General features: G+C 66.5%; 55 protein-coding genes and 1 tRNA gene (1 of these 56 running past the window's edge). 24 read left to right on the forward strand and 32 right to left on the reverse strand.

Annotation, left to right across the window (positions count from 1 at the left end):
• Both RJ05_RS30170 and RJ05_RS31050 read left to right on the forward strand, forming a co-directional pair.
• A partial coding sequence (locus RJ05_RS30170) for an AAA family ATPase (RefSeq protein ID WP_217999013.1) occupies positions 1–2,019 on the forward strand: 2,019 nt, incomplete at its 5' end.
• 107 nt (positions 2,020–2,126) lie between these two features.
• A complete protein-coding gene (locus RJ05_RS31050) occupies positions 2,127–2,888 on the forward strand; it encodes an HNH endonuclease (protein ID WP_138445582.1) in 762 nt (253 codons plus the stop codon).
• 771 nt (positions 2,889–3,659) lie between these two features.
• Here RJ05_RS31050 and RJ05_RS21585 read toward each other — a convergent pair.
• Entirely contained in the window at positions 3,660–5,084 is a 1,425-nt protein-coding gene (locus RJ05_RS21585) for an ApeA N-terminal domain 1-containing protein (protein ID WP_036539997.1), read from the reverse strand.
• A 475-nt stretch (positions 5,085–5,559) separates the two neighbouring features.
• On the opposite strand from RJ05_RS21585, the gene mobF reads away from it, so the two are divergent.
• Positions 5,560–9,720 (forward strand): MobF family relaxase, encoded by a 4,161-nt coding sequence (gene mobF / locus RJ05_RS21590; RefSeq protein ID WP_051016796.1) that lies wholly within the window; start codon positions 5,560–5,562, stop codon positions 9,718–9,720.
• Between the two features lie 50 nt (positions 9,721–9,770).
• On the opposite strand, the gene RJ05_RS21595 is transcribed toward mobF, so the two are convergent.
• From RJ05_RS21595 to RJ05_RS31055, 5 genes are all read right to left on the reverse strand, one after another.
• Complete coding sequence (locus RJ05_RS21595) at positions 9,771–10,568, reverse strand: aldo/keto reductase (RefSeq protein ID WP_051016797.1); 798 nt, start codon at positions 10,566–10,568, stop codon at positions 9,771–9,773.
• Complete coding sequence (locus RJ05_RS21600) at positions 10,565–11,194, reverse strand: 3'-5' exonuclease (RefSeq protein WP_081597464.1); 630 nt, start codon at positions 11,192–11,194, stop codon at positions 10,565–10,567. Before RJ05_RS21600 ends, RJ05_RS21595 begins: the two co-directional genes overlap by 4 nt.
• On the reverse strand, positions 11,191–12,354 hold the full coding sequence (locus RJ05_RS21605; RefSeq protein WP_036539998.1) for a hypothetical protein: 1,164 nt from the start codon (positions 12,352–12,354) through the stop codon (positions 11,191–11,193). Before RJ05_RS21605 ends, RJ05_RS21600 begins: the two co-directional genes overlap by 4 nt.
• A 333-nt stretch (positions 12,355–12,687) precedes the next feature.
• Positions 12,688–13,074 (reverse strand): hypothetical protein, encoded by a 387-nt coding sequence (locus RJ05_RS21610; protein WP_051016799.1) that lies wholly within the window; start codon positions 13,072–13,074, stop codon positions 12,688–12,690.
• On the reverse strand, positions 13,071–13,319 hold the full coding sequence (locus tag RJ05_RS31055; RefSeq protein ID WP_138445583.1) for a helix-turn-helix domain-containing protein: 249 nt from the start codon (positions 13,317–13,319) through the stop codon (positions 13,071–13,073). The genes RJ05_RS21610 and RJ05_RS31055 overlap by 4 nt, the downstream gene beginning before the upstream one ends.
• A gap of 165 nt (positions 13,320–13,484) precedes the next feature.
• Here RJ05_RS31055 and RJ05_RS21615 point away from each other — a divergent pair, with 165 nt between their 5' ends.
• Positions 13,485–14,297: a class I SAM-dependent methyltransferase gene (locus RJ05_RS21615; RefSeq protein ID WP_036540000.1), complete on the forward strand. Its 813-nt coding sequence runs from the start codon at positions 13,485–13,487 to the stop codon at positions 14,295–14,297.
• Here RJ05_RS21615 and RJ05_RS21620 read toward each other — a convergent pair.
• Positions 14,292–15,479 carry a helix-turn-helix domain-containing protein gene (locus RJ05_RS21620; protein ID WP_162140637.1) on the reverse strand — a complete coding sequence of 396 codons (1,188 nt, stop codon included), beginning with the start codon at positions 15,477–15,479 and terminating at the stop codon, positions 14,292–14,294. The two genes, RJ05_RS21615 and RJ05_RS21620, sit on opposite strands and share 6 nt — an antisense overlap.
• Before the next feature lie 537 nt (positions 15,480–16,016).
• Here RJ05_RS21620 and RJ05_RS21625 point away from each other — a divergent pair.
• Positions 16,017–17,306 (forward strand): site-specific integrase, encoded by a 1,290-nt coding sequence (locus RJ05_RS21625; protein ID WP_036540097.1) that lies wholly within the window; start codon positions 16,017–16,019, stop codon positions 17,304–17,306.
• Between the two features lie 78 nt (positions 17,307–17,384).
• Here RJ05_RS21625 and RJ05_RS21630 read toward each other — a convergent pair.
• The 5 genes from RJ05_RS21630 to RJ05_RS21650 all read right to left on the reverse strand — a co-directional run bounded on the left by RJ05_RS21630 (position 17,385) and on the right by RJ05_RS21650 (position 21,845).
• Positions 17,385–17,457 (reverse strand) — tRNA-Ala (locus RJ05_RS21630).
• Positions 17,458–17,537: 80 nt separating this feature from the next.
• The gene (gene sepX, locus RJ05_RS21635) at positions 17,538–18,659 is read right to left on the reverse strand and encodes a divisome protein SepX/GlpR (RefSeq protein WP_036540099.1); all 1,122 of its coding nucleotides are present in this window, start codon (positions 18,657–18,659) and stop codon (positions 17,538–17,540) included.
• A gap of 258 nt (positions 18,660–18,917) precedes the next feature.
• Positions 18,918–19,568 (reverse strand): GNAT family N-acetyltransferase, encoded by a 651-nt coding sequence (locus RJ05_RS21640; protein WP_036540101.1) that lies wholly within the window; start codon positions 19,566–19,568, stop codon positions 18,918–18,920.
• Between the two features lie 12 nt (positions 19,569–19,580).
• Positions 19,581–20,840 carry a molybdotransferase-like divisome protein Glp gene (glp, locus tag RJ05_RS21645; protein ID WP_036540011.1) on the reverse strand — a complete coding sequence of 420 codons (1,260 nt, stop codon included), beginning with the start codon at positions 20,838–20,840 and terminating at the stop codon, positions 19,581–19,583.
• Between the two features lie 42 nt (positions 20,841–20,882).
• Entirely contained in the window at positions 20,883–21,845 is a 963-nt protein-coding gene (locus RJ05_RS21650) for a UTP--glucose-1-phosphate uridylyltransferase (RefSeq protein ID WP_051016800.1), read from the reverse strand.
• 69 nt (positions 21,846–21,914) lie between these two features.
• Here RJ05_RS21650 and RJ05_RS21655 point away from each other — a divergent pair, with 69 nt between their 5' ends.
• The 4 genes from RJ05_RS21655 (at position 21,915) to mscL (ending at position 24,235) form a co-directional block, all read left to right on the forward strand.
• Positions 21,915–22,511, forward strand: coding sequence for a 5-formyltetrahydrofolate cyclo-ligase (locus RJ05_RS21655; protein WP_081597466.1), 597 nt, complete (start codon positions 21,915–21,917; stop codon positions 22,509–22,511).
• Between the two features lie 91 nt (positions 22,512–22,602).
• A complete protein-coding gene (locus RJ05_RS21660; RefSeq protein WP_036540013.1) occupies positions 22,603–22,893 on the forward strand; it encodes an FmdB family zinc ribbon protein in 291 nt (96 codons plus the stop codon).
• A gap of 91 nt (positions 22,894–22,984) precedes the next feature.
• A complete protein-coding gene (locus RJ05_RS21665) occupies positions 22,985–23,698 on the forward strand; it encodes an SAF domain-containing protein (protein WP_249040484.1) in 714 nt (237 codons plus the stop codon).
• A gap of 126 nt (positions 23,699–23,824) precedes the next feature.
• Positions 23,825–24,235, forward strand: a complete 411-nt coding sequence (gene mscL, locus RJ05_RS21670; protein ID WP_036540015.1) for a large conductance mechanosensitive channel protein MscL — start codon at positions 23,825–23,827, stop codon at positions 24,233–24,235.
• 69 nt (positions 24,236–24,304) lie between these two features.
• Here mscL and RJ05_RS21675 read toward each other — a convergent pair whose 3' ends face one another.
• From RJ05_RS21675 to RJ05_RS21715, 9 genes are all read right to left on the reverse strand, one after another.
• The gene (locus tag RJ05_RS21675) at positions 24,305–24,976 is read right to left on the reverse strand and encodes an MspA family porin (RefSeq protein ID WP_036540017.1); all 672 of its coding nucleotides are present in this window, start codon (positions 24,974–24,976) and stop codon (positions 24,305–24,307) included.
• A 103-nt stretch (positions 24,977–25,079) separates the two neighbouring features.
• A complete protein-coding gene (locus RJ05_RS21680) occupies positions 25,080–25,742 on the reverse strand; it encodes an MspA family porin (protein WP_036540020.1) in 663 nt (220 codons plus the stop codon).
• Between the two features lie 340 nt (positions 25,743–26,082).
• A complete protein-coding gene (locus RJ05_RS21685) occupies positions 26,083–26,751 on the reverse strand; it encodes an MspA family porin (RefSeq protein WP_036540023.1) in 669 nt (222 codons plus the stop codon).
• Between the two features lie 64 nt (positions 26,752–26,815).
• Positions 26,816–27,490 carry an MspA family porin gene (locus RJ05_RS21690; RefSeq protein ID WP_036540029.1) on the reverse strand — a complete coding sequence of 225 codons (675 nt, stop codon included), beginning with the start codon at positions 27,488–27,490 and terminating at the stop codon, positions 26,816–26,818.
• 547 nt (positions 27,491–28,037) lie between these two features.
• Positions 28,038–28,226: a hypothetical protein gene (locus tag RJ05_RS21695; RefSeq protein ID WP_036540031.1), complete on the reverse strand. Its 189-nt coding sequence runs from the start codon at positions 28,224–28,226 to the stop codon at positions 28,038–28,040.
• Complete coding sequence (locus RJ05_RS21700; protein WP_181062483.1) at positions 28,223–28,717, reverse strand: MogA/MoaB family molybdenum cofactor biosynthesis protein; 495 nt, start codon at positions 28,715–28,717, stop codon at positions 28,223–28,225. Before RJ05_RS21700 ends, RJ05_RS21695 begins: the two co-directional genes overlap by 4 nt.
• Positions 28,718–28,776: 59 nt before the next feature.
• The gene (locus RJ05_RS21705) at positions 28,777–30,036 is read right to left on the reverse strand and encodes a S1C family serine protease (protein WP_036540035.1); all 1,260 of its coding nucleotides are present in this window, start codon (positions 30,034–30,036) and stop codon (positions 28,777–28,779) included.
• A gap of 112 nt (positions 30,037–30,148) precedes the next feature.
• Positions 30,149–31,696 carry a HAMP domain-containing sensor histidine kinase gene (locus tag RJ05_RS21710; protein WP_051016801.1) on the reverse strand — a complete coding sequence of 516 codons (1,548 nt, stop codon included), beginning with the start codon at positions 31,694–31,696 and terminating at the stop codon, positions 30,149–30,151.
• Between the two features lie 12 nt (positions 31,697–31,708).
• A complete protein-coding gene (locus RJ05_RS21715) occupies positions 31,709–32,395 on the reverse strand; it encodes a response regulator transcription factor (protein ID WP_036540040.1) in 687 nt (228 codons plus the stop codon).
• Between the two features lie 360 nt (positions 32,396–32,755).
• Between RJ05_RS21715 and RJ05_RS21720 the strand changes: the two genes are divergently transcribed.
• From RJ05_RS21720 to RJ05_RS21750, 7 genes are all read left to right on the forward strand, one after another.
• Positions 32,756–35,620 (forward strand): ATP-binding protein, encoded by a 2,865-nt coding sequence (locus RJ05_RS21720; RefSeq protein WP_036540125.1) that lies wholly within the window; start codon positions 32,756–32,758, stop codon positions 35,618–35,620.
• Positions 35,617–36,030, forward strand: a complete 414-nt coding sequence (locus RJ05_RS21725; RefSeq protein ID WP_014352949.1) for a roadblock/LC7 domain-containing protein — start codon at positions 35,617–35,619, stop codon at positions 36,028–36,030. The genes RJ05_RS21720 and RJ05_RS21725 overlap by 4 nt, the downstream gene beginning before the upstream one ends.
• 7 nt (positions 36,031–36,037) lie before the next feature.
• Positions 36,038–36,412: a DUF742 domain-containing protein gene (locus RJ05_RS21730; protein ID WP_036540042.1), complete on the forward strand. Its 375-nt coding sequence runs from the start codon at positions 36,038–36,040 to the stop codon at positions 36,410–36,412.
• Positions 36,402–37,028 (forward strand): GTP-binding protein, encoded by a 627-nt coding sequence (locus RJ05_RS21735; RefSeq protein ID WP_014352951.1) that lies wholly within the window; start codon positions 36,402–36,404, stop codon positions 37,026–37,028. Before RJ05_RS21730 ends, RJ05_RS21735 begins: the two co-directional genes overlap by 11 nt.
• Positions 37,021–37,839: an MHYT domain-containing protein gene (locus RJ05_RS21740; RefSeq protein ID WP_051016802.1), complete on the forward strand. Its 819-nt coding sequence runs from the start codon at positions 37,021–37,023 to the stop codon at positions 37,837–37,839. Before RJ05_RS21735 ends, RJ05_RS21740 begins: the two co-directional genes overlap by 8 nt.
• Before the next feature lie 19 nt (positions 37,840–37,858).
• Positions 37,859–38,122 carry a hypothetical protein gene (locus RJ05_RS21745; protein WP_130917840.1) on the forward strand — a complete coding sequence of 88 codons (264 nt, stop codon included), beginning with the start codon at positions 37,859–37,861 and terminating at the stop codon, positions 38,120–38,122.
• 437 nt (positions 38,123–38,559) lie between these two features.
• A complete protein-coding gene (locus RJ05_RS21750; RefSeq protein WP_036540046.1) occupies positions 38,560–38,784 on the forward strand; it encodes a hypothetical protein in 225 nt (74 codons plus the stop codon).
• Positions 38,785–38,861: 77 nt separating this feature from the next.
• Here RJ05_RS21750 and rpmF read toward each other — a convergent pair whose 3' ends face one another.
• The 3 genes from rpmF to mrf form a co-directional block, all read right to left on the reverse strand.
• Positions 38,862–39,035, reverse strand: a complete 174-nt coding sequence (gene rpmF / locus RJ05_RS21755) for a 50S ribosomal protein L32 (protein WP_036540048.1) — start codon at positions 39,033–39,035, stop codon at positions 38,862–38,864.
• 1 nt (position 39,036) lies between these two features.
• Positions 39,037–39,321, reverse strand: a complete 285-nt coding sequence (locus RJ05_RS21760) for a type B 50S ribosomal protein L31 (RefSeq protein WP_036540051.1) — start codon at positions 39,319–39,321, stop codon at positions 39,037–39,039.
• Between the two features lie 73 nt (positions 39,322–39,394).
• Entirely contained in the window at positions 39,395–40,684 is a 1,290-nt protein-coding gene (gene mrf / locus RJ05_RS21765; RefSeq protein ID WP_036540053.1) for a ribosome hibernation factor-recruiting GTPase MRF, read from the reverse strand.
• Between the two features lie 106 nt (positions 40,685–40,790).
• Between mrf and rpmB the strand changes: the two genes are divergently transcribed.
• From rpmB to RJ05_RS21790, 5 genes are all read left to right on the forward strand, one after another.
• Entirely contained in the window at positions 40,791–41,027 is a 237-nt protein-coding gene (rpmB, locus tag RJ05_RS21770; RefSeq protein WP_014352957.1) for a 50S ribosomal protein L28, read from the forward strand.
• A gap of 13 nt (positions 41,028–41,040) precedes the next feature.
• Positions 41,041–41,211 carry a 50S ribosomal protein L33 gene (rpmG, locus tag RJ05_RS21775; protein ID WP_036540055.1) on the forward strand — a complete coding sequence of 57 codons (171 nt, stop codon included), beginning with the start codon at positions 41,041–41,043 and terminating at the stop codon, positions 41,209–41,211.
• Positions 41,211–41,516 (forward strand): 30S ribosomal protein S14, encoded by a 306-nt coding sequence (rpsN, locus tag RJ05_RS21780; RefSeq protein WP_036540057.1) that lies wholly within the window; start codon positions 41,211–41,213, stop codon positions 41,514–41,516. The genes rpmG and rpsN overlap by 1 nt, the downstream gene beginning before the upstream one ends.
• 33 nt (positions 41,517–41,549) lie before the next feature.
• Positions 41,550–41,804: a 30S ribosomal protein S18 gene (gene rpsR, locus RJ05_RS21785; RefSeq protein ID WP_036540059.1), complete on the forward strand. Its 255-nt coding sequence runs from the start codon at positions 41,550–41,552 to the stop codon at positions 41,802–41,804.
• A gap of 154 nt (positions 41,805–41,958) precedes the next feature.
• Positions 41,959–42,414 carry a hypothetical protein gene (locus RJ05_RS21790; RefSeq protein ID WP_036540060.1) on the forward strand — a complete coding sequence of 152 codons (456 nt, stop codon included), beginning with the start codon at positions 41,959–41,961 and terminating at the stop codon, positions 42,412–42,414.
• Between the two features lie 173 nt (positions 42,415–42,587).
• Here RJ05_RS21790 and purH read toward each other — a convergent pair whose 3' ends face one another.
• The 7 genes from purH to RJ05_RS31060 all read right to left on the reverse strand — a co-directional run bounded on the left by purH (position 42,588) and on the right by RJ05_RS31060 (position 50,372).
• Complete coding sequence (purH, locus tag RJ05_RS21795; RefSeq protein WP_036540070.1) at positions 42,588–44,150, reverse strand: bifunctional phosphoribosylaminoimidazolecarboxamide formyltransferase/IMP cyclohydrolase; 1,563 nt, start codon at positions 44,148–44,150, stop codon at positions 42,588–42,590.
• Positions 44,147–44,842: a phosphoribosylglycinamide formyltransferase gene (purN, locus tag RJ05_RS21800; protein WP_373365077.1), complete on the reverse strand. Its 696-nt coding sequence runs from the start codon at positions 44,840–44,842 to the stop codon at positions 44,147–44,149. Before purN ends, purH begins: the two co-directional genes overlap by 4 nt.
• An 11-nt stretch (positions 44,843–44,853) precedes the next feature.
• Positions 44,854–46,332, reverse strand: a complete 1,479-nt coding sequence (locus RJ05_RS21805; protein WP_036540072.1) for a cell division protein PerM — start codon at positions 46,330–46,332, stop codon at positions 44,854–44,856.
• A gap of 90 nt (positions 46,333–46,422) precedes the next feature.
• A complete protein-coding gene (locus tag RJ05_RS21810) occupies positions 46,423–47,424 on the reverse strand; it encodes a DUF5336 domain-containing protein (RefSeq protein WP_036540073.1) in 1,002 nt (333 codons plus the stop codon).
• A gap of 269 nt (positions 47,425–47,693) precedes the next feature.
• Positions 47,694–48,608, reverse strand: coding sequence for a succinate--CoA ligase subunit alpha (gene sucD, locus RJ05_RS21815; RefSeq protein WP_036540074.1), 915 nt, complete (start codon positions 48,606–48,608; stop codon positions 47,694–47,696).
• Positions 48,609–48,632: 24 nt separating this feature from the next.
• Positions 48,633–49,799 carry an ADP-forming succinate--CoA ligase subunit beta gene (gene sucC / locus RJ05_RS21820; RefSeq protein ID WP_036540076.1) on the reverse strand — a complete coding sequence of 389 codons (1,167 nt, stop codon included), beginning with the start codon at positions 49,797–49,799 and terminating at the stop codon, positions 48,633–48,635.
• A 393-nt stretch (positions 49,800–50,192) separates the two neighbouring features.
• Entirely contained in the window at positions 50,193–50,372 is a 180-nt protein-coding gene (locus RJ05_RS31060; RefSeq protein WP_130917845.1) for a hypothetical protein, read from the reverse strand.
• Between RJ05_RS31060 and RJ05_RS21825 the strand changes: the two genes are divergently transcribed.
• Positions 50,364–51,521: a M23 family metallopeptidase gene (locus RJ05_RS21825; protein ID WP_036540078.1), complete on the forward strand. Its 1,158-nt coding sequence runs from the start codon at positions 50,364–50,366 to the stop codon at positions 51,519–51,521. The two genes, RJ05_RS31060 and RJ05_RS21825, sit on opposite strands and share 9 nt — an antisense overlap.
• Positions 51,522–51,660: 139 nt before the next feature.
• Entirely contained in the window at positions 51,661–52,905 is a 1,245-nt protein-coding gene (locus RJ05_RS21830) for a DUF1731 domain-containing protein (protein ID WP_036540079.1), read from the forward strand.
• 171 nt (positions 52,906–53,076) lie between these two features.
• On the opposite strand, the gene RJ05_RS21835 is transcribed toward RJ05_RS21830, so the two are convergent.
• Positions 53,077–55,791 (reverse strand): UvrD-helicase domain-containing protein, encoded by a 2,715-nt coding sequence (locus RJ05_RS21835; protein ID WP_036540080.1) that lies wholly within the window; start codon positions 55,789–55,791, stop codon positions 53,077–53,079.
• Positions 55,792–56,188: 397 nt separating this feature from the next.
• On the opposite strand from RJ05_RS21835, the gene RJ05_RS21840 reads away from it, so the two are divergent.
• A protein-coding gene (locus RJ05_RS21840; protein ID WP_081505625.1) for a chorismate mutase crosses the window boundary here: on the forward strand, positions 56,189–56,327 show its beginning. 155 nt of this gene lie beyond the right edge of the window; only the first 139 of its 294 coding nucleotides appear in the window; its start codon is at positions 56,189–56,191; its stop codon lies beyond the right edge, outside the window.

Consider the following 56,327-nt stretch of genomic DNA (forward strand, 5'->3'; position numbering starts at 1 on the left):
CTGTCCAGGGTCGACCACTCCGCCGTGAGCAATACGAGGTATCGCGAGTTCGAGCAGTACATTGCCAGTCTGGCGAATCTAAACCGAAGCGAAGTCTATACAACGTTTGCGTCAAAACCAGGAAACATAGGCGTCCGGCTAGAGCAGTCGAAGCGGGCTCGACAGGCACATGTGCTTGTCGTGCTCACAAAGTCGAAAGACTACAACCAACTGCGAACGGACATAGATGCGATCACAAGGTATCAGCGCGATCATCGTCCGGACGCTGAGGTCGTTCTATTCTCGCATATTGGTGGCCGGTGGCTTCCTAGGGCACTAACCTACACTGCAGGTGACACCACAGCCCTGAGGATAAAGCCCTTTCTGGATGAACTGCTTGAGGTTGAGGTTATACCGACGGCCAGCGAGCCGAAGCTGACCCAGGAAGAAGTCTCTGAACTGACTTTCATGGTTGATCCGGATGGCAAGCAACTTGCGACAGCAGCATATCCAGTCGCGATTCTTCGGCGAAGCAGTTGGGATGATTACGGCTATAAGACCATGTTCACGCTTGAGCTTCTTCCCGAAGCAGGGGATTCAGTGGCCATTGGAAGAGTGAAAATCCTACATAGAGAGCAAGAGTCTGGTCAGACTCCAATACCATATGAATTCCAGAAGTTGACACCGAATTATGCCTCTCTCGGACAGAGTTACACCTACTATGAGAAATTGAATACCCTTAGTGAGGCGCTCTCAAAGCGGGTGATGATATCGCTGAGGGACATGGTGTACCGAGATTCCATCAGAGAATCGTTTGAGGATCACGAAGGATTCGAGCTTTCTCTGACCCGTACTGGGACCGCAGAAAGAGCCCTCGAAGACGCTCCCGCACTATTTACCAAGAAGAACTACGCGCCAACTGGCCTGCAAGGAGCCGGATTTGAGTTCACGACGAATACTGGCGGCAAAGACTTCACCATCGCTTTTTCGTTTGGACAATCCGACAAATTGCCCGATCGAATTAACGGCTTGATAGGCTACAACGGCACGGGGAAGACGCAACTCTTGGCCAAGTTGGCTCTCGCCGCCACCAGCGACAGATTGACCAGTCCGAAAGATGCCAACGAGCATGGTGTAATTTCTTACCACGAATCAGGAAGATTCAGCTCAGTCATCGCCGTATCCTATAGCGCCTTCGACACCTTTGAAGTCCCGAGCTTTGAAAACGCCTCCCCTACGGTAGATACGGAACACAGCCACTCTGCAGACCTGGCTGAGTCGCTCAAGGACCGCAGTGATTACGTCTACTGCGGCTTGCGGATGTCTCCTGGAGACGTACAGTCCGGAAACGTTGGCCACGCTCTCAAAAGCGTCGATATAGTGATGTTCGAATTTAGGGATGCGCTTTCGATAGCGCGTGAGCGCGGCAAGAGACCTATTCTGCGCATGGCGCTGCGAGCCCTCCAAACCGATCCGTCTTTCGCTCGCATAGGAGTTCCACTAGAATCCTCAATAGACAATTACGAATGGTGGGTTAAGAAACGCATTATAGAAAGTTTGAGCACGGAACATAAGATTGTCCTCAATATTTTGGTACAGATAGTTGCGAGAAGCGTGCCAGGAAGCCTAATTCTGATCGATGAGCCGGAGTCTCATCTCCACCCCTCTCTCCTAGCGGCGTTTATGAAGGCCCTCAATACGATCTTGCGGCGACAAGAATCTTTTGCCATAATCGCCACCCACTCGCCAGTCGTATTGCAGGAGATTCCACGGCGGTATGTGAAGATATTAAAGCGAGTGGGAGATAAAACTCGCATCTCAGTACCGGAACTGGAGACATTTGGCGAGAACGTTGGAATATTGACATCGAGTGTATTCGATCTAGATAGTGCTCAAGTAGACTTCCATTCAGTGCTCAAGAATCTTGCTTCCAGCATGTCGCTCACTGAGATTGATGCGTTGTTTGACAACGAAATGAGTGCTCAAGCGCGGGCTTATGTGCGCGCACTGCACAGACAGGCCCGGGAGCGTGCCAATTGATGTATCTCTCGCCACCCACTCGCGATCCAGTTGATGACTACGAAAGAACCATCACGCGGCGACGCAGTGAAGGTGTCTCACTTGTTCTGCAGGGTGCTCGCAACGCTGTGCTTGCCGCCTACAACGGATATGCAAATGCCGCTGCCGATCCCACGGCATATTCTTCAGTTATCAAGGATAAGGTCATCGCGAAAGTGTTGCGCGAAAACTATGACCTGGTCCAGGAAAGTAGAATTCTCAGCGACTTGCGCGAAGAGATACTAGAAGCCGCGTTCATTAACAAATGTGCCCTATGCGGCTTCGGAGAGGTCGGCTCGCTCGACCATTACTTGCCGAAGAATAGATATCCTGAGTACAGCATACTACCTTACAACTTGTTGCCAGCCTGCGGGGTTTGCAACCTAAAGAAGCTTCAAGAGGTAGGGGATACGGAGGGTGGAAGGTTTCTGCACTCCTACCTGGACCGATTCGAATCGGTCGGCCCCCTCATCACGTGTGAAATTACAACGTCTGGCGAAGAGCTTGTAATTAAGTACGCCCCGCGGGATAGCCTGCCAGAGAAAGTGAAGCGGATTGTACGGTACCACTTCAAGGGGCTTGATTTGCAAGAAAGATATACAACCGCATCTTTGGATCGGATACTCGGGGTCTATGATCTCTTAGAGGAGGCGTACCACGATGAAGGCCCAGCAGGTGTGGCTTACGAAGCCAAGCGGCGCGAAACTAATTGCCAGAACAAGTTCGGAAACCAGTACTGGGAAGTAGCCCTATACCGGGGTATGCAAATTAGCGAGGATTTCTGCAACAAGGGATTTGAGTTGGTGCGGAAACACGGCCCGGACGGCCCCACCCTTTGGCTGTGCAACTGAAAAGAGTTCAGCACCCGAGAAGCGGTATCGCTGAATCTCCCACGGTGTGGTGGCGGACCTTGATGATCGCGCCGTCGGGCCAGGAAACGTTAGAAGGTGTCACCGTCGCGGGCCCGGTTCTTCATATAGAGCCATGTCGTGAGTCCGCCGCCGCACATATTGTCGCGACTAGGCATTAGGCCCATACATTCCATGCGCGAATGGGCCTAGCCGATATGCCCGCATAGCGAGGGCATCATTACGACCACCTACGCCCAGGATTGACTCGGCGGAACGGACGGTGCACCATGCCGAGTCGCGGAAGACACGAAGCACTCACCGACGAATGGCACCACACCCTCGCATGCTGGTGCCCCAGGCCTGCTTTCGAACGCGCCGGCCTAGCCGGACTGGACTCGAGGACTTCCGCACCGCTCTCGACGCCATGGACAACAACACCGCACCCCCAGCCGACTTTCGCCAACTTCTCCCTCGCCTAGCACCGCCTCGAAACCGACCCCGGCATTCCACTAACCGTCGAACCAAGATTCGGCGGACGCCCCGAATTCATGCCGCAATACACGGCACTCACCACCTACATGTACGCCGTCAGCGACCTCGAACCCGTCCGAACCGCATTCGAAGCAGTCCGATCCTGCATCGGCACCTACGGCCAGCACTACCCCGACTTCATCCTGCGGATACGCGCCGAGTTCCTCGCCGCAGAGCAATGGCGCCGATCATCACCTCGGCGTCGTCCAGGTGTACGAGTCGGTGCTTACTCTGCAGGCCTCAACGCGACTCAACCAGGCGATTGATCACTGTTTTGGGGCAGCCGAGTAGTTGCAGGGCGTGGGCGCGTACCATCAGTTCGAGGACCTTCACCACCTGATTAAGCTGATGCGCGTCGTAACCCTTCGTACCGTGTGCCAGATCGTTACGGATGATCCGAAGACTATCCGCCGTGCTAGTGGCGTTGATTGGCGCAGACTTCGCTTCAACGATCAGGGCCTTATCGTCGAGCTGCTTGTATAGGTCGCCGGGCAGCCGCTTTGCCAGCCAGCTCATCGCTGCCGTAAGGCCCGCCGGTGGATACTTTCCAAGATTTCTTTCCAGGAACTTGAGTTGCGACTTGTCCAACACCGCCGCAGCCGCCTCGATCAGGTCATTGCGGGTGGCCTGGTGCTTCGTCGTGCGTCTATCGAAAGATGACTTGGTCCCGTAGCCATGCGTCCCCTCGATCGCCTGGAGTAGGAGGAGGAAGCGAGACCGCGGGTGCTGGTCACGGGCGTGAAGCATCGTCCCGTACGTCTCGACCAAGGGGTGGTGCTTCTCAGACATGCTCTGCCATCGCCGCACGATATCGAGCAAGGACACTTCATCAGTCTTGAGGCTTAGAGGTGAGTTGACTTCACGTACGTCGTCAAGTCGGGACTCGTATGGAGCCTGGGTGATCCCACTACCGAAGACCTGCAAGCTGCGGTCGTACCCTTCAATGTCCGATAGCTTCAACACGGCGCAGGTAAGCGGCTCGGCACGGCCTGTCGCGATCGAAACGACCTTGCGAATAGGCTCCACCCAATCGTCGAGAAGTGCACCGAACAGCATCCCGCGCTCGAACTCAACTCGGATGACTGGACTAAAGCCCATTCGAAAGCTGAAGGGATCGAACGTTCGGAACGATCCGTCGAAGTCCAGCGATAGCTTCGCTACGTCATCAGCCCACGATTGCGAACGCTCTTCGCTCAACTCAGCAGACCACGTACCCGCTCCCGCCCTCGGGAACGTCGTCTGCTTGATCGGCGAGACGCCAGCCACCGCATCAAGCCCACCGATCTGGATCTCGAGCCCCTGGAACTCGACTGGCTCGTCCGCGGTCACGTCAGCCAGCGTTAGCAGAGCAGCGGCCGCGTCGATCATGGCTTGGGAATCGAACCAGTAAGTGACCCTCGCATTCACCAACAGGACATGGCCGCCGCTCGAAAGCCGACCAACCAACTGTGGGACATCGACGTACTGAGGGAAGCCTGCTCCACCGCTTTTCAATTGCGCCGCGATGTGGGGAAACTCGCCGTGCGCGCTGCCCTTCGGCGGCTGGCCGGAAGAGAGCGTGAGCGCGCCATGGGCAAGGAAGGTCTCGCCAGTATCCGTAGGCAAGTCCCAAGTGACGAGGTAATCGTCTAGGGCGAACGGGAGCTTCAGTGGGGACGATGTCATCAGTCGCGAACCTTCTTCCGTGGTGCGCCTTCAGGCTAGGCCACAACTGCTCGTAGATCTCAGTGCACGCCGAGAGCCGACCGTACGGGGTGCGTTCTGAAACCAAGAGGTCAGGATGACACATGCTTGGCTAGCGCAACGGCAGCCGGTGGCGCCACGACGGTCGGATGCTCACGGTGAGCGCGCATCTCACCTCAACCGGGCGCTTCTAGCACACTCGGTCGAACTACAACCTCGTCCTCCGCACAATCGCCCGACGCCAAACCAACAAAAGCACCCCTTCCCCCCTGACGCCAACAGCTGCTCCTACGCACCTTCACCCATCACCTTCTTCCCCAACAACAAGCAGACCTCTTGCATCGCAGGTCGTCTCCAGCTAACAATCATGTAACGACCAGGGTATTCGTCAGATTTTACGCAATTTAGGTGTGGTTGTGCTCTCGAAATCCGTAGGATTCGCGCGCTTCCTGGAGATATGACCGCGACGCTCCACAAGGTCGCCGCGGGCAACGGTTACGAGTACTACCTCCGCCAGATCGCTGCCCACGACGAATCCACACGAGGCCGCACCAGCCTGGCTGACTACTACACCGCCCGCGGCGAATCCCCCGGAACCTGGTGGGGTACCGGGCTGCCCGCGCTCGGCCTCAGCGTCGGCCAGGTCGTGACCGAGGACCAGATGGAAGGTCTATTCGGCCTCGGCCGGCACCCGGACACTATCGAGATCGAGGCCCGCGTCATCCGCAGCGAAATCCGCGCTGGGGCCACCGACAAGCAAGCCATGCGCGCCGCAGACCTTGCCTCCCGGCTCGGCGTACCGTTTCGCCTCCCGCCGGAACGATCCGCGTTCCGGACACGATGCGCAGATGCCTACACCGAGCACAACATCGCGCGCGGTCTCGATCCTCGCGCCGCGGTTCACGATGAGCTGCGGGCAGAGATCCGAACCAACGTCGCGACCGCCATGTTCGCCGATGAGTTCGGTCGCCCACCATTGAATCCGCGTGAGCTGTCCGGTTGGGTGGCACGCGCGTCCCGCCCGAAGTCCCGAGCGGTTGCAGGATTCGACATCACTTTCTCGCCGGTCAAGAGCGTGTCCGCGTTGTGGGCGCTGGCACCCCGTCCGATCGCCGAGCGCATAGAGGCGGCCCACCAGGCCGCGATCGACGATGCGCTCGGCTGGCTCGAACGCAATGCCCTGTTCACTCGGTTGGGCCGTAACGGGGTTCGCCAAGTCGAGGTTGAAGGGATCATCGCCGCACGATTTCAGCATCGCGATTCCCGTGCGGGCGACCCAGATCTGCACACTCACGTCCTGATCGCCAATCGGGTTCGCACACTCGACGGACGCTGGCGCACCGTCGATGGCCAACCTCTCCACCGGGCCGTGGTCACGGTTTCGGAGATCTACAACACCCGACTCGAAGACCACCTCCACACCGAACTCCGTCTCGAATTCACCGAACGCACCGACACCGACCCCGCAAAACGCCCGATACGGGAGATCATCGGTATCCCTGCATGGCTGGTGCATCGGTGGTCGAAACGCGATGCGGCGATCACTCGCCGGCTGGATGAACTGGCCACTGAGTTCCAGCAGCGCTGGGGGCGTGAGCCCGCCCCTAGCGAAATGCACGCCCTCGCCGATGAAGCCACGCTGCTCACTCGACCGGCCAAGCACCATGCCCGTTCGCTGGCAGACCAACGCCACGACTGGTTCCGCGAGGTAGCGCAATGGTGCGGAAGCCCAGCAGGCGTCACCGACATCGTCACCATGGCACTGCACCCGCCACGTATAAACCGCACCGAACCAACGAGCGAGTGGATCGCTGAGACGGCACAGACCGTGATCGACGTGGTGTCGACACACCGCTCGACCTGGCAGGCGCACCATGTGCGGGCAGAGATCGAGCGCCAGATCCGCGGGCGCATACACCCCGACCAGTGGCGCTACGCGACCGAAGCGATCCTCACTGAAGCACTCTCCCCGGGACTGGTGATCGCCCGTGGCGACCCCGACATCGCCGCCCAACCCGACCTCGCGCATGTGCCGCCCTTGCTGTCCCGCAGCAACGGCACCAGCGTCTACACCTCAGCCGGTGCGACCACATACACCAGCCCCCGCGTCCTCTCGATCGAACGTGAACTGATCGATCTCTCCCTCGCGCCGGGGACACGCACCCTCTCCGATGCCGCGATCAGCGCAGCGGTCTCCGACTACAACAACCGTCACCCCACCCGAATGCTGAACGACGGGCAGCGGGCCGTGGTAACGGCGTTTGCCACATCTCCACTCCAGATCTTGACCGCCAACGCCCCCGCCGGCACCGGAAAAACTACTGCTATGCAGGTACTCACCGACGCCTGGACCCGAAGCGGCGGAACCGTACTCGGCCTCGCGCCCACCGCAGCCGCCGCGGCCGTCCTCGGTGAATCCATTGGAGCCCGAGTCGAAACCGTCGACAAGCTTCTCCACACACTGGCCGAACACGCACCTAAACGCACCGACACCGGGCATCCGTTGCCGCCGCCTTTGCCAGAATGGGTACTTCAGATCGATGATCGAACGCTGGTGATCGTCGACGAACACGTCAAGATCGGAAGCGCCAAACGCCTGGGGCTACTTCGATTTCTGACAGTCCGCGGCGCGACGATCCGCTGCATCGGCGACGACCAGCAGCTGCCTGCGATCGAGGCAGGCGGCGCCGACACCGACATGCACCGCCACCAGCAGCTGATCACACTCAGTAATGTCGTTCGGTTCGCCGACCCCGGCGAAGCCCGCGCCAGCCTGCAGCTACGCGACGGCGACCCCACCGCACTCGGCTGGTACTACGACAACGAGCGAATCCATACCGGCCATCACGCCACCGCGACCGACCAAGCCTTCCGAGTGTGGGCCCATGACGACAGAGTCGGACGGCACGCGCTGATGCTCGCCGCCACCCACGATCAGGTAGCCGACCTCAACGCCCGCGCCCGCGCACACCGCCTCAACCGGCAACCGCCCGATCCCAACGAACTCACTGTCGTCCTCGCCGATGGCCTGCACGCATCTGCCGGTGACACCGTCCGTACATGCCACAACCATCCGAAACTCCGTCTCGACCGCCATGACTGGGTACGCAATGGCGACACCTGGAACATCGACGTAGTCCATCCCAACGGCGCACTGACCGCCACCCGCCTCCGCGACGGCCAACGCACCAGTGCACAGATCGTCCTACCCGCGCACTACGTTGCCGAGTACGTGCGACTCGGCTACGCAACCACTATCGATTCCGCCCAAGGACTCACCGCCGACACCTGCCATGTCACCCTCACCGGCAGCGAGACACGCCAACAGCTCTACGTCGCACTCACACGCGGAGTGATCGCTAACCACGCCTACCTGTCCACAGCACTCGACGGTGAGCCAACCTCATTCCTCACCGAACGGGCCACTGCCCCACCGGCCGCCACCGACATCTTCATCCGGATGCTCAACAACGACGGTCGTCGACCGTCCGCGCACACCTACCTCCGCGACAGCCTCGACCCGTTTCAACGAATCGGCCGCGCCGTCGATATCTACCTCGACACAATCGGCCTCGCCGCCGAGCACGCGCTCGGCGCAGACGGCCTGGCCCGTCTCGACATCGCAGCCGAAGCAATACACCCCGGACTATGCGACGCTCCCACGTATCCCGTACTGCGACAGCACCTTGCCGTCCTGGCTCTCACCGGCGCTGACCCCACGGCTGCGCTTCGAACAGCAGCCGCTGAACGAGAACTCGACACTGCAGACGACGCCGCCGCCGTCCTCGACTGGCGTCTCGACACCACAGGTCACCACAACCGCGTCCCCGGTCCGCTGCCGTGGCTCCTCGGCCCACCCGTTGAACTCACCACCGAATCCGACACCACCCAGGTCCGAGCCCGCGAAGCCATCGTGACCAGCCTTGCCGACCAAATCCGCAGCGACGCCCACCTTTGGACCGCCCACACCGCACCCACATGGGCTCAACCACTGCTCCATGACCGGCACCTGGTCGCCGATCTCGCAATCTGGCGCGCCGTCCACCACATCGCCGATAACGACCCGAACACCACCGGACCACCCCGCTACCCCGCCATCGAACGCGAGTACCAGGCAGCACTCGACCAGCGAATCCAGACAGCACTCGACCGCGCCGAACACCCCGCTCGAACCTGGGCGCCACTGGCCGAACATATTGATCCCCGCTTGACCAGCGATCCCACCTGGCCCGCCATCGCTACCTGCATCGACAACACGCACCATGCGGGCATCGATATCGCCGACATCCTCACCACGGCCGCCCGACAACGTCCGCTCCCCGACGACTACCCCGCCGCCGCACTCTGGTCGCGCCTACCGGCAGACGTAACCGACGCCCGGTCGGCGGCTGATCCGATTGCATCCCCCGGTCATCCCACCAGCCAGTATCGGGACACCAACACCGCGCCATCGGACGACGCCCCTCCGGAACGAATGGAACCCGCGCAAGCCGCAATCCAGCAGGCACTCAGCGCTTTACTGGACATCGATCCCACAGCAGAGCTCGACAGCATCGATGAGTTCAGCGACTTCCCGGCCGCCGACGTCCAGGTTCCCGACATCGGTCTCGACATGTAGCCAGCCGCGCCGCAGCGCTTCCCGTTGTGCGACGAACCGTAGGTGTGTTGTCAGTGACCCCACGTCATCGACAATGCAGCAAGGTTCGATTCCAGATGCTCGAGTGAGCCCGTGCCCGGAATGAGAAGGACGGCCGGCGACTGATCGAGCAGCCATCGAATCGCCGACGCCGGCGTGCCGTCTTCGAGGACATCACCACACGCCAGCGGCGCGAAGGGCACGAATGCGATGCCGTGTGCAGTGCAGAAGTCCAGCACCGCACGTTGGCTCTGGTCGTGCAGGTTGAATCGGTTCTGCACGGCCGCGACCTGCACGATTCGCTCGGCTTCGAGGATCTGGTCGATGGTCACTTTCGACACTCCGATGTGGCGGATCTTGCCTTCGTCGCGCAGGGCTGCGAGTTCGCCGACCTGATCTGCCAGCGGCACCTTGGGGTCCACCCGGTGCAGGTAGTACAGGTCGATCCGGTCGAGCGCGAGTCGGCGGAGGCTCATCTCTACGCATTGGCGCAGATACTCTGGTCGGCCCACCGGCGCCCACCTATTCGGTCCCTGCCGGGTTAGGCCGCCTTTGGTCGCGATGACCAAACCGTCCGGATAGGGGTGCAGGGCTTTGCGAATGAGGTGTTCGACCGTGGCAGGGCCATAGGCGTCTGCAGTGTCGATGTGGTCTACGCCGAGTTCGACGGCCCGGCGCAGGATGCGTTTGGCGTGGTCGGTGTCAGCCGGGTGGTACCAGTGGCCGGGGCCAGTGAGTTGCATACTGCCGTAGCCGATTCGGTGTACGGGCATGTCGCCGCCGACGCGAAATACTCCGCCGAGCACGCCAGCGGTATCGGTACTGGTCATGGGAGTCCTCCGATGCCGTCGAACAGCTTCAGTTCGGGCTCGGGTTCCTCCCCGGCGAGAGTGATACCACCGGCCTCGAACAGGGCGGCAGCAGTCCGGGGTTCAGGGCCGTTGGTCGCCAGATCAACGAACAGTCGAGCAGTCACGAGCGCGTCGTACTCCGCACGGTGCGGTGTCAGTCCGTCCGGCAGCCCGTCGGCCAAATCGCGGTGGGCGACCAGTGCGCCGAGTTTGTGGGACGGAAGGACCCACGCCTTGCGGGCAAGCCGCAATGTGTCGATGGCTCGAGCCGGTTTCCAGCCCGCCAGACTACGGGTGAGCACGTCGAGGTCGATGCGAACGTTGTGCCCAACCGGCACGGCGTCTCCGAGGACCTCGCAGATTTCTTCGGCGACATCGTCGACCCGTGGACACTCGGCGACATCATCGTTGCGGATGCCGTGGATCTTTCTGGCCTGCCAGCTAATCGGCGTGGGTGGGCGCATCAGCCATGTGCGGGGCCGACCGATCCGCCCACCTTCGACCAAGACGGCAGCAAGCTCAACCAATTCGGGCGGCCGAGCACCATTACCCTCTACATCGACAACGACGTAGTCGACCTCCGACCAGTGTCCGGCCGCGCTCATGCAGTCTCCCCTTTCCAACCGATATCGGCGCGACCGTGCCTGCGATCGCGATGCGGGTGACGCTCATCGTGGACCTGAAAGCCCAGCCCATGTTGCAGGAAGTACCGGGGTTGCTCGTCCAAGCCTTTCACGACTGCGCAGCGATCAGTGATCGCCACAATCTCGAACTCCTCCGAACTCGTCAAACCTGCGGCGAGCTGCCTCAACTGTGACTCGGTCGGTGGCCTGTGTGCACTTGCACACAGCTCGAGCTGTTTGATCGGACAGATATCGCACAACTCACGAATCCCATAGTGGCCGTTGTAATCCGGCACGCCATGCGCGAAAGACACCGCGCAGCTGGTCTTACGGAACAAGGGTCCGCCACCACCGAACGCAGTAAGGACCCTCTGTTCCAGCGTTTCCGGCACGATCTTGCGGCGCGCGGTTTCATCGTAGGGCTCGGGCAGCCCGTTGGCGCGGTAATAGTCGGCGATCTCGTCGCGGTAGAACAACCCGGTGAACACGGTTGCGTGGGCATGCCGACTCAACTCCACCGCGCGAGCCAAATGCGCGGCGGTGTCGTTGAGGCCCGGCACCAGTGGCCGCCAGTACAGCACCACTCGGTATCGGTCGGCATTCGCAAACGCCGTGCGCAGCGAGCGCGCGGCGATGCCGCTGTCGACCGGTTCGATCCGTCGATCGTCGATTCCGGAATAGGTGACCAGCACAGTAACCTTTACGTTGCGCAACTGGTTCAGCCGCTGACAGTCCTCTGGGTCGATCCGATAGCGCGTGATCACCAGGACATGGTTGGTCAGGCCCCGAGCGTCGAGATCCTCCAGCACGGCGAACGTGTGCGTCTTGACGCGTGGAAGCATCGGGTCGGTCGCGCGATTGAACACCTGGACCGGGGTGATATGCGGCTGGAAGTACGGATGATCGACCAGCGCTCGGACAGCGTCGGCATCGCTCATCAGCGCCCGCGGCTGCCGCATATCCCACACTCCATAGGTGTGCCGTATGCAATACGCGCAATCCAACGGGCAACCCTGGATGTGATTGAGCGACAGCCCGGACTTCCTGTACTCCACCACCTCGCGTGCTCGAACCGGCAAAGCATCGACCTGAGCGCGGGTCAGCAGCGGCACGGTGGGCAGAGGGCGATCAGCGCTGGTCATGCTGCACGTCCCTCGTTCTCGGTGCCGATAAGCCGTTGCGATTCCTGTGCCCATGACCGGAGCGCCGCCGCTACTCGGGCGAGCTCTGCGATCGGCGGCAACACCACTGGTGTCGACGCGAACCGCGATACACGAGGGGTTCTGCGCGGCAATTGAGGGTGCATGAATACTCCTAGTCGATTACGAAGGGTTAGCGGCGCAGGCATCGCCGCATCGAATCAGCGGCGGCCCGACACGGCGCCGAAGGCTGGATCAATTCGGGTGGTGATCTAATATCGTTCGGGAAGTTCGGTTTTGGCTGATCTCAGATCGGCGGATAGTGCGGCAGGCAAGCTACCGGCGCGGTTTCGGGTTCGGGGTGTCCGAATCGGGCAGCTGATCACGGTCGGGCGGCGTGAGCAGTGCGGCCAATGGCCATCTGGCGATCGACTGATGCGGGTTGTCGACCGGAATCACCTCGGTCACCTCCCGAAGCAATCGCTGCGGGACCTCACCGCCGACGTGCTCGAGGGTGGGCACGATAACCGCCTCGGCACCGGACCGGCGCACAGTGTCGATCAGCCGGGAAATCGGGTCGTCAGCGGTGCCGGTCAAAGCAACCGTCTTGCACAGCGTGTAGCCGGTCCGGCTCGCGACCGATCGAATTCCGGTCTCATGCCATGGCTGGTGTTCGCCGGAGATGTCGCGCCGCAGATATCCGACAGCTCGCGGAGTGCTCATGACGCAGCGGCCCCGATCGGCACGTCGAGCGCCGCTGATCCGCGCTGGATAGCGGCGTAGCGGTGACCGTTGGCGGTGAGAACCCACCCGCGCGGTGTCTGCCACACCAGGCCACGGCGGCTCAGTGTCAGCAAAGCGATACGGCAGCGGACCGTGGAGAAACCGATGGAACGGGCGATGGTGGTGACAGTGAGTACGCCGCCCGGTTGTAAGGCGGCGAGTATTCGAGCCTCGGTACAAGTCATGGTCACCTCGATGGGGTGCGATGTTGGATCGCGCCCCAGCCAAGGATGAAGGGCACCCGGCCGGGGCACTGACTTGATCGTCGGCGCGTAGGAGAGGGACAACTGGCAACGGTGTTGTCAATTCACGGCCCTGCGGGTGGGCGAGGCCCGGGTATCCTGCCGGACATGACCTCGACTTCATCGGCCATCGGCGCAAACCGTGCTCTGTGGGACGAGTGGGCGGCTATTCACGCAGAGGGCAGCTGGTACGACCTCGATGCGGTCCGCCGGGGCGCCGATAAGCTCCGGGACTATGAGGTCGACGAGATAGGCGACGTCAGCGGCATGTCGATGCTGCACTTGCAATGCCAGATCGGCACCGACTCGATCGCGTGGGCACGTCGCGGGGCGACGGTCACCGGGGTGGATTTCTCGCCGGTCGCCGTGGAGAAGGCCACGTCTCTGGCTTCGGATATCGGCGTGGAGGCGAGCTTCGTCTGCTCCGATGTCATGGAGCTCGATAAAACCCTCGAAGGCGAGTTCGACATCGTCTACGCCTCACGTGGAATTCTCGGGTGGATCCCGGATTTCGCGGAGTGGTCACGGATCGTTGCGCACTTCCTGAAACCCGGCGGATTCCTCTACCTCACCGATATTCACCCCGTCGCCAAGGTCCTGGACGACGCGAGTAATGAGGTACGAATCGCACGCCCCTATTGGCCACGACCGGAGCCGATCCGTTACGACGTGCGCGGCACGTACGCCGACCCATCGGCGAAGGTCGAATCCTCGAGTAAGTACCTCTGGACGCATAGCACCGGCGAAGTGATCACCTCGGTAGCACAGGCCGGAATGTGTGTCGAGTTCTTCCACGAGTTCCCGTGGCTCGACCGGCCCTGGCCATGCTTGAGCCAGGAAACCGACCGCACATTCACCCTTCCGGATGGGGTTGAACTTCCGATGTTCTTCTCGCTGAAAGCGCGCAAGCTCTCGTCATAGCAGCCCCATTCCGCGAGCGATCTGGCGGAGGTCACCGCTGAAGGTCCGCTTGCGGTCCAGCAGATCGGCAACCTGCTGACGTCCGAGCTGGTCAGCCATGACAATGTGCGGCGTCGTGCGCCAAGCAACGGTCAGCGCCGCGAGTGCATCGTCGAGGTCTCCCGCCATTGTGTGCGCGCGTGCACGGTGCAGGTGGAAGTAGCAGGCCCGGTTGACGCTGCCCAGTTCTTTCCCGTTCAACCCGGCGCAGGCATCGAGCGCCTGGTTCGGCTTGCCCAGATCAACGAATATGCCCGCGCGCTGTACGGCAATATTGGCCGGCCCGAAGATCAGGAAGTGCCGGTCTGCATCGGTGAACGCGAGCTGGTTGGCCGCATCGAGCAAAGCCATCGCCTCGGACTGCGCCCCAGCGCGTGCCGCCGCCTGAGCCCCATACAGTCGCAGCACCCCGAGAACATGCTGAGCATCTACGGTCGGCGGCTGCTGTGCCAGGATATCGGCGCTATCGACAGCGAGTGATGCGGCATCGTCCGGTCGCCCACCGATCATCAGTTCATTGCAGAGCGTCGCCGTGACGGCGGCGACCAGCACCTTGTCGTCTGCATTCTGTGCCGCCGCTGCCGCGCGGTCCAGTGCCAACCTCGCGTGCACATGATCGCCACGGTGCCGCAACTCGAGCGAACCGAGGCGGTACAGGTTGGCCAGCACCGTGTAGGCGGATGCCCGTAACCTCGCGGTCGTGCTCGTTTCCGCCAGTTCGACGGCATGACTGATCAGCTGTGGCAGTCTTTCCGCGGCTGATAGATATCGCGTGCTCGACCGGTTGTACGTGCGCCGCAAGGCAGTAGCCGCGCGCACCAAATCGGCATGCGACACGGAGGTCTCGGAGGTAACACCGGTCAACATAGACGCAGGGCGGTCCAGCATCCGGGCAAGGTCGCTCACCGGGCGCTGCTGTGCAACAGGCCTGTCTTCACTCTCGCCCCTCAGCTGCGATTCCGAAACACCGAACACCGCGGCGAGCTCCCGAATCGTGGACACCGAATCGATGGCGATGACGCCGCGCTCGACCTTCGTCACCCAAGACGACGAACGGTGCAATCGCAGCGCGAGCCCTTCCTGGGTCCACCCCCGGGCCCGACGAAGTACCTTGACTCGCCGACCCAACCCCGAATCTGCCACCGCGCCACCCCGATTAGACGATGCTCGACAACACAGATCCTCTCACAGCGGCTCCGCGCACTCACTCAAACGACGCGTTCCGAATACCGGCCGCACCATTCCACCTGGCGCCGTCGCCGAAAGTCGGGTTACATAGTGGCAGGGAGAATCAGCGGCCAGGTAGAGGATTGCCGTGTTCATATCACCCTTCTCCCGACCAGCTCGTAGTTTCGAACAGCTCAGCAGCCATGAGATCCAGCCGACGGGCGACAGCTATGTCCGTTGAACCGGGCTCGTCGCAGCTCCCGCGCTGGGCGTCTACCAAAGAGGCCGCAGCTCACAACCGTGTACATCCGGAAGTGCTTCGCCGCTGGAATCGGCAGCGCGACAAACATTCCTGGTTACCACGACCCATAAGGATCGGAAAGGACCTTCGTTGGGATCTGAACGCACTCGATGCCGCGATGGAGGCACAGCAGGACCGGTGACATCGATTGCGGGGAACCTCCAGTGAAGCGCGGCAGACCGCCCCGGCCGATCGGCGTTCCGGGCAAACTCATGCTCGTCGAGCTTGCTCCCGGACACTGGAGTGCGCGGCTTCTTGTTCGCGATGCGTCCGGACGACGCCGGGATATCAAACGGGTCTCACCGGTGAAACTGGATGCGCTTGGGCGCAAGATTCCGGACCGCACAGGCCAGCGAGCGACCGACGCGGTCCTCGCCGCCGCGATGACCATCAGCGTGGACCTCGGCGGGGAACTGTCGAATTCGGCGACCGTCGCCCAACTGTGGAAGCACTACCGGGCACACCTCCTCGAGCAGGACCGCGCCGCCAGCACTCTGGACCGCTACGATGCCGCAGCGACCGAGTTCAACACTGCCTTTGGGGAGCGTCGCCTCCTCGAGGTGACCACGTCCTCGATCGAGGCTTATCTGACGTTGGTCGGGCGGGCCAAGGGGCCATCGACCATGCGAACCGCTCGCACTGTGCTCTCCGGCATGTTCCGCTACGCCGTCCGCCAAGCTGCCCTCACCGTCAACCCGGTGCGCGAATCGAAGATGGCCCAGAATGTCGAAGCTAAGGGCCGTACGGGCGGAGCGCGAGAGATCACGGTGGACGAGCTTCGGTTCATCCTCACCGCCGTGCGCACCTCACAGCAGCCGTGCCCCCGGCTGTTGTCACGTGCCGAGAGGTCCCGCGCGACACCGGTGAAGTCGTACACCCCGCCCACCGTCGCCGACTACTGCGACTCCGCCGACCTGGCCGACCTGATCACCCTGTTCGCAGGCACAGGTCTGCGGCGGAGCCAGATCCTGGGCCTGCTGTGGTCCGACATCGACCTCACGGCCCGTACCCTGCGTTGCACCGGCAAGGTTGTGCGAGTCAAAGGCAAAGGCCTCGTTCGCGACACCAAGGACGAGGACCCGAAGAACCGCGCCGGTGTGATCGCGCTACCCGACTTCGCTGTAGAGATGCTGACCCGGCGCAGGAAGGCCCTCGCGGCTCGCAAGCTCGCATCCCCAGCCGACCCGAACACCCCGATCCTCGATCTGGTGTTCCCGTCGGCGGTGTGGACTCTGCGCGACCCACAGAACGTTGGCCACGAATGGCAGCGGGTGCGGACCGCCCTGGGCCTAGCCGATGACATCACCGCCCATAGCTTCCGGCACGCAGTAGCGACGATCCTCGACGACGCCGGCCTATCGGCACGTATCACCGCCGATGTCCTCGGTCATGCCGATCCAGCCATGACCCAACGCCACTACATGGCCCGCGGACGGACCCACCACGCCGCTGCGGCAGCCCTCGATCAGGCGGTGGCCAGCGCGTCACGTGCGGCGAATTAGCTGGGAGTTAGTTGGAAGAAACGAGAGAAGGGGTGCCGCGGATTCTTCCGCGGCACCCCTTCTGACCTTGCAAAACTGTGGAGCTAAGGGGAATCGAACCCCTGACCTTCTCGATGCGAACGAGACGCGCTACCAACTGCGCTATAGCCCCGTGCGGTTCTGGCGGGAACCGCGCTGTGACACTGTAGCAGGAGGCGGGCGCCGATTCCGAATCGGGCCCGCCACCTGCGGTTATTCTCCGGCGGCGCGGCGCATGTCGCCGCCGGCGGCGCGGTTGCGGACGGCGCGGGCGGCGGTGGCGTCGAAGGCTTCGAGGTGTTCGAAGGCCGGGTCTTCGTCGTCGGGTTCGAGGAGTTCGGAGCGGCGGCGCAGGGCGCGGGCGGTGTCGCGGTCCATGCCGCGGCGGGCGGGGCGGGCGGCCTGCTCAGGGCGTTCGGCTTCGGGGCGCTGGGTGCGCGCGAGCCGGGCGCTGCGGCGGCGGCGGATCTCTTCTTCCATCCTGACCTGCTTGCGCAGGTAGGCCAGGTAGGTGACGAGGACGGCCGCGGACAGGCCGCAACCCCACCAGAAGACGGGTGCGATCGCGACCGCGAGCGCACCGCACAGCAGGGCGGTGAGGACCAGACCGAGCACGGCGCGCTGACGGAAGGTGTAGCGGGCGGCGCGGGCGATGGCGTCGGCTTCCGGGTCGAAGCCGCCGCGGCCGCGCCGGGTGGGGATGAAGTCGGTTTCTTCGGTGTCGTGTGCGTCGGCGACGGCGGGCAGGGCCGGGCGGGCCGGCGGGATCCGGGCGGAGACCGCGTCGCGCGAGGAGTCCTCGGGGTCGTAGGGGTCGCCGGCGTCATGATCGGCACGATCGTCGTGGTCGGCCCGGTCCTCGTAGTCGTCGGCCTCCGCTTCGGCGTCGAGCGGCTCGGCCGGTTCCGTGTCGTCGTCGACGTCCGCGGCCTCGGCCGCCGTCATCTCATCGAGTTCCGTCTCAGCCACCGCCCGGGGGGTCGCCTCGGCGGTGGTGGCACGGGCCACGCCGGCATCGGTGACGTCTCCCGGCGTGTTGTGTTCGTCGTCAGCCTCGGTGACGGGCTCGTCGGCCGAAGTCGTCATCCGATCCTCCGCATCATCGCTGTGGGGACGCTTTCTCTGCACTCGTCTCGGCCGCCAATCGGGGTCGCTGTCGTGCCCGGCGGCGGGTCCGGACCTGGTGCGCCGCTTCGAACCTCCGCGATGCAGCACCCGGGTGGCGAGCGCCGTGTCGGTGGTCTGCCGGATCCGGGGATGCCGGTCGGCCAGTATCGGAAACAGGACGAAGACCCACAGTACGACCAGGCCGATCCACAAGATCGAATTCGGCATCGCCGTCAGCACCTCCGTCCCCGCCTGATCCAGTTCCGACCCACGCCCCGCGGCCCCGTCGCGGTGACTGTTCCGGCTGCCGCACAGGCGCTGCGGCATGGTCGCCGGGCGGGTCGCAGGCTCCCTGCCGATGGCGCAGGGCGCACCACCGACGTCCGTAGGTTAATTCCGGGTAGGAGCATGGTCCGGCAGGCGCGCCGTGCACATCCGCCACACCCGTCACATTTCCACCATGGTGGCCCGTCGTCGGGCCCGCGTTCAGAGCAGCGTCAACCGGCCTTCCCGAGCCAGCCGGTCCACCACTGTCCCGGCCACCTCTTCGACGGTCAGGCCGACGAGCAGATGATCGCGCCACGCCCCATCGACATCCAGGTAGCGGCGTAGCAGACCTTCCTCACGAAATCCGACGTTGCGCAGCACCGCCTGGCTGGCCAGGTTCTCCGGCCGCACGGTCGCCTCGACCCGGTGCAGTCCGACCGGCCCGAAACAGTGGTCGAGCCCGAGCGCGAGCGCCGCGGTCGCCACACCTTGACCGCCGAGGTCCTTGGCCACCCAATAGCCGATCCACGCCGAGCGCAAGGCCCCGCGCACGATATTGCCGACGGTCAATTGGCCGCTGAAGGCGCCGTCGACCTCGATGACGAGCGGGATCATCGCCCCGCGTCGAGCCTCGGCTTTCAGGCTCGACCACAGCGACGGCCAGTTCGAGGCGTGATTGCGCGCTTCCCAGGCGCCTCGCCCGGTGGGCTCCCACGGTTCCAGATGCTGCTGATCGCGCAACCGGATGCGGCTCCAGGCGGCGGCATCGCGCAGCCGCACCGGCCGCAGGGCCACCTGCCCGGCCGCGACCCGCACCGGGCCGAGATGCGCGGGCCACCCAGGGTGCTGGGTGGCCCGGAAAACGTTCATGGTCTCCACGTTTCAGCCACGCTGCGAGAGAAATGCGACCTGGACCTCGTCGCCGGTCCGGATCTCGGTGTCGTCGGGATCGACGACGATGAGGCTGTTGGCCTCGGCCAGCGTCGCCAGCAGATGCGAGGACGCTCCCGCCCCCGAACCCAATGGTTGCACCAGGTACTCGCCGGTGGCTTCATCGCGCATCAGCTGAGCGCGCAGATAGCCCTTGCGGCCCGCCATCGATTGGATCGGAGTGATCGTGCGGGCGTGCACGATTCGCCGCATCGGCTGCCGTCGCCCGAGCGCGATCCGGATGAGCGGACGCACCATCACCTCGAACACCACCAGGGCGCCGACCGGATTGGACGGCAGCAGAAACGTCGGAACCTCGTCCCGGCCGAGCCGCCCGAAGCCCTGAACGGATCCGGGATGCATGGCGACCCTGGCGATCTCGAGTTCGCCGAGTCCCTCCAACGCCTCGCGCACCTGCTCCGAGGCCCAGCCGCCGACCGCACCGGCGATCACCACGACCTCCGAACGCACCAGCTGACCCTCGACCACATCGCGCAATCGGCGCGGGTCGGCGTCGACGATGCCGACCCGGTTGACGTCGGCGCCGGCATCGCGCGCCGCCGCGGCCAGCGCATAGGAATTCACGTCGTACACCTGGCCGGGGCCGGGCGTGCGGTCGATGTCGATGAGTTCGGCGCCCACCGAGATGACCGACAGCCGGGGCCGCGGATGCACCAGCACCTTGTCCTGACCTACCGCGGCCAGCAGGCCGACCTGCGCGGCACCGATGATGGTGCCCGCCCGCACGGCGACATCGCCTGGTTGCACGTCGTCGCCGATGCGGCGCACGTAATCGCCGGAGCGCACCGGCTCGTAGACCTTGATCCGGGCGCGGCCGCCGTCGGTGAAGTCGATCGGCAGCACCGCGTCGGCCAGCGTCGGCAGTGGGGCGCCGGTGTCGACGCGCACGGTCTGGCGCGGCTGCAACCGAATCGGCTGCCGCGAGCCCGCGACCACCTCACCGACCACCGGCAGCGTCAGATCGACGAGTTCGCCTTCCTCGTCACGGATTTCGGCTCCCGCCGAGGCGACGTCGACGCTGCGCACCGCATAACCGTCGATGGCGGCCTGGTCGAAACCGGGCAGCGGCCGTTCGGTGACGACGTCCTCGGCGCACAGCAGGCCCTGGGCCTCGGATATCGCGACCCGGACCGGCCGGGGCGCGACCGCCGCCGCGGTCACCTTGATCTGCTGATCCTCAACCGAGCGCATCCAGCCCTTCCCGATCTCCCTCGCCCCTCGGGCGATCCGTTCCTACGCCGTCACCTGCGGATCCCAGTCGGGGCCCAGCCGATGCTGCAGCCATTCCCGCAGGGCGGGACCGTATTCCTCCCGCTCCAGCGCGAAATCCACTGCAGCACGAAGATAGCCGCCCGGGTTGCCCAGATCGTGGCGCGACCCACGGTGAACCACGGCATGCACCGGATGCCCCTCGGCGATCAGCAGCGCGATCGCATCGGTCACCTGCAATTCGCCGCCGGTGCCCGGCTCGATCCGGCGCAGCGCGTCGAAGATCTGCCGGTCCAGCAGGTATCGTCCGGCGGCGGCGAAGGTGGACGGCGCGTCGGCGAGATCGGGCTTTTCCACCATGCCTTTGATCCGCAGCACATCCGGCTCCTCGGCACCGCCCGCCGCCACCTCGACATCGAGGATGCCGTAGGCGCTGACCTGATCCTTGGGCACATCGAACGCGCACAGCACCGTACCGCCGAACTCGCGCCGCACCCGGCTCATCACCTCGAGCACACCGCACGGCAGCACCAGATCGTCGGGCAGCAGCACCGCGATCGAATCCTCGTCGGCGTCGAGGACGCTCTCGGCCTGGGCGATCGCGTGCCCGAGACCGAGCGGCTCCTCCTGCACGACCGAGGTGACGTCGATCAGGCCCGGCGCCTTGCGTACTTTCTCCAGCAGCTGGAACTTGCCGCGTTCGGCGAGAGTGCTCTCCAGCATCAGGTCCTCGACGAAATGCGCGACCACACCGTCCTTACCGGGTGAGGTGACGATGACCAGCCGGTCGGCGCCGGATTCGGCGGCCTCGGCGGCCACCAATTCGATACCGGGGGTATCGACGACCGGCAGCAACTCCTTGGGCACCGTCTTGGTCGCGGGCAGGAATCGGGTCCCGAGCCCCGCCGCGGGCACGACCGCAGTACGGAAGCACGACTCCACCGCCGCGCCCGCCGTCGTGCCGAGCTCGCCTGCCTTCGCTGTCATATGCACACCTTATCCGTGTAATACGTCGTCCAAGCCTGCTTCGCGGCGGCCTGGCGCCCGCATGAGCCTATGGTGATCACCGTGAAGATGCCCGGTGAGCGCGATAAACATGCCTGGCGGTTGGAGATTCTCGCGCAGCGGGCCGCGGTGTCCGACGCCGACCGGGCGCACGAGGCGGCAGCGCTGGCAGCGACGGCCGGGCAAATCGAGGTCGGCGACTGGGTGTGCGCGTATGTCCCGGTGCGGGGCGAGCCTGGCTCGCAGACGATGCTGGAGGCGCTGCGGGCGGCCGGCGCACGGGTGTTGCTGCCGGTGACAGGGCCGCCGGGGCCGCTGGACTGGGCCGAGTACACCGGTGCGGCGAGTTTGCGCGCCGCCCGCTTCGGGTTGCTCGAGCCGAGCGGACCGGCGTTGGGCACTGCGGCGGTGGCCCGCGCGAGTGTGATTCTCGTCCCTGCGCTGGCGGTGGATAAGCGTGGTGTGCGGCTCGGGCGAGGCGCCGGCTACTACGACCGGACGCTGCCGGCCGCCGATCCGGCCGCTCGTCTCGTTGCCGTGGTTCGTGACGCTGAGCTGGTCGAACGACTTCCCGAGGAACCACACGACCTGCGCATGGGCTGGGCGTTGACGCCGCGCGGCGGGCTACGCAGGCTGTCCGCCGAATGATCACCGGCCCGCCCGGGAATGAAATCCCGGGTGGCAATGTTGGCACTGTCGGCTGTAGAGTGCTAGATCGACGAACCCTGCGGAGGATCCTGTGCCAACTTATTCGTACGCGTGCACCCAGTGTGATAACCGCTTCGACATCGTTCAGTCCTTCACCGATGAGGCGCTGAGCGTCTGCTCGGAGTGCTCGGGCAAGCTGCGCAAGCTGTTCAACTCCGTCGGCATCGTATTCAAGGGCAGCGGCTTCTACCGCACCGACAGCCGCGGTGGCGCGTCCACCGCCAGCGAGCCGGCCAAGTCCGACAGCGGCTCCTCCTCCGGCTCCGACTCGAGCTCGTCGGCCGCCCCCGCGGCCGCAGCGAGCACCGCAGCCGCAAGCTGACCCGTCTCGCGGGTTGTGCACAGCCCGCGAGTTGTCCACAACCCGTCGTTCACCGGCCCCGGGCCGCTGATCCGCGCCATACGCTCGGCGCATGATCCGAATGTTCACCGGCCCTCGCCGACTCGTTCCCCCACGTTTCGGCGACGGGCCGCTCGGCCGCGGCGAGACACTGCGGGAAGCATTCTGGAATCGGCCGCCATGGGCCGACGGGCTGCTCGCCAGGCGGATACTCGCCGGCGTTCTCGCCGTCGCGGCGGTCGTACTGTTGCTGCGCGGTGATCCCGATACCGACCGCGCACGCGTCGTCGTCGCGGCCCGCGATCTGGCACCGGGCCATCTGCTCACCTCATCGGACCTGCGAGTCGCCGACCGGGAAGCCGGGACATTACCCGCCGGCGCCGCCCGCGATCCGGGCGCACTGGTCGGCGCCACCTTGACCGGCGCCATGCGCACCGGGGAGATCCTGACCGATCTGCGTGTCATCGGCCCGCGGCTGGCCGCCGTCGCCGGTGGTGCACCGGATGCCAGGATCGTTCCGCTGCGGCTGGCCGATACCGCCGTCGCCGACATCCTGCGCGCGGGCGACCGCGTCGACGTCATCGCGGCCGACGAATCCGATCGTGCCGCCCGGCCCGCGCGCACCCTGGCCACCGACGCTGCCGTGGTCCTGATCTCCGGCTCCCCCGGCACCTCATCACCGACGCGATCGGCGGAGCGGGTCGTCCTGGTGGCAATGGGCGCCGAGAACGCGGCCGCCGTAGCGGCAGCGTCGTTGAGTACCGCCCTGACCGTCGTCTTCCATTGACATCGATCACGTCTGGTGGCCGATGCCATCGTTCGCCGAGCGTTAGCCAGCGAGGTCCATTAGCATCCGGGAAGACCGGCACCCGGCCGCGGGCAGTCGGGTCCGCACACCGAAGGAGATGGGGCATTGCTCAAGGGGTTCAAGGATTTCGTGCTTCGCGGAAACGTCGTCGACCTGGCCGTCGCGGTCGTCATGGGTACGGCGTTCGTCGCGATCGTCACCGCGTTCACCAACGGGATCATCAATCCGCTGCTCGCGGTTTTCGGCAGCCCGAATGAGCTGGGGCTCGGTTTCCGGTTGGTTGCCGACAATCCCTCGACCTTTATCGAGGTCGGCCCGATCATCACCGCGTGCATCAACTTCCTGATGATCGCGGCGGTGCTGTACTTCGTGTTGGTGATGCCCTCGACGCATGTGAAGAAGCGCTTCGCCAAGGAGGAGAAAGAGGAAGTGCTCAGCGACAACGACCTGCTGATCCAGATTCGCGATCTGCTGGCCGAGGGACAGAAGACCGGCGGCGGGCGTCACGAGTACTGATCCCGATGCATCACGACGAAAGGGCCTGTCGCCGAGTGCGACAGGCCCTTTCGTTCGTGCGGGCAGAGATCAGCCGATGCTGAACGGCTGTCCCCACAGGGTCACGACCGACATCACGTTCTCGGTCTCGACCTTGACCTTCACGAACGCCCGCGCCTGCGCGTAGCCGGCGCAACCGCTCAGGCCGATGGTCTCGTCGGCCCAGGTGACGCTGCCGCTCTTGCCCTTGAACTTGTTGCGCTTCTCGTGCGACTCGTTGCCGAAGTCGTCGGCCTCTTCGAGGTCGAGCACGTAGAAGGACTTGGCCTGGCCGGGGCCCAGCGACAGCTCGCCGCCGCTCTCGGCGCCGACACCGAAGGACTCGCCGTCCCAGGTGCCCTCACCGGAGACGCCGCCCTCGACGCCGCCGCCACCGATGTTGACCTGGCAGCCCACGACATAACCGGGGTAGATCTTGCCGCCCTTGGCGCCCGAGCCACCGGACAGTTCGACCTGCGCGCTGGCCGAGACCCACGCGTTGCGGTGCACCGGGGTGGAGCCCATGGACGGGTTGATGTTGGCCGACTCACCGACCAGGCGGACCGTGACCACGGTGCCGTCGGACAGGGTGCGGACGATTTCGCCGCCGGGCAGCGGCACGAAGGTGTCGGCATTGGCCGCACCGGTGGAGAACAGGCCCATCGCGACGGCCGCGGCGGCACCCGCACCGGCCGCACGCACGATGCTCTTACGGTTGATCATTGTGTAATGCCCCTCTGGGGTTGATTCGCTTCAGCGAGAGATTGATTGGCGGATTCGAGACACATCGGTCCATTCCGGCCGAGGCGGCCGGGCAGACCCGGAATCAGCCGATGCTGAACGGCTGGCCGTAGAGGGTGGTCTTCGAGTAGTGGTCGCCGATGATCTCGACCACGGTGTAGGCGCGGGCCTGCGCGTAGCCGGCGCAGCCCTGGATCTCCATCTCGACGTCCTGGTACTCGACGGAGTAGACACCCGGCTTGGTGATGTCCTTGTACTCGATCTGGACGAACTTGACCTCGCCCGGACCGAGCTCGAGGCCCACCGAGCCACCGACGGAGGCGCCGTCGAGGTCGACGCTGCCGGAGACGCCGGCCGAGATGGCCTCGTCGCCGATGCTGACCTGGCAGCCCACGATGTAGCCGGTGTTCAGCTGCGAGGTGCCGTGGGTGGAGGAGTTGTTGGTGCCGGGAGCACCGGTCGGACCGTTGTTCGGGCCCACTTCACCCTCGGGGGTGGCGGTGACGTCGGCGCTCGCGATACCGGAGACCCAGACGGTGCGACCGGCACCGTTGGCCGCCAGCGACGGCGAGACCAGCGCGCTCTCGTGGGTGCGCTTGATGGTGACGCCGGGGCCGATCTTCTCACCGTCCGGCAGCGGCACGAAGGCGTCCGCGTTGGCGGCGCCGGCCGAGAACAGTCCCATGGCCACGGCGGCGACGGCGCCGACGCCCATCGCGCGCGTGACGTTGGTGCGGTTCTTGCTCATACTTCCCCTCATCAGGTTTTCAGCGACAACCCCGTTCGCACGGGGATGGCCTACAGCAGGCTCAGATGAGCGTGCTCGAAAGCGCTGACTGCCAGATGAACCCGAATCGGCACAGTGCGTGAACAGTCGGGGACGGCATTTCGTCCGCGGCATGGCAGCAAGATGAGGTGAAGGTAGCCGAGAGGTTACGCAGATCGGCCGAATCCACCGCGACAGCGACGAATTCGCCGGTCGCGGGCCGAAAACAGCAGAACGCGGGCCTGTCACGATTGTGACAGACCCGCGTTCATTTCACTGGTTGCGTTTGCTCAGGCCATGTGCGGGCCCGAACGGGAGCCGATCAGCCCAGGCTGAACGGCTGACCCCACAGGGTCACCACCGACATGACGTTGTCGGTCTCGACCTTGACCTTCACGAACGCCCGCGCCTGCGCGTAGCCGGCGCAACCGCTCAGGCCGATGGTCTCATCGGCCCAGGTCACCGAGCCGCTGGTGCCCTTGAAGGCGTTGCGCACTTCATGCGACTCGTTGCCGAAGTCGTCGGTCTCTTCGAGGTCGAGGACGTAGAAGGACGCCGCCTGGCCGGGGCCGAGCGACAGCTCGCCGCCGCTCTCGACACCGACGTTGCCGGACTCGCCGTCCCAGGTGCCCTCAGCGGAAGCGCCACCCTCGACGCCGCCACCACCGATGTTCACCTGGCAGCCCACCACGTAACCGGGGTAGATCTTGCCGCCGACGGCGCCCGAGCCGGACAGCTCGACCTGCGCGCTGGCCGACACCCAGGCATTGCGGTGCACGGGGGTGGAGCCGAGAGAGGGGTTGATGTTGGCCGATTCGCCGACCAGGCGGACCGTCACGACGGTGCCGTCGGACAGCGTCTTGACGATTTCGCCGCCGGGCAGCGGCACGAAGGTGTCGGCGTTGGCCGCACCGGTGGAGAACAGGCCCATGGCAACGGTGGCGGCAGCGCCGAGTCCGGCCGCCCGCGCCACGATCTTACGGTTGATCATGTTTGTACCCTTCGAGGGTCGAATTCGCTCGAGGCGAGAGGTTTGTACGGTCGAATTCGACGACTCAGCCGATGCTGAACGGCTGCCCGTAAAGGGTGGTCTTCGAGTAGTGGTCACCGATGATCTCGACGACCGTGTACGCCCGCGCCTGCGCGTAACCCGCGCAGCCCTGGATCTCCATCTCGACGTCCTGATACTCGACCGAGTAGTGACCCGGCTTCAGAATGTCCTTGTACTCGATCTGGACGAACTTCACCTCGCCCGGACCCAACTCCAGGCCGACCGAACCGCCGACCGAGGCACCCTCGAGATCGACGCTGCCGGACACGCCGGCAGAGATGGCCTCGTCACCGATGCTCACCTGGCAGCCCACGATGTAGCCCGTGTTCAGCTGGGAGGCACCGTGGGTGGAGGAGTTGTTGGTACCCGGTGCGCCGGCGGGGCCGTTGTTCGGGCCCACCTCGCCTTCGGGGGTGACAGTGACGTCCGCGCTCGCGTTGCCCGAAACCCAGACGACGCGACCTGCGCCGTTGGCCGCCATGGACGGCGAAATCAACGCATGCTCATGGGTGCGCTTGATGGTCACACCCGGACCAACCTTCTCGCCGTCCGGCAACGGCACGAAGGTATCCGCGTTCGCGGCCCCGGTCGAAAGCAGACCCAGGGCCACGGCGGCTGCGGCGCCGACGCCCGCGGCACGGGCTCCGCGGCGCAAACCGTTGGTGCGGTTCTCGCTCATACTTCCCCTCATCAATTTTTCTCGAACAGACCAGCCTCGACCGTCGAGGCTGGACATCGGTCCTCACAGGCCCAGCTCAGTGTGTCGCCTATTTGTTGCCGTTGTGTAACTCGCCGTTATTTCAACGCAAAGCTCGACCAGCGCCGGGCCGCACCGTACTCCGCGCGGTCTGCACATTCGTGCAGGCCACTGGACTGCGAAGACGGTTGCGATGGCCCGAGGCGAGATTAACCGGCGGTAACGGAACGGACAACGAAAGTATTCGTCAAGGCGCTAGTGATCTGTATCACATAGACAAAATGCTTATATCGCTTGACGTGCATAAATGCAGGACTCGAGTTCCGGTGAAGTAGCCGAATTGACCCGGGCAGGGTGGCGGCGCCATCGGCGAATACGGGACGAGAACGTATTCCGGAGGCCACCGGAACACCAAAGAGCTTGAACCTTGAATGGTCGAGAAAGCTACGCGTCAGTAAATACGTAGCAGGGCAGTAGATAGCGGCGGGGCATCGTCGCCGCGGGAGATAGCTGGAACGCGCGCGAGCACTCAGCCGTGATGTGGCGGTACCTGCGACCGCAACCAGTCGTCGGTGTTCGACGGCGTGTCGCGATCGTCGCCGCGTTCGTCGCCGGTGGTCTCCGGGAGCACCTCACCGAAGATGCGCGCCAGACGCGCGGCGTCCCCCGGCCGGCGAACCGGACGGGGGACGTCGCTGCGATCGTCGGCAGAACTCATTCGTCCAATCCGGACAGTTCACCGATCACGCGGCTGGCGAGCGGACCGAGGGTCGCCATGCCGTCGCGAATGGCCGAACGGGTGCCGGGCAGGTTCACCACGAGGGTGCTGCCGGAGATGCCGGCCAGACCACGCGAGAGACCCGCATCGAGCGAACCGGCGACGCGGCCCGAGGACCGCAGGGCCTCACTGATACCCGGCAGCTCACGGTCGAGCACCTGCGAGGTGGCCTCCGGGGTGACATCACGCGGCGACATACCCGTGCCGCCGACCGAGATGACCAGGTCGACACCGCCGATCACCGCGGTGTTGAGCGCGTTGCGGATCTCCACCTCGTCGGCCTGCACCGTCACCGACGCGTCGACGAGAAAGCCCGCTTCGGTGAGCAATTCGGTGACCAGCGGGCCGAGCGAATCCTCACCACCGTGCGCGGTGCGGTCGTCGACGACCACGACCAGTGCGCGTCCTGCCACGGAACCATCGATGTCCATGGTGCTCACCGTAGCGTCACCGCCGAGCATCGGCTCCCATCCCCCGTGCACTACCTGCATCACCGCACTCCCCCCGTCGACACCGCGTCGAGGGTCACCTCGACCGTCTTGGCGTTTCCGCCCTGTTCATCGGTATATGTCACGCTCACCTTGTCTCCTGGTCGGCTGGAACGGACGGCGGCGACCAAGGCGTCGCCGGAGTCGATGGTGCGGTCGTTCATGCGGGTGACCACCGCTCCGGCCGGGATCCCGGCCTTGGCGGCGGGCCCGTCGGGGGTCACCTCGAGCACCCGTGCACCGCGCACGCTGTCGTTACGCGGCACGGTGATGCCGATCTGGGCATAGGTGGCGCGGCCGGTCTCGATCAGCTCTTCGGCGACGCGGCGGGCCTGATCGACCGGGATGGCGAAGCCGAGCCCGATCGAGCCGCTCTGCTGGCCGCCGAGATCGGAGCCGCCGAGCGTGGCGATCGCGGTGTTGATGCCGATCAGTTTGCCGGTGGCGTCGACCAGCGCACCGCCGGAATTGCCCGGGTTGATCGCGGCGTCGGTCTGGATGGCGTCGATGACGGGGTTGGGCGTCGAAGGGTCGGCACTCGGCTGACCGGAGGTGGACACCGGCCGGTTCAGCGCCGAGACGATGCCGGTGGTGACCGTGCCGGCAAGGCCGAGCGGTGAGCCGACCGCGATGACGGGCTGGCCGACCTGCAGACCGGCCGAGCTGCCGAGTTCGATCGGGGTCAGGCCGGTCTTGCCCTCGACCTTGATCACGGCGAGATCGGACACCGGATCGGCGCCGACCATGGTCGCGGACGCGGTGCTGCCGTCAGCGAAGGAGACCTCCATCTTCGCGCCGGGGCCGCCGCCCGCGGCGACGTGATTGTTGGTCAGGATCAGACCGTCCGAGGACAGGACGACCCCCGAGCCCTCCCCCTGCGCGCGGTTGCTCGCGACCTTGATCATCACCACGCTCGGCAGCACGCGCTGGGCCACCGCCTGGGTGGAGCCGGCCGGCGCGGTGGAGGCGTTGTCGATCTTGGGTTTCGGTGCGTCCAGGGCGTTGGTGACGGTGGTGCCGCCGCCGTCGTTGCCCGCGACCAGCGCCCCGACCGCGCCGCCGACACCACCGCTGACCAGCGCCAGCGCCACCGCGCCCGCGACAAGGCCGGTGCGGACCGGACGTTTGGGGGCGGGCTGCGGCTCGGGAACCGGGGCCTGGCCGTACGGATGGCCCTGCGGACCGGGCGCCGAGTGGTAACCCGGCGGCGGCACGGCACCGGGTTGCGGGCCATACGGTCGATCGGTGAAATCCTCGGTCATGGTTACTCGTTTCTTTCTCACGTCGTGCCATCCAGCGTGACGCCGACTGCTGAGAGCGGACTGAGACCGTGCTTGAAGTTCGCTGCGGATCGAACGGCTCGCCTCGTTCGGCCTACCGATCCGCCTCGTCCTCGGCGGCCGCCGCCGGCGCCGCCTCACCGGGCAGCACGATGCGGATCAGCGCGCCGCCACGTTCGGACGTATCGATCGTGATGGTGCCGCCGTGTTTTGTCACGACTTGTTTCACGATCGCGAGCCCGAGGCCCGAGCCCGGCATCGAGCGCGAGGCGGTGGTCCGGTAGAACCGCTCGAACACCAGCTCGCGTTCGGCCGGCGGGATCCCGGGACCCGCGTCGTCGACCGAGAGTTCGAGCAGCCCGCGGCCGACCTCGGCCATCCCGACCCGCACCTGTGCTCCGGCCGGGCTCCACTTCGCGGCATTGTCGAGCACGTTGAGGATCGCTCGCTCCAACCCGGCCTCGTGGCCGTAGACGAACCACGGCCGCAGCGCCGCGACGAACTCGATGGAGCCACGGCGGCGGCGCGCGCGTTCGAGCGCGCGTTCGGCGACCTCGCCGAGATCGACGCGCTCGTAGACGGTTTCCGGCGCGTCTTCCCGTGCCAGGTCGACCAGGTCACCGACGAGGGTGGACAGCTCTTCGATCTGGGCGACCACATCGGCGCGCAACTCGGCCATGTCCTCGTCCGGAATCCGCGGCGCACCCGGCCTGCCCGCGGCGATCAGCAGTTCCATATTGGTGCGCAGCGAGGTCAGCGGGGTGCGCAACTCGTGGCCCGCGTCGGCGACCAGCCTGCGCTGGCGGTCGCGGGATTCGGCCAGGGCGCGCAGCATGGTGTTGAAACTTTCGGTGAGCCGGGCCAGCTCGTCGTCACCGGTGACCGGGATCGGCGTCAGATCATCGGTGCGGGCCACCCGCTCGGTGGCCGCGGTGAGCCGGGCGATGGGCCGCAATCCGGTGCGCCCGACCGCGGTGCCCGCCGCCGCGGCCAGCAGCACACCGCACCCGCCGACCACGAACAGCAGCCAGGCCAGCCGGTCGAGCACCTCACGGGTGGGTTCCAGACGCTGGGAGATCACCAGCGTGACACCCGAATCCATGCGCCTGGCCAGCACCCGCTGGTTGTTGTAGGTGCGCAGCGAGGACGTCTGTTCGCCCTTGGCGACCGCGATCTCCTCGGTGCCGATGGGCGGTTTGGTCGGCTGCGGCGGGATGTAGACCGGGAGGCTGTCGGGTGGACGCTCACCCTCCGGCGCGGTCGGCGAGGACACCGAGAACGGGTAGATCAGGCCGACGCCGATGTTGTTGGAGAACAGCGTCGCCACCCCGAGCGATTGGAAGGCCATGCTGTCGATATCGCCGCTGATCATGGTGGCGGCCCTGGCGCGCAACTGGGCGTCGACGTCGCCGTAGAGGGCGCGCGCCACCATGGCGTAGGCGGCGATGGAGGTGACCGCGACGGCGATGGCCACCACCGAGGCGGCCAGCAGCGTCACCCGCCAGCGCAGCGAGACCGTGCGGGTCAGCGGCGTCGGCGGGCGCATGGGCGCGGGCTCGGCGCCGCGCCGGGGCTGTCCCAGCGGTGCCACGCCCGCGGCGGTGCCGGATTTACCCGGCCGTTTGGAAGCTGAACGTGCCATGTCCTCGCCCGCCTACGGCGGTGTCTCCCGCAGTACGTAGCCGACACCGCGCACGGTGTGGATCAACCGCGGTTCGCCCTCGGCCTCGGTCTTGCGGCGCAGGTAGCCGATGTAGACCTCGAGGGCATTGCCGGAGGTGGGGAAGTCGTAGCCCCACACCTCCTCCAGAATCCGGCCGCGGGTCAGCACCCGGCGCGGATTGGCCATCAACATTTCCAGCAGTGAGAACTCGGTGCGGGTGAGGCTGATCGAACGAGATCCGCGCAGCACTTCCCGCGTGACCGGATCCAGCGACAGATCGGCGAACCGCATTGTTTCCGAGATCTCGCCCGGATCGCTGGTGCGCCGGCGCAGCAGCGCACGCAACCGCGCGAGCAATTCTTCGAGTGCGAATGGTTTCGGCAAATAGTCGTCGGCGCCCGCGTCGAGACCGGCGACTCGTTCGGAAACCGAATCCCGTGCCGTCAAAACCAGAATCGGCAGATCGTCGCCGGTGCTGCGCAAACGGCGGCAGACCTCGAGGCCGTCCAGGCGCGGCATCATCACATCGAGGACGAGCGCGTCCGGTCGCTGCGCGGTGACTTTGTCCAATGCGTCGACACCGTCGACCGCGAGGTCGACGGTGTAGCCGTTGAAGGTCAGCGACCGCCGCAGCGATTCCCGGACGGCGCGATCGTCGTCGACTACCAGAATGCGCATGTCACCAGTTTGACCGCATCGACTGAGAGCGGACTGAGAGGGCCGCTCCGACACGCCGCCACCACGGCGTTCCACGGCAGAAATGTTTGCCCGTCCGCCGACAACTGATCGTGACCTGCGCATTTACCGGATTGCACGGCCGCGGCGCTCGCGCGAGATCATTCGTTCGCGAATCTTGTTCTGCTCGGCCATATTCGAGGTTTAACGTGGGGAACGTCCAGATTGCCGATGCTCCCGCTGCGGGGTATGTTCCCTGCGGTAAAAAGAAGACCTCAGGTTGGTTCTGGCGCGGTTCACATCGAATCCAGAACTCCCCACGCACGGCCGGGGTCACTCGTGATGCGGAGGCGACACAAGCGGATGGAAGCTGCACCGCGACCCTGGCAATTCAGCCTGCCCAACTGGTCGGTTACCCGCAAGGTCGGCATCGTGCTCGTGCTGCCGGTGGTACTGGCCACCGCGTTCGCGGTACTGCGGATCAACAATGAACTCCAGACCATGGACCAGTTGGACGCGGCCACCGAACAGGCCATCATCATCCGGCCGATCGTGAGATTCGGCACCGCCACCGAACATCTCGCGGTAACCGCGACATCGAGCTGGGGCAACCCCGCCGATCCGCGCACCGACGCCGCGCTGACCCGTTTCGATCAGGCCCTGGCGGACATGGAAACCGCCCTCCAGGACACCGGGGTCAGCAGCAAGGTCACCTCCGAGCTGTCCTCGGCGGTGGCCATCGGCACCACCATGCGCAACAGTCTGCGCAGCGGATCACCGGCCATGGTCGGCGATCAGGCCGACGAGATCGGCATGCGCATCGGTAACGCGCTCGCGCTGTCGCCGTCGGTGGAAGACCTCGTCATCCAGCGATACTTTCTCCAGCTGACCACGATTCAGACCGCGCGCCGCGTGCTCACCGAGCAGCGCATGCTGATCAGCTCACCCGATGCCGCCCGCAACCCGAGCATGCGGGCCAGGGTGCTCACCTCCGCGGGCGCCGAGCTGACGATGATCTACCAGTACGGCCAGATTCTGCCGGAGCTGGCGGGCAACATGCGGCCGCTGCTGGACGCTGTCCAGACCCGTCTGGCGACCTTCAGCCAGAACACCGCCGACCCGGCGAGCAATCCGGCGGTGCTCGACTCGTTGCAGGTCAGCGCCGACACCTATGACGCCACCACCGCGCAGCTGACCGACATCATCGACGCCGCGCTGCTCGACCGCACCACCACCGCGCAGAACAGCGCCCTGCGCGAGACCACGATCGTGATGGCGGTGCTGCTGGCGGGCCTGGCGCTGGCGCTGGCCGTCGCCCGGACCCTGGTGGTCCCGGTGCGCAGGCTGCGGCGCGACGCGCTCGAGGTCGCGCACGTCAAGCTGCCCGACGAGCTGTCGGTGGTGCGCGCCGGTGGCACCACCCCCAAGATCACCCCGGTCGCCGTGCACACCACCGACGAGATCGGCCAGCTGGCCCGAGCCGTCGACGAAATGCACGAGCAGGCGCTCAATCTCGCCGCCGAGCAGGCCCGTCTGCGCGTGCAGATCGGCAACATGTTCGAGACCCTGTCGCGGCGCAGCCAGTCGCTGGTGGAACAGCAGCTGGCGCTGATCGAGGATCTCGAACACGACGAGGACAACAGCGAACGGCTGCAGAGCCTGTTCCGCCTCGACCACCTCGCCACCCGCATGCGCCGCAACGGCGACAACCTGCTGGTGCTCGCCGGTACGGCGTTGCGCCGCGGCCAGCTGCAGCCGGTGCCGCTGTCGGACATGCTGTGGAGTGCGGTCTCCCAGGTCGAGGACTATCAGCGGGTCGAGATCGGCACCGTGCCCGACGGAATCGTCGCCGGTGAGCCCGCGGTCGACATCGAGCATCTGCTCGCCGAGCTGATCGACAACGCGCTGCGCTACTCGCCGCCGACCACGCCGGTCGCGGTGACGGTCGCGCGCGCCGTCGACGGCGGCTACCTGATCGAGATCACCGACCGCGGCCTCGGCATGTCGGCCGAGGACCTTCAGGCCACCAACGAGCGCCTCGCCTCCGGTGGTGAGGTCACCGTCGAAACCGCCCGCCGGATGGGTCTGTTCGTGGTGGGCCGGCTGGCCAAGCGGCACAACATCACCGTCAGCCTGCGCCGCACCTCGACGATGGCCCAGCAGCCCGGTATCACCGCGAGCGTGCATCTGCCCGGCGCTCTGGTCGCGCCCGCGATGGACGACACCGACGGCAAGCCGCCGACCGATCCGTTCGCGGCGCTGCCGCCGGGCACGCCGCCGCAGCGCACCCTGGTGTCGGTGCCGAGCCTGCCCGAAGCGCCCTCCCCCGCACCCGAATCCGAGCCGGTGCCGCTGTCGACGTGGGGTACGACGAGTAACGGCCTGCCGCAGCGTCGCCCGTCCATCCGGGTGGCGGAGTCGCCGGAGCAGCCGTCGGTCTCGGTGCCGGCGAGTGCGCGCACCGATTCCGGTGCCGAACGCTCCGATGCCGAGGATCGTTCCGGCAACGCCCCGTTCGGCCCCCCGACGCCCGAGCCGCATCCGGGCGACGCCGAGACCGGCCCGAACCGGATCGTCTCCGTCGAACCGGAGGGAGAGCCGACGGGCCTGTGGGCCGAAACCACCGAGCACCCGATCGTGACGCCACAGGCCCAGACCATGGCACCGCAGGCCGAGACGACGGCGCCACCAGCGGAGACCACGGCGCCACCGGCGCAGCCGCAACCGCGGCCGACCACCGCCGGGTCCGGCCTGCCGATCCGGCGTCCGGCTCCGGTGCGGGACGAGCCGCAGCAGACGCCTTCGGTACAGCAGCCGCAGCAGCCCGAGACCGTCACCGTCACCGCCGAATCCGCGGCGGCGACCACGACCTCGACGCGTCTGCAGCCGGTCGGCGGCGATTCGCCGACCCCGATCTATCAGCGCATGGTCTCGGAGTGGCTGGTCGAGCCCGCCACCGCCCAGCCGTCGACCGGCACCTGGTCCTCCCCCGCGGACGCGGGCTGGACGGCGGCCGAGGATGCCGCCAAGCCGACCACCAGCGGCCGGACCGTCGGCGGCCTGCCGATCCGCAGGCCGGGTGCGCAATTGGTGCCGGGTGGCCTGGCCCCGGTCGAAGAAGCGGGCACTCGTGACCCGGAGGAGATCCGGAACAACCTGACCAGGCATCTCAGTGGGGTCCGCAGCGGGCGGGCCGAAGCGCAGCACAACGACGGAGGGCTTGCATGACCAACCCGAACCCGAACAGCACCACGGACGAGAACCTGAACTGGCTGGTCGCCCGGTTCACCCGGGACGTACCCGGTGTCTCCCACGCGGTCCTGGTGTCGGCGGACGGCCTGTTGCAGGCCACCAGCCCGCATCTGCCCGCCGACCGCGCCGAACAGCTGGCCGCGGTGACCGCCGGTCTCGCGAGTCTGTCCACCGGTGCCGCACAGCTTTTCGACGGCGGCAAGGTGATGCAGTCGATCGTGGAGATGCAGCGCGGCTATCTGCTGGTGATGAGCGTCGGCAACGGCTCGCATCTGGCGGTGCTGGCGAACAAGTCGCACGATATCGGCCGCATCGGCTACGAGATGGCGCTGCTGGTCGATCGAGTGGGCTCGGTGGTCTCCGCCACCGCCCGCACTGCCGTCTGAGTGACCCATGTCCTCATTCGGCTCCGGCCCGTACAACCGGCCGACCACTCGCGTCAGACCCTATGCCCTGACGTCGGGGCGCACCGAGCCCGCGGTGGACCTGCCGCTGGAGGCGGTCATCGAGACCATCTCCTATACCCCGCGCGGTGATTGGCCCTCCGGTGACATCCGCATCGAGATCCTGCGTCTCGGTGCGCACCTGCTCTCAGTTGCCGAAATCGCCGCACACCTGGATCGTCCGCTCGGTATGGTCCGGGTCGTTATCGGCGATCTCGTCGTGGACGGGAACCTGCGAGTGCATTCGACTCTGACCGAACAGGCGAGCTATGACGAACGCCGTTCCCTGATGGAGAGGACATTGCGTGGACTCCGTGCCTTATAGGAGACCGGATCGGGGCTCCGCGCCCGAGGACACCGACAACCGCACCGCGTCGACCAAGATCGTCGTCGCCGGTGGTTTCGGTGCGGGCAAGACCACTTTCGTCGGTGCGGTCTCGGAGATCGTTCCGCTGCGCACCGAGGCGATGGTCACCCGGTTCTCCGACGGTATCGACGATCTTGCCGATACGCCGGAGAAGGAGACGACCACCGTCGCCATGGATTTCGGCCGGATCATCCTGCCGGGCAACCTGGTGCTCTATCTGTTCGGCACGCCCGGCCAGCGTCGTTTCTGGTTCATGTGGGACGACCTGATCCGTGGCGCCATCGGTGCCGTCGTGCTCATCGATACCCGCAGGCTGGAGGACAGTTTCGCGGCGGTCGACTTCTTCGAGGCGCGTAAGCTGCCGTTCCTGATCGCGGTCAACCGGTTCCCGGACGCGCCGCGTTTCCCGATCGCGGAACTGCGTGAGGCGCTGTCGGTGCGCCCCGGTGTGCCGATCGTGGATATCGACGCCCGCAACGCCGTCGAGGTGCGGCAGGCGCTGGCCGCGGTGACCGAGTACGCGATCTCGGAGCTGCAGGCCATGGAACTGGAAGGGGCCGCCAGGCATGGCTGACACGCTGGCTTCGGCGACCGGTCTGCTCGCGGCCGAGGCGAACGCCGAGATGGAGTGGTTCGCCATGGGGTACTGGCTCATCGGGCTTTCGCTCGGTGTGTCCGCGCTCGGCGCGCTGGTCGGTCTGGCGTGTGTAGTGCACGGCAGGCGTTCGGCCCGGTTCCGTCCGGTCTGGCTGGGGGCAGCGGCGATCTCGATCGGCGGCGTGGGGATCTGGCTGGCGACCGCGGTGCCGCTGCTCGGGGTGGCGGTGCCGGGGACAGTGTTGCGCTATGACGCGGCCACGCTGGGCGTTTCGCTGGCGGTGATCGTCATCGCGGTGTTCGCGGGGCTGGTGATCGTCGGGCGCGAGCTGCGGTTGCCGCGGTTGGTGGCCGGCGGGCTGGTGATGGGGCTCGGCGCCGGGCTGATGCAGTACCTGCAGGTGTCGTCGGTGGATGTGCAGGGCTCGGTGGAGCTGACGGTGTGGCTGCTGGTGGTGGCCACGGTGATCGCGGTGATCGTCGCGACCGGATGCCTGTGGGTGTTCCAGTCGATGCAGGTGCTCGCGGCGCGGATCGGCACGATCGTCTTGTTCGCCGCCGGGGTGGCAGGCGTCTATTACACCGGTGTGGCCGCGCTGGGGTTCACCCTCGACGATGCCGCCGAATCTCCGGCCGGGATGCAGTTGTTCGACTTCGTGTTCCCGATGTTCGTGCTCGGTTCGCTGGCGTTGGCGTTGCCGATCACCGCGGTGCTGGTGGCGCCGGATCGGCGGGAGCTGGCCACGGTGGATCCGGCGCCGCGTCCGGTGCTCGAGCCGGCGCGCTGAGGCGGGGCCGGGGGATGTGGTGACGGCCGAGCAGGAAGCGCTGCTGCGTGAGTTGCGGGAGCAGATCGGGGAATTGCGCGCCGAGGTCAGCGACTTGGAGGCGACGGTCGCTGATCTGGTGCAGCGGGTCGAGCAGCTGGCCGGACCGTCGCTGTGGTGGCTGTTGTCGCTGCCGGTCGCGGTGATCGGTGAGGTGCTGCGGCGGGTCGGTGCGGTGGTGCCTGGTCTGCCGCGGTGCGAAGGGGCGGGTCCCGACGGAGCCGCCGACGTGGATCGCGGCTGAGCTCGCGTGTCCTCACGCGCGGCGAGAATCGCGGCGGAGGCGGGGGTTTCGGCGAGTGCCGGGAGAGTTCTTGGCGATGAGCGGGTTCTCCCTTTCGGGAGAACCCGCCCTCTCGAACGAGGGTACCGGCGGGCTATCCCGAAATCATCAGTGCAACAGGACTTTTACCCAGGCCAAAAACCAACTCTCAGTATGAATTTCGAGAGCTGGCAATCTGATCGCAATCGGCCCTTCGACTGTATCGCCAAGTCGCTTCACCAGCAAGGATAACCAACTGATTGCCATAGCGCCGCGAACGCCGGGCGAGCACGCCGGGTGAACAGCCGGGAAATAGTGGCGCGCCGGTAGCCGACTTCCTCTCGACTTCAGACCCCCTGACGCCATCGCGCGCGCTATCGTCGCAGGCGCACATGCAGGTTCGTCCGAAGGAGTTTCGTATGGCCGTCAACGTTGTGCTCGACAAGGTGCTCGACAAGGAGTACGAGAACAAGTCCCTCGCGGAAATCCTCGCCGCGCCCCCGTCGGCGCTCGCCGGCCTGACCGAGGCTCATGACAAGCAGCTGCTGGATGCCCTGAAGATCAAAACGATCGCGGATCTGGGCAACAACAAGTTCTTCCAGCTCGCCGCTGCCCTGGTTCAGCTCAAAGAACAAGAAGGCTGATCACTCCGGCGACATGCGAAGGGGCGGCGTCACGATCGCGTGACGCCGCCCCTTCGCACTGCGGGCGAACGGATCCCTCAGATCCGTTCCGGGTCGATCAGCCCGCGACGCACCGCCTGGACCAGACGGCGCGGAACCCGATGCACGACACCACCGACCGTGACCGGCACCAGGTCCGGCGGCGTCGCTTTCCAGTTCGAGCGACGGCTGCGGGTATTGGACCGCGACATCCTGCGCTTGGGAACCGCCATGTCAGCCCTCCCCTCGTCCGGGCTGGGGCTGCGCACCGCGCGCCCGCTTGCCGTATTTGCGCTCGAACTTCTCCACCCGGCCCTGGGTGTCGAGCACCCGGTGGGCGCCGGTCCAGAACGGGTGTGAATCCGCGGTGACGTCGACCACCAGCAAGGGGTAGCTCTGTCCGTCGGACCAGACCACGGTCCGGTCGCTGGTCGCGGTGGACCTGGTCAGGAACTGTTTGCCGGTGCTCGAATCCTCGAACACCACCGGGTGGTAGTCCGGATGAATCCCTGCTTTCATCGATCGTCCTTTCTGTCGTGCGGTCGATGTCCTGTGCGCACGGGAAGCGCGCGACGCGACCGGATTCGGTGCTTCACTCGGCGCCGCGTTGATCTCCGGCGATCGGCAGCCCGGTCGACTCGGCGGATTCGCACGGGTCGGCATGCCACTCGCCGAACGGGTCGTCCCACTGCGCCACCCGCTCGGGTGCGCGCTCCACCAACCGCAATTCGTCGTCTTCGACCAATGCCCAGTGCAGGGCCTGCCGGATATCGGCCGGGTCGGCGTCGTGCACCAGGACCACCAGCGAGACATCGCGGTCGCCGAAGCGGTCGTCCCAGCGCAGCGCGGCCATGGCCCGGCGGTCCGGATCGGCCTCGGCGAGTTCTTCCGGCGTCATCGCGGCCAGCCAGCGGCCCGCGCCGCCGACCCGCAAACCGCCGCCGGCCGATTCCAGCCACACCACCTCGTCGGGCTGGGTGGCCAGCCACAACCGCCCGCGTGCGGTGACCACACCGTCGAACAGCACATCCAGCGCTTCGTGCAGACGCGCGGGATGGAACGGGCGACCTGCGGCGAATTCGACCAGCGTCACCCCGTGCTCGGTACCCAGCGGTGGCTGACCGCGCAGCAGCGGCGCGTGGGCGTCGAAGATCCGGCCGCGACGCGAATCCGCCGGGATCCGGGTGAGCAGCGCGTCGACCTCGGCCGGGCCGATCGCGTCGGCCGCACACCAGTGCACCGGAGCCTGCGGGACGAGCCGGGTGAGGACGGCGCCCAGCCGTTCGCGGTCCAGCACGTCGACCTGGTCGGCGCCGGTGACGATCAGCGCGTCGGCGAAATCGACCTGGCCGACGGCCACCTGCGCCACGGTGCGGTCGTCGTCGGCGGTGGCAAGACCGCTTTCGGCCAGGGTCTCGTCGCCGGTCGCGTCGGCCAGCCACACGCGAGCATCGGCGCAGGTCAGCACGGCCTCGATGCGCACGTCACGCCGAGCGGGACCGTCAACCCGGCCGACCACACCGGCGACGACGACGTCCTCGATGGCATGACATACCGCTTCCGCCTCGAAGGCGGGGTCCAGCGCGAGCACGATGCGCGTCACCGAATCGCGGGCGGCCAGGGTGCACAGCAGCGGGAGCAGATCCGCGCGCAGCGTGCACGAGACACACCCGTGGGCAAGCTCGAGCACCTCGACGCTCTCCCTGCCGCCGTCGCGCACCGTTCGGCGGACGATGCCCTCCCGCAGTTCGGCCAGATCGTGGCGGACGACGACGGTGCCGGGGGAAGCGCCCAACGCACGGGCCACCTGGTCGACACCCTCGGTGGCGCGCCCGGAGGACCCGGCGACCACCACGACCGGTGTTCTGCGATCGGGAATCACAGCAACCCCTTTCGGTAACGGTTTTCATTAACAGCTCGCCACACGGTACAGTGCCGAACGGTCGTTGTCGAAAACGATTGTCATCACCTAATGGAGGGAGCCCGCCATGTCGGCCCACTGCCAGGTCACCGGCCGCCGGCCCGGTTTCGGCAAATCCGTCTCGCATTCGCACAAGCGGACCAACCGCCGCTGGAACCCGAACATCCAGCGCAAGACCTACTACCTGCCCAGCGAGGACCGCCGCATCACGCTCACCGTCTCGGCCAAGGGCATCAAGACCATCGACCGCGACGGGATCGAGGCCGTAGTGGCCCGCATCCGCGCGCGCGGCGACAAGATCTGAGCGGAGAACCACGATGGCATCGAAATCGACCGAACTGCGCCCGGTGATCAAGCTGAAGTCCACCGCGGGCACCGGCTACACCTACGTCACCCGCAAGAACCGGCGCAACGACCCCGACCGCATGGTGCTGCGCAAATACGACCCCGTCGTGCGCAAGCACGTGGACTTCCGCGAGGAACGCTGATGGCGAAGAAATCCAAGATCGCCCGCAACGAACAGCGCAAGGAGATCGTCGCCCGCTATGCCGCGCGACGGGCCGAGCTCAAGGAACTGATCCGCAACCCCGCCACCCCCGACGCCGACCGGGCCGCCGCCCAGTCGGCCCTACAGCGCCTGCCCCGCGACGCCAGTCCGGTACGATTGCGCAATCGGGACGCCGCCGACGGACGACCGCGCGGACATCTCCGGAAGTTCGGGCTCTCTCGGGTACGTGTACGCGAGATGGCCCATCGGGGAGAGTTGCCCGGTGTGCACAAATCGAGCTGGTAGAAACCCTGATCTCGTGAGTAAGGAACCCGACTAATGGCAGTCAAGCGAGCACCGTCGAAGAAGGTCCGAGCCGAACAGGCCCGCAAGCCGAAGAAGAACCCGCTGATCGCCGCCGGTATCGAGACCGTCGACTACAAAGACGTCAACCTGCTGCGAACCTTCATCTCCGACCGCGGCAAGATCCGCAGCCGCCGCGTCACCGGCCTCACCCCGCAACAGCAGCGACAGGTGGCGGTGGCGGTCAAGAACGCCAGGGAGATGGCGCTGCTCCCGTTCACCAGCCGCTGACCCGCGCCGCCGCGTCCACCAGCTCGCGGCACCGCGATACTCACGGCACCGGCGTCCCGCAACGACCAAGGCCCCCGATGCGGCATCGGGGGCCTTGTCGTCTGCCGGGCGAACGCGCAGCAGCCGCGGCGGACGCCTGAGTTAAGGTGTGCCCATGTCGCTGCGCCGTGGCTGTGCCACCCTGCTCGCCGTTGCCGTCACCGTCCTGACCGTCGCTGCCTGCGGCGATTCCGATGACGATGCGGCACAAGAGGTTACAAGTCCGGTGAGTACCACCGCACCGAGCACCCCGACCGAGAACCCGGCGGCTGCCACGGGTGAACCGTTCACCGCCGACCCCACCATCGTCGGCCCGCATCCCATCCCGTTCACTTCGTGGACCGCGCTGCCCGGCAACCGGATCGCGATCAGCTTCGACACCGGGGCGCCGGAATGCTACGGCGTCGACGCCACTGTCACCGAGACCGATGAGGCCGTCTCCATCGAATTGCGTTCGGGCACACGGGCCGACGCGGTGGGCAAGATGTGCGTGATGATCGCCGTGTTCGGGACGCTGGAGCTGCAGTTGCAGGCGCCGGTGGGCGATCGGGAAGTACGCAGCGCGGCGTAGCGTTGGGCGATCCACGGTAGCGCGACGAGGTCGGCCGCTGGTCGCATGACCGGCGGGTCAGCTGCGCGGCGCGGCGCACGCGGTGTGATCATCCCACCTCGGCCGTGTCCCGGAAACGACCGACGCCGTGTCCGGGCAGGTGAACAGACACGGCGTCGCCTCTTAACGGGATCTCAGTGTGCGAAGTGGCGCGAACCCGTCAGGTAGACGGTGACACCCGCCGCGCGCGCGACGTCGATGGTCTCCTGATCCCGCACCGAACCGCCCGGATGCACGATGGCCCGCACGCCGGCCTGGATGAGCGCTTCCGGCCCATCCGGGAACGGGAAGAAGGCATCCGAAGCCGCTACCGAACCCTTGACCCGGTCGCCGGCCCGCTGCACGGCCAGCCCGACCGCGTCGACCCGGTTGACCTGGCCCATGCCGACACCGACGGAGGCGCCGTCGTGCGCGAGCAGAATGGCGTTCGACTTCACCGCACGGCAGGCCCGCCAGGCGAAGGCGAGATCGGCCAAGGTCTGGGCGTCGGCAGGCTCGCCGGCGACCAGGGTCCAGTTCGCGGGATCGTCGCCCTCGGCATCGAGAATGTCGCGCTGCTGCAACAGCGCGCCGCCGCTGATCGGCCGCAGCTCGACACCGGCCCGGCGCGGCGGCTCGGCGACCAGGATGCGCACATTCTTCTTGCGCTGCAACACCTCTACCGCGCCGTCGGCGTAGGACGGGGCGACGATCACCTCGGTGAAGATCTCGGCGACCTGCTGGGCCATCTCCACGGTGACCTCACGGTTGGCCGCGATCACGCCGCCGTAGGCGCTCACCGGATCACAGGCATGCGCCTTGCGGTGCGCCTCGGCGATGTCGGCGCCGAGCGCGATGCCACAGGGGTTGGCGTGCTTGATGATCGCCACCGCGGGATCGGTGTGGTCGTAGGCCGCGCGCCAGGCAGCGTCGGCGTCGACATAGTTGTTGTACGACATCTCCTTGCCGTGCAACTGACGTGCCTGCGCCAGGCCGGGTGCGCCGTCGTTGGCGGTGTAGAGCGCGGCCTCCTGATGCGGGTTCTCGCCGTAGCGCAGCACCGCGGCACGATCCCAGCTGCCGCCGATCCAGTCCGGGAAGCGTTCGGTGCCGGGGGCGAGCACGCTGGTCATCCAGCTGGCCACCGCGACGTCGTAGTTCGCGGTGTGCTGGAAGGCCTTGGCCGCCAACGCCGTCCGCTCGGCGAGGGTGAAACCGCCCGCGCGCACCGCGCTGAGCACCTGCTCGTAGTCGCCACTGTCGACGACCACACCCACCGACGGGTGGTTTTTGGCCGCTGCGCGCACCATCGACGGACCGCCGATGTCGATCTGCTCGACGCATTCGTCGGGCGCCGCGCCACTGGCCACGGTCTCGGTGAACGGGTAGAGGTTCACCACCACCAGCTGGAAGGCCTCGACGCCCAGCTCGACCAGCTGATCGACGTGCTCGCTCTTCCGGGTGTCGGCGAGGATGCCCGCGTGCACCCGCGGATGCAGCGTCTTGACCCGGCCGTCGAGGGTTTCCGGGAATCCGGTGAGGTCTTCGACCTTCGTCACCGGAATTCCGGCGTCGGCGATGCGGGCCGCGGTCGACCCGGTCGAGACCAGCTCGACGCCGGCCTCGTGCAGGCCGGTCGCGAGCTCCACGAGCCCGGTCTTGTCGTAGACGCTCACCAGCGCCCGGCTGATCGGCTTGCGGTCGCTGGATTCACTCACCGGGAAACTCGCTCATCTGGGATTACTGCCTTTCGTCCGTCGGAGACAATGCCTCGGGTGGCGACGGCGGCGACAACCTCCGCCAGCAACCGTCGCTCGACAACCTTGATGCGCTCGTGCAGGGTGGCCTCGTCGTCATCGGGCAGCACCTCGACCGCCTCCTGCGCCAGGATCGGGCCGGTGTCGATGCCCTCGTCCACCAGGTGCACCGTCGACCCGGTGACCCGCACGCCATAGGCGAGCGCGTCGCGGACGCCGTGCGCGCCGGGGAAGGCAGGCAGCAGCGCCGGATGGGTGTTGATGATGCGTCCGCCGAACCGCTTCAGGAACATCGGGCCGAGGATCTTCATGAAACCGGCGGAGACCACCAGATCCGGTTCATAGGCCGCGACCGCGTCGGTCAGGGCGGTATCCCAGGCGCTGCGGTCGGGGAAGTCGGCCAGCGCGACGCGGAAATGCGGGATGCCCGCGGCGGCGGCGTGCTCGGTCGCGGCGCAGGTCCGGTCGACCCCGACGGCGGCGATCCGCGCGGGGTAGCCCGGCGCCGCGGTGGCCTCGATGAGCGCGCGCAGCAGCGATCCGGTGCCCGAGGCGAGGACGACGACGGTGGCCGGGGCCTTTTCGGATGGGGCCGGGGAGGTCAGCGCTCTACTCCTGGAAGTCGGGTCGGGCGGTGGCCGGATCGTTGCCACCGCCGTAGAGCCTAACGATCCTCGGTTCGGCCACTTTCCGGCAGGTCCGCCTCGACCACCTCGGCGTCGACGATCTCGGCTGGTGGCTCGGCCGGGCGTTCGGTGCGGTGGTCGAGTGCGGGCTGCTCCTCGACGACTTCGGCGTCGAGTTCCACCGTCAGTTCGGGGCCGTCGTCGTAGTCGTCGAATTCGTAGTCGTCGTAGTCGTCGTCGGGGTCGTCGTAGTCGTCTTCGTCGTACTCGTCGTCCGGGTAGTCCTCGTCGTCGTAGCCGAACCCAGGGATCGGCGTGCCGACCGGAGTGATGAACAGCCGCGCGAAGACCAACCCCGCATAACCGGTGACCGCCAGGAAGACGAAGGTGACGACGGCGAAGATCGGCAGATCGGGGCCGATCCGGCCGAAGGTGCCCAATTCCCCGCCGGCCACGGCGCCGAGCAGCACCAGCACCACCGTCGCCGACGCCGCACCCGCGAGGGTGGACCACGGGGCGACGATCCGGTCGGGTGACATGCGGGCGGTATCGAGACCACCGATCACACCGGCGACGACGGGGATCAGCAACAGCACCGGCCACCAGCCCGCCGCGGGACCGGTCGGCAGGGCGGCGAGCACCGGCATCGTCGGCACCGGACCACCGACCACGGAGAAAACGCCCACCGAGGCCTCACCGAATTCGACGCCCGCCCCCATCAGTACGGCCACCGCGCCGATCACCACATTGGGCAGATACAGCAGCGAGAGCACCGTCAGCCCGATGACGCCGCCCGCGTTGCCCGCGCCGGAATAGCTGTCCCCGATCCGGGACCAGTGCGCGAGCAGCGAAACGACGGTGACCACGGCGGCGGCGCCGAGGATCCGCAGCACGGTATGGGCAGCGACGTAACCGGCGGCCACCACCCAGTACGGCAGCCGGTCGGCGCCGGCGGGCCAGAGCCCGGCGGCGATACCGCAACCGGCGGCCACCAGGTGCAGCCCGCCCACCCAGGCGAAGGCGATCAGCGGATTCGGTGGCTGCATGGGCAGCACACCGGAGGCGTCCTCGGTGACGGCCAGACAGACGGCGGTGACCAGCAGCGGCCCGCCCGCGGCCGCGGCGACCAGCCAGGCCAGGTCGGCGCGAGAAGGATCGGGTTCGACGGCGTGCGCGCATTCGCGTGCGCACGCCCACATCATCAGTGCGGTCGGCAGCAGCGGCAGCACGCCGAGCGTGGTGGCACCGATGACGACAGGCACCTGGTGCACGGCGAGCCAACTGCCCGCGATGGCACCGGAAATACCGGAAAGGCCGCTGCCGGAGGCCAACAGGGTGGCGAGCATGGCCACGACGATGGCCGCGAGCCCGAAGGCGGCCGGTCGGGCGGCGACGAGTGACAACACCCGCGCGCGTTCGGGGGTGAGAGACAGAAAGCCGGGCTCATCGACCGGCGGCTCCGGCTCGGATCGGACCGGCGCGGTCCGTCGGACAAGCGAATTCCGCGGGGAGCTCATGAAGATTCAGGTTGGCAGCTCTCCCGGCGCGAGCGGGTCAGGCGCGCCGGGCGCCGGGAGAGCACCGATGACAACCGTGTGGTCGCCGGATTACTTGTTGTCGTCCGAAGGACGGAACGCCCGAGTCGGATCGGCGGCCGGATCGGCATTCTGCTCGCCGCCGAACGGCTGGCCCTGCTGGCCCTGCTGCGGCTGCTGCTGACCGTACTGCTGCTGGCCGTACTGCGGCTGACCACCGAACTGCTGGGTGGCGCCTTCCGACGGCGACTGCTGCTGGCTACCGGCGTACGGCGACTGCTGCTGGCCCGCACCGTAACCCGGCTGCTGACCGTAGGACGGCTGCTGCTGACCGTAGGGCTGCTGACCGTAGGTCGGCTGCTGGCCCGGCTGGCTGTAGGACGGCTGCGACGGGTACTGACCGCCACCGAAACCGGCCTGGCCCGGCTGGCTCTGGCCGAACTGCTGCTGGCCGTAACCACCCTGCTGCTGGCCGTACTGCTGCTGACCGTAACCTGGCTGCTGCTGGCCGTAGCCGGCCTGCGCCTGCTGCGCGGCCGGACGCGGTTCGGGCAGCTTGATGATGCCGGCCTCGAACAGCAGGACCGCGACCGCGAGGGCCGCCTGGACGAACACGAAGAACAGCAGGACCCAAGCGCCCCACTGGAGTTCGATACCCTCGATCTGGTTGAACGACTGGAAAAGCAGACCGAAGAAGGCGGCCACCGACACAGCGGCGGCGGCCCCGGTCCAGTTCTGCTTCGGCAACAGCGACAGTCCGGCCAGCAGCGCGGCGATCAGGACGATGGTCAGCAGCGGCGTGATACCGAGCATCGAGTTGAAAGCGTTCTCGGTCTCGTCCGAACCGTCGCCGAACAGCGATCCGCCCTCTTTGGCGCCCTGGAACGGCAGGAAGCCGAGCAGGAAGCTGATCACACCCAGCGCAGCCACGCCGATCGTCAGGAAGAACGGCAGCCCCTTGGCGGCGGCACCGGATTCGGTACCTGCGCCGGCCGGCGACTGGCCGGGGTTGGGGGAAGCGGAGGGCGTCGGCGCGGGCGCGTTGTACCCGGAGCCCCCGGTCGGGTATGACATGTCGTCGTCTCCTAGGTCGAGTCATACATGTGTGTTCACGACTGATTCCCTCCTGACGCTACTGCACTGTGGCGCGGAGGTCATCACCGAGCGATTCCCCTGTGGAGAGAATCGCCGCCTGTGGATAACGACGAAGGCCGCCGCCGGCGAACCGGAAGCGGCCTTCGAAGATCCATCAGATGGAATCGAGAATCAAGCGGTGTCGAACTCGCCTGATTCGGGGGCCCTACATGGTGACGCTGCGCTACCGCCTCCGGGCCCTGACCGAATCAGGCGGTGACGCTTGCCTTCTCCAGGATCTCGCGCGCCAGCGCCGCGGTCTCGGACGGCGTCTTGCCGACCTTCACGCCGGCGGCCTCGAGCGCGTCCTTCTTCGCCTGGGCGGTGCCCGACGAACCGGAGACGATGGCGCCCGCGTGACCCATGGTCTTGCCCTCGGGGGCGGTGAAGCCCGCGACGTAGCCGACGACCGGCTTGGTGACGTTGGCCTTGATGTAGGCCGCGGCCCGCTCCTCGGCGTCGCCGCCGATCTCACCGATCATCACGATCAGCTCGGTCTCCGGGTCCTTCTCGAACGCCTCGATGGCGTCGATGTGGGTGGTGCCGATGACCGGGTCGCCGCCGATGCCGATGGAGGTCGAGAAGCCGAAATCGCGCAGCTCGTACATCATCTGGTAGGTCAGCGTGCCGGACTTGGACACCAGGCCGATCGGGCCCTTGCCGGTGATGTTGGCCGGGGTGATGCCGACCAGCGCCTCGCCGGGGGTGATGATGCCGGGGCAGTTCGGGCCGATGATCCGGGTCTTGTTGCCCTTCTCCACGTTGTAGGCCCACGCGTAGGCGGTGTCCTGCACCGGGATGCCCTCGGTGATGACCACCAGCAGCGGGATCTCCGCGTCGATGGCCTCGATGATGGCGTCCTTGGCGAACTTCGGCGGCACGAAGGCGATCGAGACGTCGGCGCCGGTCTCCTTCATGGCCTCGGCCACGCCACCGAAGACCGGCAGCTCGACGGCGTTGCCGTCCTTGTCGGTGTGCGAGACGGTGGTACCCGCCTTGCGCGCGTTGACGCCACCGACGATCTGGGTGCCCGCCTTCAGCATCAGGGCGGTGTGCTTGGTGCCCTCGCCGCCGGTGATGCCCTGGACGATGACCTTGGAGTCCTTGTTGAGGAAGATAGACATGTTGTTGTCCTTACTCGGCCGTCGTTATTTGGCGGCAGCCAGTTCGGCGGCCTTGTCGGCGCCTTCGTCCATTGTCTGCGCCAGCGTCACCAGCGGGTGCGCGGCGTCGGCGAGGATCTTGCGACCCTCCTCCACGCGATTGCCGTCCAGCCGCACGACCAGCGGCTTGTTCGCCTCCGAGCCGAGGATCTCCAGCGCCTTCACGATGCCGTTGGCCACCGCGTCACAGGCGGTGATGCCGCCGAAGACGTTCACGAACACGCTCTTGACCTGCGCGTCGTTCAGGATGACGTCCAGCCCGGCCGCCATCACCTCGGCCGAGGCGCCGCCGCCGATGTCGAGGAAGTTGGCCGGCTTGACCCCGTCGTGCTTCTCGCCCGCGTAGGCGACCACGTCGAGGGTGGACATGACCAGACCGGCGCCGTTGCCGATGATGCCGACCTCACCGTCGAGCTTGACGTAGTTGAGGTCGTTTTCCTTGGCCTTGAGCTCGAGCGGATCGGTCGCGTCGATGTCGGCGAACTCCGCGTGGCCCGGCTGCCGGAACGAGGCGTTCTCGTCCAGCGTGACCTTGCCGTCGAGGGCGAGGATCTCGTCCTGCGGGGTGCGCACCAGCGGGTTGACCTCGACCAGGGTGGCGTCCTCGGCGACGAAGACCTCCCACAGCTTCTGGATGGTCACGGCCGCGGCGTCGAGCACCTCGGCGGGCAGGTGGCCCTGTTCGGCGATGGAGCGCGCGAACTCCAGGTCGACACCCTTGACGGCGTCGACGGGAACCTTGGCGAGGCGCTCGGGGGTCTTCTCCGCGACCTCTTCGATCTCCATGCCGCCCTCGACCGAGCACATGGCCAGGTAGGTGCGGTTGGAGCGATCCAGCAGGAAGGAGATGTAGTACTCCTCCGCGATGTCCTTGGCTTCGGCGACAAGGATCTTCTTGGTGATGTGGCCCTTGATGTCGAGGCCGAGAATGTTCGACGCGTGCGTGAAGGCGTCTTCCGGGGTGGCTGCGTACTTCACGCCGCCTGCCTTGCCACGGCCGCCGACCTTCACCTGGGACTTGATCATCACCGGCTTGCCGATTTCCTGCGCGATGGCGCGGGCATCCTCGGCCGTGTCCGTCACGCGGCCCTCCGACGAAGGCACTCCGTGCTTAACGAAGAGCTCCTTCGCCTGATATTCGAAGAGATCCATGTATTCACCGTCTCGTCTGCGTTGCTATGACAACGTCTTTGTTGGCGGCCCGACGTCGGAAGCGGGTCGGGTCGGACTCTAACCAGTCACATGGAAGGCCAATCGGCCACGTACATCCTAAGTGGCGCAGGTCACGGCCGAACCCCCGGGACGGGCAAAACCGCTGGCCAACGCTACTCGCGAGTAGCTTGTTGACGGGTCACCGGGCGCCTGCTCGCGCGGCCTCGAACCCGCGGATCACAGACCCGTCACGACCAGGCAACCTCACTCCGGTGCCCAGAAACGCGTGAGTTGAATCGAGCTGATATCGTGATCCATCTCACAAGTGTGGCCGGAATGTGCACACCGCTTGCGCAGCGCGCAATCGTTTCGTTACCGTCGATGCGGTCGATATCACAACCCGGTCACGACTCCGTTGTTCCAGGTGATGAGGAGGACGGCAAGCTTGACGCACCACAGCACTCCGTCGGTGGAGAGCCGTTCCATGATCGACCCGTCGATGCCGCCCCCGTCCGGGCCGGGCATGCGCGCGAGATCCATCCGCATCGCGATGCGGGCTCGCCGATGAACCACCACACGACCCTCGACCCCAGTCGCAACCGGTCGGGTCACCGATACCGCCACGACGACGGCCCTGCGGCCGCACCCGCGCACAGCGGACATCACGGCTACGGCTTCCACGCCGCCCCCGGCGCGCACCACGCCCCGCATGCCGGTGAGACCCAGAACTCCTGGTCCGCCGACAGCGCCTGGAACGACAATGCCTCCTGGTCCGAGGGCGACGCCTGGTCCGAAGGCGACAACGGCTGGTCCCCTGAGTGGTCCGAACAGAGCTGGACCGAAGGTGAGACCTGGTCCGACGGCGGCGCCTGGAGCGGCGGCGGCGAGACCTGGCGCGAGGCCGACGAGCCCGCCGAGGAAACCGACGAGCCGGCCGCACCGAAGGTCATCCCGGCGCGCGAGGGCCGCTCGCGCAGCGGCGGCGCGCACCGACTACCCGCGCCGCCCTCGGCCCTCAAAGGCCGGGCCGCGGTCGCCGCGGTCGCCGCGGGTGCGTTCGTCGCCGCGGGCCAGTGCGCCTTCGCCACCCCTGAAGAAAAGACCATGGCGGCCGACTACGAGGCCGACCAGATCTACGAGATCGCCTCGCACTCACCGATGACCACGGACGACCCGGCCGCCGCAGCGGCCACCTCGTCCGACTCACCGCAGGTGCTCACCGTCGGCGCGCCGGTCGACCTCAGCCAGTTCACCGACATCCTGGAAAAGGGCCAGAAGTACGCCGAGGACCTGGCCGCCCAGGAAGCATCGAAGCTGCGGCCGCTGTTCGCCCGCTTCGCCGCAGGCAATTTCACCTCCGGATTCGGCGCCCGCTGGGGCGTGCAGCACCTCGGCATCGACGTAGCGGGCCCGATCGGCACGCCCATCTACGCCGTGGCCGACGGCACCGTCATCGAAGCCGGCCCCGCCGCCGGATTCGGTATGTGGGTGCGGCTGCTGCACGACGACGGCACCGTCACCATCTACGGCCACATCGACACCGCAACCGTGTCGCAGGGGCAGCGGGTGCTCGCGGGCGACCAGATCGCCACCATGGGCAACCGTGGGTTCTCCACCGGTCCGCACGTGCACTTCGAGGTCTGGCTCAACGGCACCGACAAGGTCGACCCGCTCCCCTGGCTGGCCACCCGTGGCATCAGCCTCGGCCAGATGCGCGACTGACCGCCGCGCCTCACACCGCGCTCCGACCGCGCGGCGAATCGTGATCGGCGCTGTAGCACAGGCCGATTCCGTCCCCGCATGCCACGCGGTGATCAAGCGCACGCTTCCGCAGCGCGGGCGCGCCACATAGCGTCAGGCCATGGCCCGTACAACGACGTACACCCAAGTCCTCGCGCTGCCCGCCGCCGACATCTGGCGGGTACTCGGCGACCCAGAGCGGTTGCCCGAATGGAATCCCGCGGTCAGCTCGGTCGTCATGCACGGTCCCGTCGCCGCCGGAGCCACCGGTGACATCGTCCCGCGCGGACGTCTGCTCGGGCCGGTGCATCAGCGCACCGCGAACCCGTTCGTCCTCTCCACGGTCACTCCCGAACGCGAACTGACCCTCGAGCAGGACACCCCGATGGGCCGGATGTATCTGACCTGGACCCTCACACCGGTGGCCGGCGGAACCGAACTGGCGCAACGGCTCACCTTCACAGGACCGTCCGCGGGTGCGATCCGCGCCATCATCGGCAACCTGGTGGAGACCGACGCGCGGGTCTGCTTCGCCCGGCTGGCGATCCTCTTCACGCAACGGGAATGGGACGGCAGGACCGTCGGTGACTGGGCCGACGCCCTGGTGAATCCCGGACCGACCGCCGTGGTCAATCTGGCGGGCAAACTGGTCGATTGCCGCCCGACGCCGGAGAACATCGACGAACTGCGGCGCAGCCGAGTCGAGCCGACCCGCGCGCTGGTCGCCGCAACGGCCGGGCTCGACAGGCCGATCGACTACTGGATTCAAGCCAGTACCACCGCCATCTGGTCCGACGCCGGCGAAACCCGGTGCACCGAAACGACCGCGCTGCCGACCGGTCCGGCCGCCCTGCCACAGATGACGGGCGTCGCCGCCGCCTGGGAAGAAGCCTTCGACGGCGCGAAAGCCACCCACAGCATGGTCCTGCGTACCTCGATCGTGCTGGATCCGCAGGCACCCGCGCTGAAACGCCTGTGCCAGCTGACCCGCGCCGGGCTCGGCGGCCGTATCGGCGACGGCAAGCAGTGGTTCAGCTGGATCCACATCGAGGACTGGCTCGCCATCGTCCGCGCCGCGCTCGGACTGGACCCGGAGGTGCGGCTGCCCGACGGAATTCTGGTGGCGGCCACCGATTTCCCGGTGCGCAACCGTGATCTCATGACGACGCTGCGCAGGCATCTGCACCGGCCCCCCGCTCCTCCGACACCGAAACCGCTGCTGGCCCTCGGCGCCATCGCGCTGCGCTCGGATCCGGCACTCGGGCTCACCGGGCGTCACGCCACCTCAGCGGTGCTGCGCGAGACGGGCTTCCGGTTCCGCTATCCGACGCTCGACGACGCACTGAGCGACCTGCTGCCGAGCTGACCGGCACCGCCGGGACCGGTTCGCGGTGGGCTCACGCGGAGCCATCGCAAGCCCGCGCCACCCGCAGCCGACGCGATGTGTTCACCGCAGCCCGACGCGAGCTTGCGCGCGAGTTCGGGCCCGCCGCCCGGCCGCAGGCGCGGTCGCCCGGCGCCATCAGCACGCCAGGCCTCAGAGCTTGACCAGAGTCCGGCTGAACTGCGGGATGAGCCGGATCTTGCCCGCGGTACCGAAATCGATGGTGACCGTGGCCAGCGGGCCGACCCCGTCGGCGGCGACGACCCGGCCGAGCCCGTATTTGTCGTCGCTGACCCTGTCGCCCACGGCCAGCACGAGGTCGACATTGTTGCGTTTCACGCCGGCGCTACGCGGCGCGGGGCGGCGATCGCGCACGCCAGGGCGCGGTTCCGACCAGCCTTCGGTCCAGTCGCGTTCGCCGTCGTCGTCGCCGCGACGACGCCCGCCGCGCATACCGGAGTTCTTGGGCTCCAGCCGTTTCCAATCGATCAGATGGCCGGGGATCTCCTGGAGGAACCGTGATTCCGGATTGGACACCGGCTGTCCCCAGCCCGACCGCACCACCGCGCGGCTCAGGTACAGCCTGCGCCTGGCCCTGGTGATGCCGACGTAGGCGAGGCGGCGTTCCTCGGCCAGCTCGGCCGGATCGCCGAGCGCCCGCATATGCGGGAACTGGCCGTCCTCCCAGCCGGTGACGAAGACGACCGGGAATTCCAGGCCCTTGGCGGTATGCAGGGTCATCATGGTGACCACGCCCGCGCCCTCGTCCGGGATCTGGTCGGTATCGGCGACCAGCGACACCCGCTCCAGAAAGGCCGCGAGCGAACCTGGTTCGGGTTCGCCGTCGGCGGCCTCGGGCAGCAGCCCCTCCGCGCGGGCGGCCTCGGCATTGTTGTGCGCCTCCGAGCTGAATTCTCTTGCGACGCTGACCAATTCGTTCAGGTTGTCCAGCCGGGCGCCGTCCTGCGGGTCATCGGAGGCTTCCAGTTCGGCGCGGTAGCCGGTGCGATCGAGCACCGCCTCGACCACATTGCCGACATCGGGGAAGTCGGCGTCAGGGCGCTGCCCGGCGGCCCTGATCTCCTCGAGCAGTTCCAGGAAGCCGGCGATGGCGCGCTGGGCGCGGGTGTTCAGCAGCGCGACCTTGCCCTCGGCGGCATCGCGCAGGGCCGCGGCGAAACCGATGTCGCGCTGCTCGGCATGCACCGCGACACAGGCTTCGGCGCGATCGCCGATCCCGCGACGCGGGGTGTTGAGGATGCGACGCAGGCTCACCGCGTCGTCGGGGTTCTCCAGCACCCGCAGGTAGGCGACGACATCGCGGACCTCCTTGCGCTCGTAGAACCGCACGCCGCCGACCACTTTGTAGGGCAGGCCCATGCGGATGAAGATCTCTTCCAGCGCACGCGAGTTGTTGTTGGTGCGGTAGAACACCGCCACATCGCCGTAGGTGGCCTCGCCGGCATCGACCAGCCGGTCGATCTCGCGGGCCACGAACGAGGCTTCGTCGTGTTCGTTGTCGGCGACGTAGCCGGTGATCAGATCACCCTCACCGGAGTCGGTCCACAGCCGCTTCTCCCGCCTGCCCTCGTTACGGGCGATGACCGCGTTGGCGGCGGACAGGATGTGCTGGGTGGAGCGATAATTCTGTTCCAGCAGGATGGTCTCGGCGTCGGGGAAGTCGCGCTCGAACTCCTCGATATTGCGGATGGTGGCGCCGCGGAAGGCATAGATGGACTGGTCGGCGTCACCGACGACGCACAGCTCACTCGGCGGCACTCGGTGCTGGTCGTCGTCGGTCCACTCTTCCTCGGAGCCGGCGGCAGCGGCCGCTCCTGCGGCGGCATCGGCGTCCCCGGCGGTGTCGACGGGTGGGCTCGCGTGATGGCCGACCAGCTCACGGACCAGGATGTACTGGGCGTGGTTGGTGTCCTGGTACTCGTCGACGAGCACGTGCCGGAAGCGCCTGCGGTAGTACTCGGCGACCTGAGGATGGTTTTGCAGCAGCGCGACCGTCTCGCCGATCAGATCGTCGAAGTCCAGTGCGTTGGCCGCGCGCAGCCTGCGCTGGTACTCGGTGTAGATCCGCGCGACCAGGCCGGGCAGTTCGGCGTCCTCGGATTCGGCGTCGGCGACGGCCTTGGCCGGATCGATGAGCTCGTTCTTCAGGTTCGAGATGGCGGTGGCGAGCAGGCGCGCGGAGTACTTCTTGGTGTCGATATCCAGATCGCGGCTGATCATGGTGAGCAGACGACGGGAATCATCGGCGTCGTAGATGGAGAAGTTCGAGTTCAGCCCGGGCAGCAGCGCCGACTGCATGCGCAGGATCCGCACGCAGCTGGAGTGGAAGGTCGAGACCCACATGTTGTTCGCGCGGGGACCGACCAGCCCGATCACCCGCTCACGCATCTCCGCGGCGGCCTTGTTGGTGAAGGTGATGGCCAGGATCTGGCCGGGGGTGGCGCCCCTGGCTGCCAGCAGATAGGCGATCCGCCGGGTGAGCACGGCCGTTTTGCCGGAACCCGCGCCCGCGACGATCAACAGGGGCGCACCGGTGTGCACCACAGCGGCGCGCTGCTGCGGATTGAGGCCTTCGAGCAGCCGCTCGGTCTCTTCGGCGCGCCGGCGCTCCTCCTCGGCGCGGCGCTGCCCGGCTTCGCTGCGACGCTGCTGCTGCTCGGCCGTGAGGCGCTGTTGCTGGGCCCGTAGACCACCCTGCGCCGTCGCGGCGGCAGCGGCCGCCTGCTCCTGCGGCTGCGGTGCTCGCGCAGCCTGAGGAGCGTGCTGGGCCTGCGGTGCGGTGCCGGAACGCGGTTCGGGTTCGGGCCGGTGACCGCCATGCGTCTCGGGAGCCAAGGTGCTGTCCATCGTCTGTCCACGCTACCGGCGCACACCGACAGAGTTGAACTCCTGTGCCGACCCGGCGACCCTGGGGTGAGCGCAGAGTCGACGACCGGTGAACAGTCCCAGGTCGCCGCGGCCGGAAAGCTGTGAACGCGTTCTCAGCAGATTCACAAACGTAACCGTTTTGCATACCTTTCGACCCGTGGCAGACTGGCCACATGGTCAGGGCTCCAGCGAGACGTCCGCAACGGATGTCCCTCGTATACGGGTATCGCGGACTTTGCACCTGAGCGCCCCTACTGGGGAGACAATGCTGGGGGGACAATGCAAGGCCCACCAGGTCTGTTTCACGGTGAAAGAACCGATCGGTAACGAGCTGCGCGTGTCGACCGATCCACGTTCTGACACGAGGAGATGAATGATGAGCACCCCTGCCACGACGACCGGGTCCGAATCGGCTCTGCCTCATACCGAGGCCGAGATCGAGAAACTCCGCAAGGAGATCGACCGGCTCGATGCCGAGATCCTCGCCGCGATCAAACGCAGGACCGAGATCTCGC

This window comes from Nocardia cyriacigeorgica NBRC 100375, assembly GCF_000308555.1.
GTDB lineage: Bacteria > Actinomycetota > Actinomycetes > Mycobacteriales > Mycobacteriaceae > Nocardia > Nocardia cyriacigeorgica.

What these genes read in the sequence shown, in the direction of transcription:
- RJ05_RS21585 (WP_036539997.1), bottom strand. Translation starts at nt 5,084, where the DNA reads ATGACATCGTCCCCACTGAAGCTCCCGTTCGCCCTAGACGATTACCTC.
- mobF (WP_051016796.1), top strand. Translation starts at nt 5,560, where the DNA reads ATGACCGCGACGCTCCACAAGGTCGCCGCGGGCAACGGTTACGAGTAC.
- RJ05_RS21595 (WP_051016797.1), bottom strand. Translation starts at nt 10,568, where the DNA reads ATGACCAGTACCGATACCGCTGGCGTGCTCGGCGGAGTATTTCGCGTC.
- RJ05_RS21600 (WP_081597464.1), bottom strand. Translation starts at nt 11,194, where the DNA reads ATGAGCGCGGCCGGACACTGGTCGGAGGTCGACTACGTCGTTGTCGAT.
- RJ05_RS21605 (WP_036539998.1), bottom strand. Translation starts at nt 12,354, where the DNA reads ATGACCAGCGCTGATCGCCCTCTGCCCACCGTGCCGCTGCTGACCCGC.
- RJ05_RS21610 (WP_051016799.1), bottom strand. Translation starts at nt 13,074, where the DNA reads ATGAGCACTCCGCGAGCTGTCGGATATCTGCGGCGCGACATCTCCGGC.
- RJ05_RS31055 (WP_138445583.1), bottom strand. Translation starts at nt 13,319, where the DNA reads ATGACTTGTACCGAGGCTCGAATACTCGCCGCCTTACAACCGGGCGGC.
- RJ05_RS21615 (WP_036540000.1), top strand. Translation starts at nt 13,485, where the DNA reads ATGACCTCGACTTCATCGGCCATCGGCGCAAACCGTGCTCTGTGGGAC.
- RJ05_RS21625 (WP_036540097.1), top strand. Translation starts at nt 16,017, where the DNA reads ATGCTCGTCGAGCTTGCTCCCGGACACTGGAGTGCGCGGCTTCTTGTT.
- sepX (WP_036540099.1), bottom strand. Translation starts at nt 18,659, where the DNA reads ATGCCGAATTCGATCTTGTGGATCGGCCTGGTCGTACTGTGGGTCTTC.
- RJ05_RS21640 (WP_036540101.1), bottom strand. Translation starts at nt 19,568, where the DNA reads ATGAACGTTTTCCGGGCCACCCAGCACCCTGGGTGGCCCGCGCATCTC.
- glp (WP_036540011.1), bottom strand. Translation starts at nt 20,840, where the DNA reads ATGCGCTCGGTTGAGGATCAGCAGATCAAGGTGACCGCGGCGGCGGTC.
- RJ05_RS21650 (WP_051016800.1), bottom strand. Translation starts at nt 21,845, where the DNA reads ATGACAGCGAAGGCAGGCGAGCTCGGCACGACGGCGGGCGCGGCGGTG.
- RJ05_RS21655 (WP_081597466.1), top strand. Translation starts at nt 21,915, where the DNA reads ATGGTGATCACCGTGAAGATGCCCGGTGAGCGCGATAAACATGCCTGG.
- RJ05_RS21665 (WP_249040484.1), top strand. Translation starts at nt 22,985, where the DNA reads ATGATCCGAATGTTCACCGGCCCTCGCCGACTCGTTCCCCCACGTTTC.
- RJ05_RS21675 (WP_036540017.1), bottom strand. Translation starts at nt 24,976, where the DNA reads ATGATCAACCGTAAGAGCATCGTGCGTGCGGCCGGTGCGGGTGCCGCC.
- RJ05_RS21680 (WP_036540020.1), bottom strand. Translation starts at nt 25,742, where the DNA reads ATGAGCAAGAACCGCACCAACGTCACGCGCGCGATGGGCGTCGGCGCC.
- RJ05_RS21685 (WP_036540023.1), bottom strand. Translation starts at nt 26,751, where the DNA reads ATGATCAACCGTAAGATCGTGGCGCGGGCGGCCGGACTCGGCGCTGCC.
- RJ05_RS21690 (WP_036540029.1), bottom strand. Translation starts at nt 27,490, where the DNA reads ATGAGCGAGAACCGCACCAACGGTTTGCGCCGCGGAGCCCGTGCCGCG.
- RJ05_RS21695 (WP_036540031.1), bottom strand. Translation starts at nt 28,226, where the DNA reads ATGAGTTCTGCCGACGATCGCAGCGACGTCCCCCGTCCGGTTCGCCGG.
- RJ05_RS21700 (WP_181062483.1), bottom strand. Translation starts at nt 28,717, where the DNA reads ATGGACATCGATGGTTCCGTGGCAGGACGCGCACTGGTCGTGGTCGTC.
- RJ05_RS21705 (WP_036540035.1), bottom strand. Translation starts at nt 30,036, where the DNA reads ATGACCGAGGATTTCACCGATCGACCGTATGGCCCGCAACCCGGTGCC.
- RJ05_RS21710 (WP_051016801.1), bottom strand. Translation starts at nt 31,696, where the DNA reads ATGGCACGTTCAGCTTCCAAACGGCCGGGTAAATCCGGCACCGCCGCG.
- RJ05_RS21715 (WP_036540040.1), bottom strand. Translation starts at nt 32,395, where the DNA reads ATGCGCATTCTGGTAGTCGACGACGATCGCGCCGTCCGGGAATCGCTG.
- RJ05_RS21720 (WP_036540125.1), top strand. Translation starts at nt 32,756, where the DNA reads ATGGAAGCTGCACCGCGACCCTGGCAATTCAGCCTGCCCAACTGGTCG.
- RJ05_RS21725 (WP_014352949.1), top strand. Translation starts at nt 35,617, where the DNA reads ATGACCAACCCGAACCCGAACAGCACCACGGACGAGAACCTGAACTGG.
- RJ05_RS21730 (WP_036540042.1), top strand. Translation starts at nt 36,038, where the DNA reads ATGTCCTCATTCGGCTCCGGCCCGTACAACCGGCCGACCACTCGCGTC.
- RJ05_RS21740 (WP_051016802.1), top strand. Translation starts at nt 37,021, where the DNA reads ATGGCTGACACGCTGGCTTCGGCGACCGGTCTGCTCGCGGCCGAGGCG.
- RJ05_RS21750 (WP_036540046.1), top strand. Translation starts at nt 38,560, where the DNA reads ATGGCCGTCAACGTTGTGCTCGACAAGGTGCTCGACAAGGAGTACGAG.
- rpmF (WP_036540048.1), bottom strand. Translation starts at nt 39,035, where the DNA reads ATGGCGGTTCCCAAGCGCAGGATGTCGCGGTCCAATACCCGCAGCCGT.
- RJ05_RS21760 (WP_036540051.1), bottom strand. Translation starts at nt 39,321, where the DNA reads ATGAAAGCAGGGATTCATCCGGACTACCACCCGGTGGTGTTCGAGGAT.
- rpmB (WP_014352957.1), top strand. Translation starts at nt 40,791, where the DNA reads ATGTCGGCCCACTGCCAGGTCACCGGCCGCCGGCCCGGTTTCGGCAAA.
- rpmG (WP_036540055.1), top strand. Translation starts at nt 41,041, where the DNA reads ATGGCATCGAAATCGACCGAACTGCGCCCGGTGATCAAGCTGAAGTCC.
- rpsN (WP_036540057.1), top strand. Translation starts at nt 41,211, where the DNA reads ATGGCGAAGAAATCCAAGATCGCCCGCAACGAACAGCGCAAGGAGATC.
- rpsR (WP_036540059.1), top strand. Translation starts at nt 41,550, where the DNA reads ATGGCAGTCAAGCGAGCACCGTCGAAGAAGGTCCGAGCCGAACAGGCC.
- RJ05_RS21790 (WP_036540060.1), top strand. Translation starts at nt 41,959, where the DNA reads ATGTCGCTGCGCCGTGGCTGTGCCACCCTGCTCGCCGTTGCCGTCACC.
- RJ05_RS21805 (WP_036540072.1), bottom strand. Translation starts at nt 46,332, where the DNA reads ATGAGCTCCCCGCGGAATTCGCTTGTCCGACGGACCGCGCCGGTCCGA.
- RJ05_RS21810 (WP_036540073.1), bottom strand. Translation starts at nt 47,424, where the DNA reads ATGTCATACCCGACCGGGGGCTCCGGGTACAACGCGCCCGCGCCGACG.
- sucD (WP_036540074.1), bottom strand. Translation starts at nt 48,608, where the DNA reads ATGTCTATCTTCCTCAACAAGGACTCCAAGGTCATCGTCCAGGGCATC.
- sucC (WP_036540076.1), bottom strand. Translation starts at nt 49,799, where the DNA reads ATGGATCTCTTCGAATATCAGGCGAAGGAGCTCTTCGTTAAGCACGGA.
- RJ05_RS21825 (WP_036540078.1), top strand. Translation starts at nt 50,364, where the DNA reads ATGAACCACCACACGACCCTCGACCCCAGTCGCAACCGGTCGGGTCAC.
- RJ05_RS21830 (WP_036540079.1), top strand. Translation starts at nt 51,661, where the DNA reads ATGGCCCGTACAACGACGTACACCCAAGTCCTCGCGCTGCCCGCCGCC.
- RJ05_RS21835 (WP_036540080.1), bottom strand. Translation starts at nt 55,791, where the DNA reads ATGGACAGCACCTTGGCTCCCGAGACGCATGGCGGTCACCGGCCCGAA.